The organism is Aliivibrio salmonicida LFI1238 (genome assembly GCF_000196495.1).
In the GTDB taxonomy this organism is placed as follows: Bacteria; Pseudomonadota; Gammaproteobacteria; order Enterobacterales; family Vibrionaceae; genus Aliivibrio; species Aliivibrio salmonicida.
The window spans coordinates 1,037,151-1,094,821 of sequence record NC_011313.1 but is presented as its reverse complement, the minus strand read 5'-3'; the positions used below and the strand labels follow the sequence as shown (position 1 = coordinate 1,094,821).

Annotated in this window: 49 protein-coding genes and 4 pseudogenes (2 of these 53 cut by a window edge); 32 read left to right on the top strand and 21 right to left on the bottom strand. The window is 36.8% G+C overall.

Going from position 1 to position 57,671, the window contains the following annotated elements; translation table 11 throughout:
* The 8 genes and pseudogenes from brnQ to VSAL_RS21170 all read left to right on the top strand — a co-directional run.
* A protein-coding gene (brnQ, locus tag VSAL_RS21205) for a branched-chain amino acid transport system II carrier protein (RefSeq protein ID WP_012552237.1) crosses the window boundary here: on the top strand, positions 1-718 show its 3' portion. The gene continues 599 nt to the left of window position 1, outside the view; the window shows 718 of its 1,317 coding nt (coding positions 600-1,317); the start codon falls outside the window, past its left edge; the stop codon is at positions 716-718.
* Positions 719-793: 75 nt separating this feature from the next.
* Positions 794-1,696 carry a histone deacetylase family protein gene (locus tag VSAL_RS21200; protein ID WP_012552236.1) on the top strand — a complete coding sequence of 301 codons (903 nt, stop codon included), beginning with the start codon at positions 794-796 and terminating at the stop codon, positions 1,694-1,696.
* A gap of 286 nt (positions 1,697-1,982) precedes the next feature.
* Positions 1,983-3,671, top strand: a complete 1,689-nt coding sequence (locus VSAL_RS21195; RefSeq protein WP_044583610.1) for a GGDEF domain-containing protein — start codon at positions 1,983-1,985, stop codon at positions 3,669-3,671.
* A 509-nt stretch (positions 3,672-4,180) separates the two neighbouring features.
* Positions 4,181-4,612 (top strand): PTS sugar transporter subunit IIA, encoded by a 432-nt coding sequence (locus VSAL_RS21190; RefSeq protein ID WP_012552234.1) that lies wholly within the window; start codon positions 4,181-4,183, stop codon positions 4,610-4,612.
* A gap of 23 nt (positions 4,613-4,635) precedes the next feature.
* Positions 4,636-6,039, top strand: coding sequence for a fructose-specific PTS transporter subunit EIIC (locus VSAL_RS21185; RefSeq protein ID WP_012552233.1), 1,404 nt, complete (start codon positions 4,636-4,638; stop codon positions 6,037-6,039).
* Positions 6,040-6,203: 164 nt separating this feature from the next.
* Entirely contained in the window at positions 6,204-6,518 is a 315-nt protein-coding gene (tnpA, locus tag VSAL_RS21180; protein ID WP_012548925.1) for an IS66 family insertion sequence element accessory protein TnpA, read from the top strand.
* Positions 6,515-6,862, top strand: a complete 348-nt coding sequence (gene tnpB, locus VSAL_RS21175) for an IS66 family insertion sequence element accessory protein TnpB (protein ID WP_012548924.1) — start codon at positions 6,515-6,517, stop codon at positions 6,860-6,862. Before tnpA (VSAL_RS21180) ends, tnpB (VSAL_RS21175) begins: the two co-directional genes overlap by 4 nt.
* A gap of 71 nt (positions 6,863-6,933) precedes the next feature.
* Positions 6,934-8,031: pseudogene (locus tag VSAL_RS21170) on the top strand (IS66-like element ISVsa2 family transposase); the annotation flags it as partial.
* Here VSAL_RS21170 and VSAL_RS21165 read toward each other — a convergent pair.
* The 6 genes from VSAL_RS21165 to VSAL_RS24035 all read right to left on the bottom strand — a co-directional run bounded on the left by VSAL_RS21165 (position 8,030) and on the right by VSAL_RS24035 (position 16,652).
* On the bottom strand, positions 8,030-9,517 hold the full coding sequence (locus VSAL_RS21165) for an IS66-like element ISVsa2 family transposase (RefSeq protein WP_012549008.1): 1,488 nt from the start codon (positions 9,515-9,517) through the stop codon (positions 8,030-8,032). The pseudogene VSAL_RS21170 and the gene VSAL_RS21165 overlap by 2 nt on opposite strands.
* Before the next feature lie 291 nt (positions 9,518-9,808).
* The gene (locus VSAL_RS21160; RefSeq protein WP_012548955.1) at positions 9,809-11,002 is read right to left on the bottom strand and encodes an IS91-like element ISVsa9 family transposase; all 1,194 of its coding nucleotides are present in this window, start codon (positions 11,000-11,002) and stop codon (positions 9,809-9,811) included.
* A 70-nt stretch (positions 11,003-11,072) separates the two neighbouring features.
* Positions 11,073-12,023, bottom strand: a complete 951-nt coding sequence (locus tag VSAL_RS21155; RefSeq protein WP_049940471.1) for a hypothetical protein — start codon at positions 12,021-12,023, stop codon at positions 11,073-11,075.
* Between the two features lie 112 nt (positions 12,024-12,135).
* Entirely contained in the window at positions 12,136-12,813 is a 678-nt protein-coding gene (locus VSAL_RS21150; RefSeq protein WP_012552232.1) for a hypothetical protein, read from the bottom strand.
* Between the two features lie 55 nt (positions 12,814-12,868).
* Positions 12,869-14,491, bottom strand: coding sequence for a hypothetical protein (locus tag VSAL_RS24040; RefSeq protein ID WP_231850947.1), 1,623 nt, complete (start codon positions 14,489-14,491; stop codon positions 12,869-12,871).
* Positions 14,475-16,652, bottom strand: coding sequence for a hypothetical protein (locus VSAL_RS24035; RefSeq protein ID WP_012552230.1), 2,178 nt, complete (start codon positions 16,650-16,652; stop codon positions 14,475-14,477). Before VSAL_RS24035 ends, VSAL_RS24040 begins: the two co-directional genes overlap by 17 nt.
* Before the next feature lie 1,048 nt (positions 16,653-17,700).
* Between VSAL_RS24035 and VSAL_RS21140 the strand changes: the two genes are divergently transcribed.
* Positions 17,701-18,657: an AEC family transporter gene (locus VSAL_RS21140; protein WP_012552229.1), complete on the top strand. Its 957-nt coding sequence runs from the start codon at positions 17,701-17,703 to the stop codon at positions 18,655-18,657.
* 155 nt (positions 18,658-18,812) lie between these two features.
* Here VSAL_RS21140 and VSAL_RS21135 read toward each other — a convergent pair whose 3' ends face one another.
* Positions 18,813-19,775: a DUF3187 family protein gene (locus tag VSAL_RS21135; RefSeq protein WP_012552228.1), complete on the bottom strand. Its 963-nt coding sequence runs from the start codon at positions 19,773-19,775 to the stop codon at positions 18,813-18,815.
* 252 nt (positions 19,776-20,027) lie between these two features.
* The gene (locus tag VSAL_RS21130; protein WP_012552227.1) at positions 20,028-20,930 is read right to left on the bottom strand and encodes a LysR substrate-binding domain-containing protein; all 903 of its coding nucleotides are present in this window, start codon (positions 20,928-20,930) and stop codon (positions 20,028-20,030) included.
* Positions 20,931-21,058: 128 nt separating this feature from the next.
* On the opposite strand from VSAL_RS21130, the gene VSAL_RS21125 reads away from it, so the two are divergent.
* Positions 21,059-21,730 carry a cupin domain-containing protein gene (locus VSAL_RS21125; protein ID WP_012552226.1) on the top strand — a complete coding sequence of 224 codons (672 nt, stop codon included), beginning with the start codon at positions 21,059-21,061 and terminating at the stop codon, positions 21,728-21,730.
* Between the two features lie 12 nt (positions 21,731-21,742).
* Complete coding sequence (locus VSAL_RS21120; RefSeq protein ID WP_012552225.1) at positions 21,743-22,849, top strand: flavin monoamine oxidase family protein; 1,107 nt, start codon at positions 21,743-21,745, stop codon at positions 22,847-22,849.
* A 51-nt stretch (positions 22,850-22,900) separates the two neighbouring features.
* Here the strand turns inward: VSAL_RS21120 and VSAL_RS21115 are convergent, their stop codons facing one another.
* Positions 22,901-23,620: an SDR family NAD(P)-dependent oxidoreductase gene (locus tag VSAL_RS21115; RefSeq protein ID WP_012552224.1), complete on the bottom strand. Its 720-nt coding sequence runs from the start codon at positions 23,618-23,620 to the stop codon at positions 22,901-22,903.
* A gap of 128 nt (positions 23,621-23,748) precedes the next feature.
* Between VSAL_RS21115 and VSAL_RS21110 the strand changes: the two genes are divergently transcribed.
* Positions 23,749-24,636 carry a LysR family transcriptional regulator gene (locus tag VSAL_RS21110; RefSeq protein WP_012552223.1) on the top strand — a complete coding sequence of 296 codons (888 nt, stop codon included), beginning with the start codon at positions 23,749-23,751 and terminating at the stop codon, positions 24,634-24,636.
* Between the two features lie 99 nt (positions 24,637-24,735).
* Here VSAL_RS21110 and pepE read toward each other — a convergent pair whose 3' ends face one another.
* Complete coding sequence (pepE, locus tag VSAL_RS21105; protein WP_012552222.1) at positions 24,736-25,473, bottom strand: dipeptidase PepE; 738 nt, start codon at positions 25,471-25,473, stop codon at positions 24,736-24,738.
* A gap of 478 nt (positions 25,474-25,951) precedes the next feature.
* On the opposite strand from pepE, the gene VSAL_RS21100 reads away from it, so the two are divergent.
* Positions 25,952-26,809 carry a PA4780 family RIO1-like protein kinase gene (locus VSAL_RS21100; RefSeq protein ID WP_012552221.1) on the top strand — a complete coding sequence of 286 codons (858 nt, stop codon included), beginning with the start codon at positions 25,952-25,954 and terminating at the stop codon, positions 26,807-26,809.
* A 110-nt stretch (positions 26,810-26,919) separates the two neighbouring features.
* Here the strand turns inward: VSAL_RS21100 and VSAL_RS23470 are convergent.
* Positions 26,920-27,336, bottom strand: a pseudogene (locus tag VSAL_RS23470) (IS66 family transposase); the annotation flags it as partial.
* An 80-nt stretch (positions 27,337-27,416) separates the two neighbouring features.
* On the opposite strand from VSAL_RS23470, the gene tnpA (VSAL_RS21090) reads away from it, so the two are divergent.
* The 3 genes from tnpA (VSAL_RS21090) (at position 27,417) to VSAL_RS21080 (ending at position 29,634) form a co-directional block, all read left to right on the top strand.
* Positions 27,417-27,731, top strand: a complete 315-nt coding sequence (tnpA, locus tag VSAL_RS21090; RefSeq protein WP_012548925.1) for an IS66 family insertion sequence element accessory protein TnpA — start codon at positions 27,417-27,419, stop codon at positions 27,729-27,731.
* Positions 27,728-28,075 carry an IS66 family insertion sequence element accessory protein TnpB gene (gene tnpB / locus VSAL_RS21085; protein ID WP_012548924.1) on the top strand — a complete coding sequence of 116 codons (348 nt, stop codon included), beginning with the start codon at positions 27,728-27,730 and terminating at the stop codon, positions 28,073-28,075. The genes tnpA (VSAL_RS21090) and tnpB (VSAL_RS21085) overlap by 4 nt, the downstream gene beginning before the upstream one ends.
* Positions 28,076-28,146: 71 nt before the next feature.
* A complete protein-coding gene (locus tag VSAL_RS21080; RefSeq protein ID WP_012549008.1) occupies positions 28,147-29,634 on the top strand; it encodes an IS66-like element ISVsa2 family transposase in 1,488 nt (495 codons plus the stop codon).
* A 15-nt stretch (positions 29,635-29,649) separates the two neighbouring features.
* On the opposite strand, the pseudogene VSAL_RS21075 reads toward VSAL_RS21080, so the two are convergent.
* The 5 genes and pseudogenes from VSAL_RS21075 to VSAL_RS21055 all read right to left on the bottom strand — a co-directional run.
* Positions 29,650-30,027: pseudogene (locus tag VSAL_RS21075) on the bottom strand (nucleoside recognition domain-containing protein); the annotation flags it as partial.
* A gap of 413 nt (positions 30,028-30,440) precedes the next feature.
* Positions 30,441-32,831, bottom strand: coding sequence for a dermonecrotic toxin domain-containing protein (locus tag VSAL_RS24030; protein ID WP_231850946.1), 2,391 nt, complete (start codon positions 32,829-32,831; stop codon positions 30,441-30,443).
* 262 nt (positions 32,832-33,093) lie between these two features.
* Positions 33,094-34,284 carry an IS91-like element ISVsa9 family transposase gene (locus tag VSAL_RS21065; RefSeq protein WP_012548943.1) on the bottom strand — a complete coding sequence of 397 codons (1,191 nt, stop codon included), beginning with the start codon at positions 34,282-34,284 and terminating at the stop codon, positions 33,094-33,096.
* Positions 34,285-34,758: 474 nt separating this feature from the next.
* The gene (locus VSAL_RS21060) at positions 34,759-35,724 is read right to left on the bottom strand and encodes a hypothetical protein (RefSeq protein WP_012552220.1); all 966 of its coding nucleotides are present in this window, start codon (positions 35,722-35,724) and stop codon (positions 34,759-34,761) included.
* Positions 35,725-35,864: 140 nt separating this feature from the next.
* Positions 35,865-36,389, bottom strand: a complete 525-nt coding sequence (locus tag VSAL_RS21055; RefSeq protein ID WP_012552219.1) for a hypothetical protein — start codon at positions 36,387-36,389, stop codon at positions 35,865-35,867.
* 462 nt (positions 36,390-36,851) lie between these two features.
* Here VSAL_RS21055 and VSAL_RS21050 point away from each other — a divergent pair, with 462 nt between their 5' ends.
* Both VSAL_RS21050 and VSAL_RS21045 read left to right on the top strand, forming a co-directional pair.
* On the top strand, positions 36,852-37,034 hold the full coding sequence (locus VSAL_RS21050; RefSeq protein WP_012552218.1) for a hypothetical protein: 183 nt from the start codon (positions 36,852-36,854) through the stop codon (positions 37,032-37,034).
* Between the two features lie 165 nt (positions 37,035-37,199).
* Positions 37,200-38,045: a mechanosensitive ion channel family protein gene (locus VSAL_RS21045; protein ID WP_173362146.1), complete on the top strand. Its 846-nt coding sequence runs from the start codon at positions 37,200-37,202 to the stop codon at positions 38,043-38,045.
* Positions 38,046-38,148: 103 nt separating this feature from the next.
* On the opposite strand, the gene VSAL_RS21040 is transcribed toward VSAL_RS21045, so the two are convergent.
* Complete coding sequence (locus VSAL_RS21040; protein ID WP_012552216.1) at positions 38,149-38,895, bottom strand: LuxR family transcriptional regulator; 747 nt, start codon at positions 38,893-38,895, stop codon at positions 38,149-38,151.
* A 631-nt stretch (positions 38,896-39,526) separates the two neighbouring features.
* Between VSAL_RS21040 and luxC the strand changes: the two genes are divergently transcribed.
* The 6 genes from luxC (at position 39,527) to luxG (ending at position 45,939) form a co-directional block, all read left to right on the top strand.
* Positions 39,527-40,957, top strand: a complete 1,431-nt coding sequence (gene luxC / locus VSAL_RS21035) for a long-chain-fatty-acyl-CoA reductase LuxC (RefSeq protein WP_012552215.1) — start codon at positions 39,527-39,529, stop codon at positions 40,955-40,957.
* A gap of 14 nt (positions 40,958-40,971) precedes the next feature.
* Positions 40,972-41,880, top strand: a complete 909-nt coding sequence (locus tag VSAL_RS21030) for an acyl transferase (RefSeq protein ID WP_044583607.1) — start codon at positions 40,972-40,974, stop codon at positions 41,878-41,880.
* A gap of 46 nt (positions 41,881-41,926) precedes the next feature.
* Positions 41,927-42,991 carry a luciferase subunit alpha gene (luxA, locus tag VSAL_RS21025; protein WP_012552213.1) on the top strand — a complete coding sequence of 355 codons (1,065 nt, stop codon included), beginning with the start codon at positions 41,927-41,929 and terminating at the stop codon, positions 42,989-42,991.
* 38 nt (positions 42,992-43,029) lie between these two features.
* Positions 43,030-44,010 (top strand): luciferase subunit beta, encoded by a 981-nt coding sequence (luxB, locus tag VSAL_RS21020; protein ID WP_012552212.1) that lies wholly within the window; start codon positions 43,030-43,032, stop codon positions 44,008-44,010.
* 78 nt (positions 44,011-44,088) lie between these two features.
* Entirely contained in the window at positions 44,089-45,210 is a 1,122-nt protein-coding gene (luxE, locus tag VSAL_RS21015; RefSeq protein WP_012552211.1) for a long-chain-fatty-acid--protein ligase LuxE, read from the top strand.
* A gap of 21 nt (positions 45,211-45,231) precedes the next feature.
* Positions 45,232-45,939 (top strand): flavin mononucleotide reductase LuxG, encoded by a 708-nt coding sequence (gene luxG / locus VSAL_RS21010; protein WP_012552210.1) that lies wholly within the window; start codon positions 45,232-45,234, stop codon positions 45,937-45,939.
* A 63-nt stretch (positions 45,940-46,002) separates the two neighbouring features.
* Here luxG and VSAL_RS21005 read toward each other — a convergent pair whose 3' ends face one another.
* Positions 46,003-46,746, bottom strand: a complete 744-nt coding sequence (locus VSAL_RS21005; protein WP_012552209.1) for a helix-turn-helix transcriptional regulator — start codon at positions 46,744-46,746, stop codon at positions 46,003-46,005.
* Positions 46,747-46,978: 232 nt separating this feature from the next.
* Here VSAL_RS21005 and VSAL_RS21000 point away from each other — a divergent pair, with 232 nt between their 5' ends.
* Positions 46,979-47,560, top strand: coding sequence for an acyl-homoserine-lactone synthase (locus VSAL_RS21000; protein ID WP_012552208.1), 582 nt, complete (start codon positions 46,979-46,981; stop codon positions 47,558-47,560).
* A 236-nt stretch (positions 47,561-47,796) separates the two neighbouring features.
* Here the strand turns inward: VSAL_RS21000 and VSAL_RS20995 are convergent, their stop codons facing one another.
* Positions 47,797-48,240, bottom strand: a complete 444-nt coding sequence (locus tag VSAL_RS20995; protein ID WP_012552207.1) for a dCMP deaminase family protein — start codon at positions 48,238-48,240, stop codon at positions 47,797-47,799.
* Between the two features lie 207 nt (positions 48,241-48,447).
* On the opposite strand from VSAL_RS20995, the gene VSAL_RS24025 reads away from it, so the two are divergent.
* From VSAL_RS24025 to VSAL_RS20965, 7 genes are all read left to right on the top strand, one after another.
* Positions 48,448-49,161 (top strand): MATE family efflux transporter, encoded by a 714-nt coding sequence (locus VSAL_RS24025; RefSeq protein WP_231850945.1) that lies wholly within the window; start codon positions 48,448-48,450, stop codon positions 49,159-49,161.
* Positions 49,162-49,190: 29 nt separating this feature from the next.
* The gene (locus tag VSAL_RS24020; RefSeq protein ID WP_231850944.1) at positions 49,191-49,826 is read left to right on the top strand and encodes an MATE family efflux transporter; all 636 of its coding nucleotides are present in this window, start codon (positions 49,191-49,193) and stop codon (positions 49,824-49,826) included.
* 121 nt (positions 49,827-49,947) lie between these two features.
* A complete protein-coding gene (locus tag VSAL_RS20985) occupies positions 49,948-50,499 on the top strand; it encodes a sugar O-acetyltransferase (protein WP_012552206.1) in 552 nt (183 codons plus the stop codon).
* A gap of 192 nt (positions 50,500-50,691) precedes the next feature.
* Complete coding sequence (locus tag VSAL_RS20980) at positions 50,692-51,972, top strand: hemolysin family protein (protein ID WP_012552205.1); 1,281 nt, start codon at positions 50,692-50,694, stop codon at positions 51,970-51,972.
* 253 nt (positions 51,973-52,225) lie between these two features.
* Entirely contained in the window at positions 52,226-53,476 is a 1,251-nt protein-coding gene (locus tag VSAL_RS20975; protein ID WP_012552204.1) for a GGDEF domain-containing protein, read from the top strand.
* Between the two features lie 21 nt (positions 53,477-53,497).
* Positions 53,498-54,814, top strand: a complete 1,317-nt coding sequence (locus VSAL_RS20970; protein ID WP_012552203.1) for a GGDEF domain-containing protein — start codon at positions 53,498-53,500, stop codon at positions 54,812-54,814.
* Entirely contained in the window at positions 54,815-56,245 is a 1,431-nt protein-coding gene (locus VSAL_RS20965) for an EAL domain-containing protein (RefSeq protein ID WP_012552202.1), read from the top strand.
* A 75-nt stretch (positions 56,246-56,320) separates the two neighbouring features.
* Here VSAL_RS20965 and VSAL_RS20960 read toward each other — a convergent pair whose 3' ends face one another.
* Positions 56,321-57,193 carry a membrane protein gene (locus VSAL_RS20960; protein WP_012552201.1) on the bottom strand — a complete coding sequence of 291 codons (873 nt, stop codon included), beginning with the start codon at positions 57,191-57,193 and terminating at the stop codon, positions 56,321-56,323.
* Positions 57,194-57,237: 44 nt separating this feature from the next.
* Positions 57,238-57,671 (bottom strand): annotated as a pseudogene (locus tag VSAL_RS20955) (ABC transporter ATP-binding protein); its annotated part runs 232 nt beyond the window's last position; the annotation flags it as partial.

The following is a 57,671-nucleotide window of genomic DNA, read 5'->3' as shown; positions in this document are numbered from 1 at the left end:
GGTGATTATTCAAACCATCCGTAGTAAAGGGGTTGATAGTAAAAAAGCGATTTCTTACTACACATTACGTATTGCGGTTATTTATGCGGTACTAATGTCATTGTGTTATTTAGCGATGGGTTATTTAGGCTCAACATCTTCTCAAATTGCACCAAGTGCAACTAACGGTGGTGAGATACTAACAAGCTATGCGGCGGGTGAGTTTGGCGTATTAGGTCAAATCCTATTAGCAGCGATTACCTTGATGGCGTGTCTAACAACAACAATTGGCTTAACGAATGCGAACTCTGAATATTACAAGAATACTTATGGTGTTACGTTTAAAGTAAGTGCTACGGTAATTATGGTATTAACAGCAATCATTTCAAACGTTGGATTAGAAACGATTATTGAAGTGAGCTTACCTGCAATCCTTATTCTGTGTCCGATAGCAATAGCATTGATCATTGCGATGATATTGATGCCAGAGAAAACAGAATCAGAGAAACGTAAGATCTCAGTGAGCCACACAACAGTGGTATGTATTGCGGCCTTGTTTGGTACGGTTGATGCCTTGCATATTTTAGAGAAACTACCAGAAGGCATTACCGCTTTCTGTGGCCAATGGTTACCGTTATTCTCTTCGCACACTTCTTGGTTGATCCCTGTGCTTATCACGATTTTTGTGAATAAAATGGCAAGAACAATGAAGCCAAAGAAGGTGATGATAAGCAACTAGCCTTATCCTTGTATATTCTTAAAGAGCAGCCATAATAGTTGCTCTTTTTTTATTTCAAATAGGGGTTATGTGGTCATGTTGCCGTTAATTTATCATCCAATTTATTCGCAATTAGACCTTCCTGAAGGGCATCGTTATCCTATTCAAAAATATCAACGTTTATACCAAGCAATCCAATCCCTTCATTCTGATGATCGCCTTTGTTATTTTGAACCTACCGCATTACCTATCCGTGATATCAAACAAGTGCATGAAACGAATTATGTTGATGCCGTAGTGAATGGCACATTGCCGGCTGCAAAAATGCGACGAATTGGTTTTCCTTGGAGTGATTTTTTAATTGAGAGAACGTTAACGTCTACTGCGGGCACCTGTTTAACGGTAGATAAAGCCGTAGAGTATGGGGCTGCGATTCATTTGAGTGGTGGGTATCACCATGCGCATTACGATTTTGGGAGCGGCTTTTGTTTATTTAATGATTTGGTAGTTGCTGCGCACCATGCATTAAAGCAAGAGTGCATTGAAACCGTCTTGATTGTCGACAGCGATGTGCATCATGGCGATGGGACTGCCACATTATGTGCGGATAAAGACGATATTATTACCGTCTCTTTTCACTGCGATAAGAACTTTCCTGCTAGAAAGCCGATGTCGAATTATGACGTTCCTTTATTTATTGGTACTCAAGATGACGAGTTCTTAGAAGCGTTTCAACAAGTGGTTGAAATGGCGATTAATCATCATCAACCTGATCTGATCATTTATGACGCGGGCGTTGATATTCATTGTGATGACGAACTGGGTTATTTAAATGTGTCGACTAAAGGCTTATATCAGCGAGACTGTTGGATGAGCACCACGGCAAAGCAGAAGAATATTCCCATTGCTTGCGTTGTTGGTGGGGGTTATCGAAGTAATCATCAAGATTTAGTGGAACCGCATCGACAGTTAATTCAGGCATTTTTAGATTGTATTTAACATTGATTTGTCTTTAAATTTTGATGAAGGAAGCTAGGTCAACACAATGCTTCCTGTTGGTGGCGAGATTTTATTAACACTGGATGTTAGTGGACAAGTTCTGAGCCTTTTTCGGCAGACAGTTCATGGAAATCAGTATGTAAGATCACCGAATAGTTAATGTGTTTTATAATACGTAATTTAAAAAAGCCAATTCACACAGTGGGTTGGCTTTTTATTATTAGCATTAATTTTATTGTGGATAAAGAATAAGGGCGTATACTCCTTTCTTTTTTTAATGTGCAAAATGAAAAAAATACTATTATTTATTGCGGGGATCGTTATCCTCACTAGCGCTATGTTTTTTACGGTGAACGAAACTGTATATAATCATAATGATGCCGTACTTATTTCGACTTACAGTCAACGTTTAAATTCTTATGAAACGAATTGTGAAGGACTCGAGTGCGATGTTATTCGTGATTTTAGACGCTTTAACCCTAAAGAATATGCTAACAATCTTGATGATATTGCCGAAAGTATTCGTCCTCTCCTTGATTATAAGAATGGGGCTAAAATAGGTGTTACCCTTTTAAGTATTGCTTTTTATGAAGGGGAGTTAAATGACTCTCAAAAAATGCTCGCGTTAGATAAGATATCAACACTTCGGTATAGAGATAATGATCTGTATGGAATGATTGAACCGACCTTAAGATACATTCGAATTGCACACGAAAATGGAGATAAATTAAGGAGCGCAAGAGGAGATTTAGAGCTCGCACTTATTATTTCATATTTTCAAGGGTATGATTTTGCAAGCCAAATGATTAAAGATATGTCATGTAAAATGGAAGGACATACACCCGAATGGTATAGGTTGAAAACTCAAGCAATAGTGAGCTTAGCAGAGAATCAACTCGCAATAAAACAACCCCAAGAAGCGTTAAAGTTACTAAATGGAATTGGATTAAATAGTTGGGCTTATAATGACGAAGATTGGCGAGATTATTATATTTATAGCACAGCACTTAAAGCAGAAGCGTCCCTCTATCTTAATGAGTTAGATAAATCCAAAAAGAACATCGAACTCGCAAAATTAGCGCTAAGGGAAGATCAGTCACCATTATTATTAGATAAAAGTATTCTCATTTCTGTTGTCGAGTTTAAATTGGCGTTCAGAATGCATAATTTTGACGTGATTGAAAAAAATAAAAATTATTTATTATCAATAGCAAATACGACAAATCAAATTAGATATACAAAAATGGTCTATAAAACGATGTTTGATTATTATCTTGCAACCGATAATATCAAGGCATTTTATGATCTCAATGTTGATTACAATAGACTGACCGACGATTTTCAAAGTGCCAGTTACCATCTACTCATTTCTAATAAATTAAAACAAAGTGAAAACAATAATTTAAATGATGACAATGAACAGTCCATGTTATTTCTTAAGATCGGATTTATTGCGTTGTTGGTGACCTCTTCTTTATTGCTTGTGATGATAGTGAAGATTAAATACTTAAATATCGAAAATGACACAGACCCACTCACTCGTTGTTTTAATCGAAGAAAGTTCATGAGTGATTTTGATGTGATTGCAGAAAAAGAACATGGTTTTTTAATTTTAGATATCGATAATTTTAAATCCATTAATGACTGCTACGGGCACGATATGGGAGATGATGTATTAGAAAAAATTGCGAGTGTGATTGTTCTTGTTCTTGGTAAAAAGCACAACTGCTACCGTATTGGTGGCGAAGAATTTGTCGTGATATTTAGAGGTGTGAGCAAGCTAACGGCCATTGAAATATCAGAAGATATTCGTACTGGAGTTGAAGCTCTTCGATGGGATAATTCTCTTATCGTCACCATTAGTGGTGGGCTAAGTTTCTCAGCCACAGGCAAAGTGACCTACAAAGCGGCAGACAGTTTACTCTATAAAGCAAAACGAACGACTAAAAATACCATAGTGAATGATGCTTATTAAGCAATAGGTAAATCGCGTAAAAAAGCCGTTGATAATCATCAACGGCTTTTTTATGAATAGAATATAGAGTTTCTTATATTTCACTTTATTAATAAATATATTAATTAATGCCGTATAACGTTAATTATTTTGTGATCAATATCTAATTAATGCTTTGGTTCACTTATTAACAGTGATTTCAATCACTATTGAATCGTCTTTAAATACACGTAAAAGCTAATTTTTACCTTTCTAGTTCAATAATTGTTACTAATCTCACACTTTAGATTTGACGGTACAAAAGTCCAGTAAATGCTTTAAATATCGACTTACCAATAATCGAATAAATTCATATTATCTATACATCAATTCGTAACCACTTGAATGTCGTTACTATTTTCATGACGAAATACATGTCTTCTAAATATTTTATGTGAAGTGAAAAGCTCATATAGTGATGTTGTGAGTTTGAGTGGTTAGCTTTCTAAGCTAAATTTTAAATTTAACTTCTTTTATTAAAAAGGAAAAAAATGATTACTACATTAGTGAATACAGACTTAATTAAACTTAATTTAGATGCAACTACAAAAGAAGGTGTATTTTCTGAATTAGCTGAAATGCTATTTAAAAACAACAGAATTAATAATAAAGAAAACTTTTTAGAAGGTATTCAGGCTCGCGAATCTCAATGTGTTACTTCTGATATGGGTATAGCGTACCCTCATGCGAAACATTCTGCGGTTATTACTCCTGCGATTGCCATCGGCGTATCAAAAGCAGCGATTGAATACGATGCTGAAGACGACCAACCTACGGTATTTTTCATGATTGCATCACCAGAAAGCGGTGATCACCACATTTATGCTCTACAAGCTTTGTTTGAAAAATTTGGCGATGACCTAATTGCCGACATGCACAAGGCGACAACGGAACAAGAAATTTTAGACCTACTGACTAATTAATTACACTTTTAGGAATACTTCTTATGTCAACGATGACTGCAACGCAAAGTCCAAGTGATTGGAAAAAAACATTGTCTACCCTTAAAGGGCACTTACTTTTTGGTACGTCTCACATGCTTCCATTCGTGGTTGCTGGTGGGGTTTTATTAGCGCTAACGGTAATGGCAACAGGTAAAGGCGCGGTTCCTGATACAGGTGTTCTGGCTGATATTTCGACTATTGCTATTAAAGGTTTAGTTCTTTTTCCAATCATCCTTGGTGGTTTTATTGGCTACTCAATTGCTGATAAACCTGCACTAGCTCCTGCTTTTATTGCATCAGGTATCATGGCTGATTTAGGGGGTGGTTTCCTTGGTTGTATCGTTGCAGGCTTCATCGCTGGTGGTGTGGTTCTTCAACTTAAGAAGCTTCCTATTCCTGCGCATCTAAGTGCATTAGGGGTTTACTTTATCTACCCTCTAGTTGGTACATTGGTATCTGCGGGTATAGTAATGTGGGGCCTAGGCGCAGCTATCTCTTCATTCATGATCGTGATGAACGAATTCTTAGCATCAATGGCGGGTTCTTCTAAAGTGGTTCTTGGTGCGATTCTTGGTGGCATGACGGCATTTGATATGGGTGGCCCAATCAATAAAGTGGCAACCTTGTTCGCTCAAACTCAAGTAAACACACAACCATGGTTGATGGGTGGTGTTGGTATCGCGATTTGTACTCCGCCGCTAGGTATGGCACTTGCTACTTTCATGTTTAAGAAGAAATTCTCTAAAGAAGAGCAAGAAGCAGGTAAAGCAGCAGCAATCATGGGTTCAATTGGTATTTCTGAGGGTGCTATCCCATTCGCTGCAAATGATCCAATGCGTGTTCTTCCGTCTATTGTTGCTGGTGGTATGGTGGGTTGTGTGTTCGGCTTTATGACTGATGTTTTACTTCACGCACCTTGGGGGGGATTAATTACAGCACCTGTCTCTAGCAACATCCCAATGTACGTAGTTGGTATTGTTTTAGGCTCACTAACAACGGCATTAATTGTTGGCTTCTGGAAGCCAGTTTATGTTGAAGAGAATGAAACCGTTGCAGCAGCTCCAGTACAAGCACAAACAGCGACACCAGTTGCTGGTGAAGGCGAGTACGATGTTCTTGCAGTTACTTGTTGTCCTTCAGGTGTTGCTCACACATTTATGGCAGCAAAAGCGCTAGAAAAAGCGGGTGCAGCAGCAGGTATCAAGATTAAAGTTGAGACACAAGGTTCTAATGGTTTAATGAATAAACTGACGGCAAAAGATGTTGCGAACGCGAAGTTCATCATCCTTGCTCACGATATTCCAGTAAAAGAAGGCGAGCGTTTCACGAATATTCGCCAAGTTGAATGTTCAACGAAAGGTGCGATGAAAACAGCCTTATCATTGATTCAAGATAATTTAAAATAAATAATTTACATTAATCAATAAAAAGCCTCTTAATTTCCTTAAGAGGCTTTTTTATTTTAATCGTTAGTGTTAATCAGCTTTTTGTAAGCGTGCGGGGAACTACACCTAACAAATAAAATTCATTATGCGTATCTTACGATCTTTCATTTAACGAGAACGTAATTATGCAAAAAGATAAAAAGAGAACACCAGAGCAATGGCACGCTCTATTTGAATCTCAGCAATCTAGCAAGCTTAGTGCCGCTGAATTTTGTCGTAACCATAATATTCTGCCAAAGACATTTAGTGCACGTAAAGCACGATGGAAACAAAAGATTAACGCTTCTACTTTCTTGAAAGTAGAAGCGTTAACATCAACTATCATCGCCACTCCACAATTACCAGATATTCAACTTTCTATCGGAAAATTGCGATTAACATTGCCAGCTAATACTGAACCTCACTGGATAGGACTCTTATTAAAAGGGTATCAATCATGAATGTATTTACTGATGTTTCCACCATTTATCTTCATCGTGATTTTGTCGATTTTCGCAAGGCCATTAATGGCCTTGTCGTGATTGTTGAGCAAGAAATGCAACTATCACCGTTTAGTGATGCTCTATTTATATTTTGCAATAAGCCTCGTGATAAACTCAAAATATTGTATTGGGATAAAACAGGATTCGCTTTATGGTACAAGCGATTAGATGAAGACCGCTTCAAATGGCCACGAAATATAAATAACGATACGTTAGCATTATCAGAGCAGCAACTGACACTGCTATTACAAGGTTTTGATATCTTAGGACATCAACCGGTACATTATCAAACAACCCTTTAAATAGTTGATTCTCAGTCAAGAATAGGAGGCAACCGATTGATTACCTGTATTATCGTTATATAGTCATCTACATGATTGATAAAATAAAACCACTTCCTGATACCATTGACGAGCTGAAAGCACTTGTGCTTCAGCTTGAAAATAAATATAACCGTCTTCTAGAGCAATTTCGACTGGCTCAACATCAGCGCTTTGGTAAAAGCAGTGAATCTGACTCGACTCAATTTGATTTATTCAATGAAACAGAAGAAGAAATCATCATTGAAAATGATGACACACAAACGATTACCTACACTCGTCAAAAGCCAAAACGCCAACGCTTACCTGAAGACTTACCGCGTACTGTTATTATCCACGACATAAAAGATAAAACTTGTAAGTGTTGCGGTCTAGAGATGCATGCGATGGGTAAAGACATCAGTGAAAAGTTGGAATTTGTACCAGCTAAAGTGGAAGTTATTCAACATGTTCGTCCTAAATATGCTTGCCGAAATTGTGAAAAAAACAATACTTCAGTAGACATTAAACAAGCCCCAATGCCAGCGTCACCAATCCCTAAAGGGATTGCGACCGCAAGTTTACTTGCTCAAATTATTACGGCTAAATTTCAATACAGTCTTCCACTTTATCGTCAAGAAACGTTATTTCAGCAATGGGGTATCATTATTGGACGGCGAACGATGGCGGATTGGTTAATAAAATGCTCGGTACTATTTACCCCTCTTAATAACGAGTTACATCGTATTTTGCTTGAACAACCCACTCTGCATTGTGATGAAACAACGGTAAATGTGTTGGATGTTGAAAAAGCAAAATGTTATATGTGGGTCTACTGCTCTGGCTATGATTCTCCAGGCTCTGGTGTTTTGCCTGGAATTGTACTTTATGATTATCAATCTAGCAGGCATGGCTACCATCCAGTTAACTTTTTAAAAGGTTATAACGGGTATTTACATACCGATGGTTACCAAGGTTATGAACAAACTGAAGCGATTTTAGTTGGCTGTTGGGCACACGCACGTCGACGATTTATTGAGGCTCAACGTGTTCAAGTAAAAGGGAAAACAGGGAGTGCAGATTGGGTATTGAGTAAAATCCAAAAGCTATACCGGATCGAATCGTTATTAAAAGAGGCTTCCCCTGAAGCCAAGGTAAGCGTGCGGGGAACTACACCTTGTCTTTTACATTCCAAGGTAAAAGTGAATCGATATCTGGCGATCCAACACATAAACGATCTAGACAATACCTAATATAATCGTAAGGGATTAATCCGTTTGCCTTTGCTGTTTCTACAATGCTGTAAAGCATTGCACTTGAATCTGCACCAGCCGTTGAACCCGAAAATAACCAGTTTTTCCGGCCGATAACAAACGGTTTAACCGCTCGCTCTGCTCGATTGTTATCAATAGATAACAATCCATCATCAATATAACGAACTAATTTATCCCATTGATTTAATGTATAGCTAATCGCCTCACCTAATTTTGTTTTAGGTGATACTCGACTAACTGCGCTATCAAGCCAATCACGGAGCTCTTTAAGTAAATCGCGGGCTTCTGTCTGCCTAGCAACATACTTGGCTTCAGGGGAAGCCTCTTTTAATAACGATTCGATCCGGTATAGCTTTTGGATTTTACTCAATACCCAATCTGCACTCCCTGTTTTCCCTTTTACTTGAACACGTTGAGCCTCAATAAATCGTCGACGTGCGTGTGCCCAACAGCCAACTAAAATCGCTTCAGTTTGTTCATAACCTTGGTAACCATCGGTATGTAAATACCCGTTATAACCTTTTAAAAAGTTAACTGGATGGTAGCCATGCCTGCTAGATTGATAATCATAAAGTACAATTCCAGGCAAAACACCAGAGCCTGGAGAATCATAGCCAGAGCAGTAGACCCACATATAACATTTTGCTTTTTCAACATCCAACACATTTACCGTTGTTTCATCACAATGCAGAGTGGGTTGTTCAAGCAAAATACGATGTAACTCGTTATTAAGAGGGGTAAATAGTACCGAGCATTTTATTAACCAATCCGCCATCGTTCGCCGTCCAATAATGATACCCCATTGCTGAAATAACGTTTCTTGACGATAAAGTGGAAGACTGTATTGAAATTTAGCCGTAATAATTTGAGCAAGTAAACTTGCGGTCGCAATCCCTTTAGGGATTGGTGACGCTGGCATTGGGGCTTGTTTAATGTCTACTGAAGTATTGTTTTTTTCACAATTTCGGCAAGCATATTTAGGACGAACATGTTGAATAACTTCCACTTTAGCTGGTACAAATTCCAACTTTTCACTGATGTCTTTACCCATCGCATGCATCTCTAGACCGCAACACTTACAAGTTTTATCTTTTATGTCGTGGATAATAACAGTACGCGGTAAGTCTTCAGGTAAGCGTTGGCGTTTTGGCTTTTGACGAGTGTAGGTAATCGTTTGTGTGTCATCATTTTCAATGATGATTTCTTCTTCTGTTTCATTGAATAAATCAAATTGAGTCGAGTCAGATTCACTGCTTTTACCAAAGCGCTGATGTTGAGCCAGCCGAAATTGCTCTAGAAGACGGTTATATTTATTTTCAAGCTGAAGCACAAGTGCTTTCAGCTCGTCAATGGTATCAGGAAGTGGTTTTATTTTATCAGTCATGTAGATGACTATATAACGATAATACAGGTAATCAATCGGTTGCCTCCTATTCTTGACTGAGAATCAACTATTTAAAGGGTTGTTTGATAATGTACCGGTTGATGTCCTAAGATATCAAAACCTTGAAGGTAAGGAATTTGAATGTTGCTGAGTTAGCATTGGCCCGTCTAAAAAAGCCAATTTCACCATCGCTGTTTTTTTAAAAGGTATCGAAAATATAATTATCGGGGATTTTATAACTGTTTTAGCCCTATTTCATGAGTTTTAGATACACTTATCCTACAAACCTTATTATGCTGCCCTCAATTCTGACTGAACTATCGCATGGGTGACTAAATCATTGACCGAATTTCCGACTCGGAAATTCGTAAACACCAGACGACTTTCACATAAAATACATTCGTACGGATCTACTTTTACATATCCTTTTAACATTGCGGCATACCCTGGCATTTTCGGCTCAGCTTCTATTGTCATACCTAAAGCTGCATAAACTCTAGGCAGAGCTTCTCCACGACGACGCATTGATAAAAAACCGTAGTATCGGATCATCTTGAAATGTTTATCAGGATAGTGCTCTACTATCCGTCTTATCATCTCTTCTGGTGATAATGTTAGGCTGTCTGTTGTTCCTGTTCGATGGTCTAAATAATTAAACGTTATCATTCCGCCTTTGGCGTAATGACTTAAACGTGACGCTGAAATTGGGGGCCGTTTTAAATACCGACCAAGATAGTTCATCGTCGGTTTTACATTATTTGTCTTTTTAGCAAAATGAAGCTTCCAACGACGATTATATTGACTGCTTAAAAAGCGTGACCAATCCGTTTTATTACGGATATAGGGGCATTCTTCGCTTGATAAATCAAGCTCATAATAAGCCTTACCCAATAAACTGACGATAGCCGCTCTCCAACAAGGCTCTGTCGTTTTCATTTGGAAGTAAATGGGTTTCCATAAACCGGTACGTTCACAAATTCCCCCACGAGTGACCGATAAATGTAAGTGCGTATTCCAATTCAGTTTTCGACCGTAAGTATGAAGAGCACAAAAGATACCGACATCTATTCCTTTATCTTTTGCCCATCCCAGCAGAATGTTTGCAGCACATTTGAATAATTTATTTAACAGCCAACGGTTATGACGAAAGATAGGCCATAGCGTGTTTGGAAGGGTAAAGGTGATGTGTTGATATTCGCATTCAGGGAAGACATGTTGTTGCTTTTGTATCCATCGCTCTGTGGCTTTCATGCCACAGCTACTGCACGCTCGAGATTTACAGGTTTGGTGAATATATTTGATATGGGTACAGTCAGGGTTGCAACAATGATATTCGCGAGAGCCAAAAGCCGCTGTCCCACAGGACAGCATCTTTGTGACATTTTCAATCACGACCGCTCTTAGGTTAGCTTTGTTATTATGAAGAAATTTAAGCCAGTTATTTTGACTATTAAATAATTGTTTCAGGGGTTTATATGCGTGCATGGCGATAGGATAAACGATTTATTGGCAACAATGGAAGAGGTTGAGTCCTTTTGATTTGCGCCGTAGGCGCCTATTGTTCATACTTTCCTCTATCTAATCTCATAATTTCAGTGATAATTGAGAACAAATAGTTTGGATCACTTTTAAATGCATAAGGTATGTTTTTTTCTAAAGTAAGGGCATTAAAATTATTCCAACCAGTAGACTCAACGTATTTAATTTTATTAACACCCATATTCGGCAATACCGCCCAAGCCATAATATGCGATAAATGATACGGATCGTCACTTGTCGGCGTTGTACTTCCATATTTACTAATTAGACTATCCTGTAAATAAAGCGTAGATGTGCTCTCTGATAAAAGATGATCAACTTCAATATCTAAAATAGTCGGTGTTTCGCTTGTTTTTCTTAATACTTGCTCCCTAATCTCTTGAGTTAAAATTCCTGTCGGTTGATTTAGCGTATGCTGATATTCGTAGTCATCTATTTCGGAAGATATATCCCACGGCAAAAGCTCAAAGTTATTTTTTGTTAGATACACGGGGTTGATTGCATTAACAAACACACTTGCTTGGTTAGTTCCAGGCTCACATGTTGAAGTAGTGAAATCTTGTCCCTCTTTACTTGCTGTTAATTCAACGCACACAGACACTGATCTTGGCGAACTTGTCGATAAATAGCGCTGTACAAATTTAGAACTTCTTAAATGACCAATTCGTTGCCCACCAATATTATGCAGATATTTATTTTCGTGCGAAGATTGTTCCCAATCATCTAAATCTTGCCCTGTATTGTATTTTTTTAGTGTCACGCTTTTTAATGAATACCCAGGCTCAAGATCATAAATAATATCTAGTGCCGCTTGCATATTACCATTCGCGTATATGTCTGTATTACCTAACCCGCTGTCAGATACTATCCTCAAATCTCGAACCCATGAGCCTGGTGGATTCGAGTACACATTTAATGAAACAAGTGCAGATAAAAAGACACTTGATGTAAATATAAACTTTCTCATAAGATAAACTTCCTTTTTAATTTAGTTGAAAAATACACTCATTATTTACTACTTATTTCAGCCACACCTCTCCAATATAAGCGTTCCTTAAAATACACATCCTTTATTACGTTTAGGCTGCACCAATAAGAAGCCCATCACCAATCGTGTTATCAACAAAGCGGGAATAAAAACCTTGTCTTTGATTAATACCTTGTTGTAATGCATTAATTACTTGAGGCGAATGAGCGGCAGAATTCGACACAAAGACAGATGAAGATTGAGTAACCTCAGAAGCACTTGAACTGCTGTTCCCTTGTGTTTGAGCAATAATTTGATCGGTAATTGACCAAGGGTCTTTAGAAACAGAAAGACCTCGTTTTGCCCAATCGACTCTCATATCAAATTTTTTGTCTGATTTGATCCAACTCTGCTTTGTTTTACCAAACGATTTCCCGGTAAATGACGTCACTAGCTTAGGGTTCCAGTTATCCACGGTTTTAATGATCCCTTTAGAAACTCCACCACCGAATTTAATGATTGAACCCCATAATTTCAGCTTTTTATCATCTTGTACCGTCGCCGCCATCACCATTGAAGCCCCAACGACGCCAACCATGTCAGCAGATAGACCCGCAAACTTGATGGCTGGAGCTTGGGATATTTGACCCAATATATTTTTATTAGAAAAGCCTGTAATTTTAATAAATGTTTTTGATCCCCACGCTTTATGCGCAAAAGACATTCCACTTCCTGCTTTGATCGTTGAGGCAATGCCTTTCACTCCCCCAGCAACAGCTCCAGCTAACACAAGCCGTTTGTTTTAAAAAATTACGTCGAGATAAAGTAGTAAACATGGATAATCCTCATCCAAAAGGTAAGTATGATGAACTAGAGTGAGTCGCCTGCTCACGCGTAGACCCTAAATTACTGTTCGTTCCATCAAGGTAGCTATAGCTTGCTTTAGTGCTTTTCAGATCCGTTGTGATCGTCAGTGATTTACCACTGTGCGCCCCAGAGAAAGCCATTGATTCATTGGCTCTCATGATTGCAACTAGCTCGTCATGGTGATAATAAAGTTGGGCAATGTTCCCTAATGCATCAACGGAAACACTTTGCATTCCAATCGCATCGTAATGGTACGTGCGTATTACTTTTTCTTGATCATCTCGTATTTCAGATAACTGACCATAATTGTTATAGCTGAGTTGATACCCCCTCTGTGATAAATTCACTCGATTACCAAGAGCATCGTATTCAAAAGATTGGTTGGGGAAATCCCCATGTGTATTATAAATATTGAGTAATCGAGTCGGCATGTCAGTATCGAATATTCGGCTTTCAGTGTTCACAATCCCATTTTGATACTGTGTGACCAAATCCGTAATATTATCGAAATGGTCATAATAAAACTGCTGCTTTACGATCTCTCTTCCCGTGACATCTTTCGGCGGGTTCACTCCTGCACTGACAAACTCAGTAATTCGACCAAGTTGATCATAATCAAACGTTTCTGTTTGAACTATTCCATTCGTCGTGGTTTTTCGCTCGATAATCCGCATAGACTGGTCATAGGAAAGATCCATTTTTAACGTCTCTTTTCCATTACGAACCCAACGACGACGACTTTCCATATCATTGACACCGTAGTCCAAATACATCTCTACTTGGTCATTTCCATCCTCATAATGTTGCGAGACAAGCCGATCAAATTGGTCATAACTGAGATCAACGACGGCGGTTGCATCACGGCTTCCAAAGACAAGTTGTTGAACACGGCCAAAGCCATCATAAGTGAGTGCTTTTGTGTTGCCGGTAAAATCACGCATAGACAACAAAAGTCCTTTTGCTGAATATGAAAACGTGGCGTTTTCTGTTGTCGCGCCTAAGCTCGTCACCGTTTTTTTACTTGGATTTCCAAATGCATCGTACTCATATTGACTGCTTGTCATCGATGCCGAATCACTCACAACTAACCCACGTTTGTTATAGCTAAAGCGTCGAGTTGAGGATGTATCATTACTGACTTCTTGCTTTGTAACCAGCCCAAGCACTGGGTGATAGGTGTACGTCGCCGAATGGCCATTTGGCAGAACAACGCTTTGATAACGGTTTGAATCATCATAATCCTTGTACTGGTAACGTAAGCCATTGACGTGCCTTTCCGTCAGGCGCCCAAAGTTATCGTATTGATTACTAATAATGGTCGCGTGGGTATTTTCATTATCACCTAATAGCCCCTCTCGAGTATGAAGCGTTAGGCTTTCTTCTTTGGTTCTTTTGTCATAGCTCATTCTATCGACAAATGACTCTGAAGCGTTCTTACCCGCAAAACGAGTTGCTTTTTCTATCACGCGATCAAACGCATCATATTTGAATTCAATCACTGAACCACGACTTGTTTCTGTACGAATTAAACGGTTTGTTAGGTCATACTGATAAGGGATTTCGTAAAGAAGTTGGCCTGTTCTATCAAAATACTGCTCCACGACGGTATTGCCCCACGTGTCTTGATGAGAAATAACGTACCCTCTTCCCTTCGATGCCTTTAGTGTGAGTTCGAGATGCATAGTCAAATTGGTTTATTTCTACCGCTCCTGAAGGGTAGATAGTACGATTAATATGGCCATATAAGTCGTATTCATAACGCGTTGTTAATTCTAGTGTTCTCGTATCAAGATTGTCGTATTGCGTTGTCGAGATTTTCTGGCCAAACGCATCATACTGATTGGTGTAAGCCATTGTGTTATTACTGCCAATTTTTGTCGCCATTGAAAGGACATGACCATTAGCACTGTAGGTCTGAACGGTTATTTCACCCTCAGAATCTTCGATACTTAAAACATAGTTGTCACTATCAATATGACTCTGGTACGTTTTTTCAGAATAAAGGCGGTTATCTTTTAATAAGCGTTCTTTATTTATTTGATTCAACTCATCGTAATTAACTTCGAGTTCGACGCCCTCTGGTTCTTTTTTATAAATAAGTTGGCTATCTAAAAAATCATAATGCTCGGTATTGGAATAATGTAATGATCCATTTTCCGTGAGCACTTGGTAAACAAGGTGATCCTGATTAAAATCATACGTGTAAGAATAACGCATCGGAGTCGCGCCAGACACCACTGAAAATTCTTCTCGTTTCTTTCCGTAAACTTCAATATTTTGGCGATTTTCATAAAACTGATAATTCGTTTTTTGCCCATTTATTTCTTCCGTCTCAAGAACGTAAAAAGAATGATCATCTAATAAAGAAGGCAATGTCTTGTAGGTAAATTCTTTTTTATTTACTACGTTTCTTTTTCTATCCAATATGCTTTGTGATACAGGGATATTTTTAAAATGACTTTGTGCACTCTGCTCATATTGACTCACCGTTGTAATACCACTTTCATCAGTGTGCTCTATATTATTACCCCACTCATCAAACTGATAAAATTCCAATTTTTTACTTATTGAAGAACCATTTAAAAATGCAATTTCTTTCTTTTTCAAATAGGTATATTGAGGCTCCTGATATTCAATACCGACAGCATTATTTGCATAATATTCATAATTTACTTCTTGGTATGATGATCCTCTAGAGAGGTAACGCTCTTTTTCAATTAAGTGATATTTGGTGTATGTCTTCTGAATTTCAATCTCATTATCGATGGTTTCAATTGCAGAATATTTATAATCTTGTGCTGCTTTAAAAAGAGTGTCTTCACCGGCAACGTAAGCCCGATCACTCGCAAAACCTAAATAGTTTTTATCCGAATAGGTATAAGTATGCGTTCGAACAGGTAATGCGACACCTTGAGATACCCTCATCTTCGTAACTTGTGGTACATATTTATTTGGCGCGCCATCAGGCATTAAAAAGCCACGTTCGTAATACGTGACCTCTTCTGAATATCCGGCTGGGTAGGTTGTTTTTAACAACAGATCCATTCCAGTATCACTGAACCATGAGTATTCGAATTGAAAATACAGATCTTCTCTGTTGGGCAATGTCGCATACGACAAGCGTTTAAAATCACCGCCACTTATTTTTCTAATTGTGGATGACTTAAGCAACATATCTTTGTTATATAATGAAATTTTTGTCAGCCATTCGTCTGACCACGTATCAATATTTATACTTAATCCAAAACTGTCTTCGACTTTATACAATGTTCTTTGGAAATTATAATTGGTGTACGAGAAACGAAGAAGATGACCTTTTGCACTGTATAGTCGACTGAGAGTACCTTCTTTCCAATCAATAAATTCGATCTCTCCAGAGGCATTAATAACCTTTATTTCACCTTGCTCTGTCCCTGGCGTAGATACATAGTAAATACGGACATCTTTTAATTTTCGGTATGGCGCTACATACTCATTCTCTGTTGAATTCCATTCAATTTTGAATTGTTGACCATTTCTCAAACTCAACATTGAATTTACATTATCAAAAGAACTGAGTGGCAATGACCACCCTCTTCCAAAACCGACATCAATCGCATTATTTGTATTATAACCAACAGTTAAATCAAAATAAGGACCATTAAGACGATTGCCAATCATCGATAACAGCTTTATTTGAGCCGAGTAACTTCCCGTTCTAGTATCAACACCAGAATTAATAAAATCTGAGAAATTATATGCATTACTGATTATGTTTTTCATTTAATACCAACGTTATATCAATAAAATATAGTCAAACCTATGTATTAAAATAGATTAAATTAAGAAAGCCAAACTACTATTATTAATAATGTCATTATAATTTTAGCTTTCATTCGTTAAGTAATATAACCAAATAGAATAAAAGACCTATCTAACTAATATAAACAAACCCGTTAAATAACTTATTAGTCTTTTAAATAAATTTTTACATTACGAAAACATTATCATAATCATTTAATTTAAAATAAATAATAAAATGTATACTCCGTATCAAAAACTCGCATACATACAAAAAACAAATGATTAAACATAAAGTCGGCATGCCCATAGAAACTGGGAGGTAATATTTAAAATCAAATAGATAAGATCCTATAGGCATATTTATTTCAGAAAAAATAAATATGCTAAAAATAAATCAAATATAAAAAATCAGTGACTGAATGCTTTTTATTTGAATTACTTCCATAAAAAAACAAAATTACCGATTATTTTTTTAAATATGTGATCTCACATATAGACTTTCATAACACTTACTTAGATAGGATAAATACGAATAAAATAGCCATGTACTTCCACCTATTAATAATGGTGAAAAAATATCATTATCTTCAATTAAACAGGGTGTTTAGTTATTTCACCTATTTATTTATTCAAAATGCCTTCTTGTTTATTTTATAATTTAACATCGTAGTTAAATAAAAATCATCTCAATATTGAATAGCTAATTGATGGGAACTGGTTCTACCACGTTAACGTTTACATACTGAAATTAAAAATACCGTGGTTCTTTATGTTCGTATTTACATCAATTCACCTTTTAGAGTCATGCATAAGATCTCTTTAGTTACTAAAACGAATAAAACAAAACATTCACAAGAAAGATAAATACCGATAACGAATAGGCTTTCACCCAATGTGTTAATGAAAAAATCAAAGTCATCGCACTATTCAAGTAAAACAAGGAAAAGATGTGGATATCCACAACGGAAATTTGATTTTTTGTGTGTAAAATGAACACTTCTACTAGGAAGCGACGAAGAACATAACTATGGATAATTTAATCACTCAACTGCTATTTTCAGCATCAATTACAGGCCCTATATGCTTAATGCTGTTTCTTGGTGTTGTACTGAAACGCATTCACTTAATTAACGACAACTTTATTGAAGTCGCTTCTAAGCTCGTATTTCAAGTCACCTTACCCGCGATGCTCTTTTTAAGCATCGTAAATTCTGATCATGATTTCTCATCCAGTAGCCGTTTAATTATTTATGGTCTTATTGCAAACGTTGCTTTCTTCTTATTCACCACCTTTTCAACTAAGCTCGTTTTTAAGGATAAGCAAGATCACGGCGTTATTATTCAAGGCGGGTTTCGTGCAAACACAGCCATCATTGCACTGGCTTATGTTGCTAACGCTTATGGTGATTCTGGCGTTGCTTTAGCCGCTATTTATGTCGCATCAACTACTGTGCTCTATAATATTCAGGCCGTTATTGCCTTAACACCAAAAGAAGAGCATAACGAAAAACAAGCGTTTGGGGTGATAATTAAAACACTCACTAAAAATCCGTTAATTATTGCGATTCTATTGGGCGTTGTGTGTTCATTTCTCTCAATTCCAATCCCTGAGATGGTCACTCAAGCAGGGCAATACTTCGCAAACATGACACTGCCTTTGGCATTATTGTGTGCGGGGGGGTCGCTAAACTTAAGCTCAATGAAAAAAGACAATGGCCCTACGTGGTTTGCTACTAGCTATAAACTTATATTAAGTCCCTTTCTAATTACCGCAGGTGGCATCATGTTTGGCTTTAGAGGATTGGATTTAGGTTTGCTATTCTTTATGAGTGCCGCGCCAACCGCAGCGGCCAGTTATGTAATGGCAAGAGCCATGGGAGGGAATGCAACATTAGCGGCGAATATCATTGCCCAAACAACCGTTGCTTCATTAGTCACTTGTACGGTAGGAATATTTATTTTGTCTTCATTTAGTTTGATTTAAAATCAATACGTTATATTTTTAACATCATCTTCTATGAGAAACGGACTGGAAAACTAAAAAGCCATATCCTATAAGTATTAAGGTAACTTTGCTGAAGTACCAACATTCCCCAGAGAACTCATCCTCCTGTTCTCTGGGATTTTTTTATTCATCAATTACAGTACGTAGCGCACACCAAACGTAAAGGCAATATCAGTAGAGTTATCCATATTCACCGCATTCTCTATCACTGAAAACTCAAACGCTGCCGCCTCTAATAAATATCGATAACCTAATACGTATTCATGTGATGCTTCGGCATAATCTCCCCCCTCATCAAGCGCACCCTCATAAATATGATATGACGTTACAAGATGGTGAGAGGGAGTAATTGCATACCCATAACCAATAGCAAACGCAGCCGTATTCTTTTTATAAGGAATAGAAGTGCTTAATCCCGCGTCTCTGAACGTCACACCGACAGTCGAAAACAAGGCGTGTTTGTCATAACTAAAACTGTAATTTGCTTGCAGACCTTGCTCAAAGCTATCACGCTTAAATGAACCGCTGTTGACATGGTTTAAATACAAACTTGCCCCTAGGCTAATTGCATTGTATTGATTTGAAAACACTTCGTACTCAAGATAACTATGTAAAGCACTCGATAGCGTTTCGCCTTCAAAATCTTCAATTTCAACACCGTACTTAGGAATAGAAATATTGAAACTATTATTATCTACTTCATCTCGTCCGTTCTGACCAATACCAAAAAAGTCATGAAAGCCATGAACAAACGAATCTAATCCATTATTACCGGCATAACTGTATTGATATTTAAGTTCTGCTTTAAGCTTTGATGTCACTTGCCATTGAGCCCCCGTAATGACCTGATTCTGATAATAATCCATATTGAAGCTTTCAGAATGTGCCCACACACTGGCGATCGTTCCCGTCGCAAACAATTCGACGCTGTCTTCTTTTAATGCAAAAGCGGAACGAAGTTCAGTAGTGAGCGTATTTAAATGAAGAGGAGCTTGAGCATAAATCTTCATTGGCGTAACCGCAGTATCTGCCGTCGCCAAAGAAGGATATAACCCAATAACAAAGGTCGATAAGAAAAGAGACGTTATTGGCTTCATAGTAATCACAATAATTTACGCATAATTAATAGCTACTCATGCAATGATGACAAAAAGTAGGAATGAGATTCATATTTACAAACACTATTATCATTATGTTATCTCCTCATTCCAAATTGATCATAATTTGATGAGAACTAGATCAACTAAAATGTAGATGAGCGTTCATTTAAAAAACAGTTTATAAAACAGACACCTCTTTAATATTAATAGAGTGTATACATTGCGCAAGTTCATTCACTTAAGTAATGACTATGTCGCAACTTGAGCTAATAACCAACGCTTAAATACCGCAACCTTTTCATTAGACACTGTACTCGGTTTCCAAACGATGTAATAAGCTAATTCAATATTACATTGCAACTCAGGAAAAGGCTGAACTAAACGCCCCCCGTCCAGATCCTCTTGTACCAACACACTTCGACCTAATGCCACGCCTTGTCCACTTATCGCTGCCTGAATAACAGAGGCGGAATTGTTTATCTTCAATCCTTTATCTGTATTTACATTGTAAATTTCATTCTGTTCAAACCAACCACTCCACGAAGGAAAGCCACTCTCTTTAGGTAAAGAAAGATCATGCAGTAATGGAAAATCAACCAATGATTCCACGCTATTCAATCCTTTCTTTAACAACTCAGGAGAACAGACCGGAAAAACAGACTCGGTCATTAACAAGATATTATCTAACCCTTCCCACTCCCCTTTACCATAACGAACACCAATATCAATGCTCTCGGCAAGGTAATCAACGGTTCTAATATTGGTATCTAATCTCAGATCCCATTCAGGATGCAATGTTTGGAAGTCATCAATGCGCATTAATAACCATTTCGCGGCAAACGCAGGGCTGACTGCCACGGTTAAAATAGTATTCACTTCAGCTGGCTTTAATAAAGCTAATCCTTGAGATAAATGCTCAAAACCACGAGTAATTTCAGGTAAGCCCTGCAAGGCTTCTTTGGTTAATGCTAACCGTGATACCCCAGAGGAGCGCCTCTCAAACAAAGAGATCCCTAGCCATTCTTCTAACAATTTCACTTGTTGGCCAATGGCAGCAGGCGTGACATTCAATTCTTTTGCCGCTAAAGAAAAGCTCAAGTGACGAGCAGAGGCTTCAAACGCTTTCAAGCAATTTAAATGATTTAATTTCATTCTCACTCCTTATTCCAACATTAACCATTAAAGAAAAACTTTAGTGTAAGTATAGAAGTTCTGGTTTGTTACACCTAAAGAAAAATAACACAATAGATGCAATTACTCGCCATTCACGCAGGTTTACCATGAAACTACACACTGACTTATCGCTACAAGCGAACGCTTTTTTCACGGCATCAACGTGGGTCCCATCCCCTATTAAAGAGGTAACACGTAAGATGTTAGAGCGTGATGGTGGTGAGATTGCAACAGCCACCTCTCTAGTAAATTATGAATCTGACAGTTATTTTTCTTCTCATGTTCATACTGGCGGCGAAGAGTTTTTAGTATTAGAAGGCATTTTTGCAGACGAGCATGGTGACTACCCTGTTGGTACTTACATGCGCAACCCAGTAGGAACATCACACGCTCCGGTTGTGAAAGATGGCTGCATGATTTTAGTCAAGCTAGGGCAATACCAAGACGGTGACAACACGCCCGTTCATATTGATACCCAAACTCAGCCCGTTAGCAACGACTCGACACGTCATGGGGTTCAATTTCAACTATTGCACACCTTTAAACATGAGGTAGTTCGCCTTGAGCAATGGCAAGCCAATCAGACCATTGAACTTGAAAACCAAGGTGGAATAGAAATACTGGTCATTGATGGATCATTTATCCATGAGCACACCAACTATGAAAAATTTGATTGGCTTCGCTTGCCTATTGGCGATTCATTGCAAGCAACCATCGGGCAGCACAACTGTACCGTCTGGATAAAAACAGGCCACCACATACACCAAATTCAAGCATAAGCGAGACAAAAAATGAAAACAGAGTATTTGATTGTTGGTGCCGGTTTAAGTGGACTATACATGGCACATCAACTTGAAAAAATGGGAAAAGAGTATCGAGTCATTGAAGCGAGAGATCGCATTGGGGGCCGAATTTTATCGTCACCAATTTTATCTTCATCAACGAAATTATCTCCATTAGATAGCGTAGACATGGGCCCATCTTGGTTTTGGCCACAAATGCACCCACGTATTACGCAACTTATCGATGACTTAATGTTGCCTATTTTCCCACAGTACTCTCAAGGCGCTTATTTACTCGATAACCAACAAAACAGCGCACCAACACGTTATGACTCTGGATTTGAGCAATCTCCCACATCCATGAGAATTGCAGGCGGTATGCAAAGCCTTGTTGATGCACTATTGGCCACTTTACCTTCTCATCGAGTGCAACTAAATAGCACGGTGACTCATGTGAGATCTCAAGAAAACAATCACTCTTCTGTTATTTTGATGCACAACAGTCAACCAGAGACGATTGAAACGGCTCATGTGATTTTTGCCATGCCGTTACGCCTCTTAGCTGACCGTGTTGCTTTCACACCAAGCTTGCCGACAGAAACAACGCAACATTTTAGCTCTACAGCAACATGGATGGCGGCACACGCAAAGTTTTTTGCTATTTATGACACGCCTTTCTGGAGAGAAGAGGGATTATCAGGCTCTGCCAGCAGCCGCATAGGGCCATTAGTCGAAATCCATGATGCCAGTACGTTTGATGGCGTTGGCGCTTTATTTGGCTTTGTCGGTGTCGATGCAGCAACTCGTAAGAAAGCAGGAAAGGCAGTAATAAAACAAGCTGCAGTAGAACAATTGACTCGAATTTTTGGTGAGAAAGCCAGTCACCCGATTGATGTAAAGCTAATTGATTGGAGCCAAGAAATTCATACTGCCACCCTTGACGATCAGCAAGCACCGACAGCTCATCCTCGTTATGGCTTATCTTCATCAACTAAGGCCTTAAGCAACTTACATTGGTACTTTGCAGGAACAGAGGCAGCGCAAGATAATGGGGGCTATTTAGAAGGCGCATTAGAATCTGCTGACGCCGTAATTTCTGTCTTCAATCTACACTAAAAACAAAAAAGCCAAGTCATTAATAACTTGGCCTTTTATTTTTTAAAGTCATTATTTTAGATAATCTCGGCCATCAATTACCTGTCCATGAAGAGAACTTATAGACATTAAATCGACATAAAGAGGCATTAATTCTTCTGGCGTAGGTAAACTCATAGGATCTTCATTAGGAAACGCTTTTACTCTCATTTCAGTACGAAGCTTACCGGGGTCTATACAATTAACAAATAACTCATTTTTATTTTCTATTGCAACTAATTGACTATAACTTTCTAACGCAAACTTAGTGATACAGTAATCGCTCCAACCTGGCCACGCTTCATGCCCAACAATTGATGACGTATAAAGTAATCGCCCTTTACTAAGACGTATTAATGGTAATAATACGTTTGTTAATAAAACATTAGCTCTAAGATTTACTCGATATGAAGCATCAAGATCCGAAATAGGCATAGAGGTCACGTTACGTAACCCATGGAACAATGCAGCATTAAAAATCACACCATCAATATGGGTATGATTTAATTTTATGCTCCGACCTAATGCTTCATAATCTTGAGGTTCCGCGTCTAATAAATCGAGTATCACTAATGTAGGTTCTTTATAACCAAGAGTTAAAAATGTAGACTTTAGCTCTAATAATTGTTCCATTTTTCTCGCATGTAAAATCAACTCAGCGCCTTGCTCTCCCAGAGCCAACGCAATTGTTTTACCAAGGCCTCTACTTGCACCTGTAATTAAGATAGTTTTATTGGACAGTTTATTTTTCATAAGAAACCTCTATATATGATAAAACTAACACGCTGTAAGACGTCACCAATATAACGACTAAAATTACAGTACAGAAGAACCAAAAATGCATAGAGATAATGCATTTTTGCACAAGATAAGGAAACATTATGAATTGGGATGATATTCGATTTTTTCTTGCCGTTTATCGCTGTAATACATTAGGGAAAGCAAGTGAGGAGTTAAATGTTGACCAAACGACAATTGGACGACGAATTAAAGCCTTCGAAAAAGTGATCAATCAAAATCTTTTTGTTAAGTCACCGCTGGGCTATACACTAACAAAAGAAGGGGATAAACTCTTAAACGATGCGTTAGCGATGGAGAGCGCGGCACACTCTATTGAACGAAGAATGCATACCAGTGATCCTGAAGGAATCGTTCGATTAACAACAACTGACGGTCTTGCCTTAGATTTCATAAATAAAGCAGTTGCTGCGATCCAACAATCATATCCAAAAATTTGCATCGAACTCAGTATTTCAACCTCTACTCTTGATGTAAATTTAAATGAGACAGATATCGCAATACGAACAATCAGGCCCAATAGTCCAAACGTAAAAACAAAACGTTTAGCTCAATGGAATGTTGGTTTATTTGCAAGTAAACATTATATTTCGACTCATGGTTACCCTAACGATAATGACAATTTTAAGAACCATAATGTTGTCATTTATCAACCCGGAGTTACTCATAAGCAAAATGAAACACTAGTCGGAAAATGTAGGAATAATGCACATATTACTGCTCAAGTTAATTCCAGTGCTATCTTAAAAGACCTTATTGAACAAGGAGCAGGGATTGGCGAATTACCCATTTATTACCAAAAAGAAAGCAGTAACCTCGTTAGATTATTTCCACAAAATAGCCGTAATGACGATTTATTTGTATGGCTCGTCGTTCACCCTGATTTAACCTCTGTACCACGGGTTAGAGCTGTTATTGATACTATTGAACGTATTTTTTCACTTGCTGAACATCAGGCAACACTATTTTAACAACATTAATTCTCAATAATTAAATATGGAAAAATAAAAAGGCCAAGTTATCGAGTAACTTGGCCTCCTCTTAATCTATCGCTTTACGACAAACATAAATTAACAGCTGTGTTCCATTAAGAATTGAACATCATCTTCTGCACTGTAATACACAGGATCTTTACCATACGAGAATAACTTCAACGATTTCTCATTGGCAGTATGGTAGCTTAACTTACCGTCAAGAATATGCAGCCATGTGCCTTCAGGGATCCCAACAACCGGTTCGTGTTTATTGATTTCTAAAAATTCTTGAATACGTTCATCACGCGTTTCACCAAAGTGCCCTTCAACAGACGCTTCTAAATAGTGCGGATTAATTTGAAATGGCACTAAGTTTAGCGAAGGAAGAATCGCCCCTGTGATAATTGGCATATCATTCGTCGTGCGGATGGTAGGACAACCAATGTTTGTGCCCGCACTCCAACCAATGTAAGGAATACCCTTATCCAATACCGCTTTTCTGATTGGACCGACAAGTCCTAAGTCATGCAATGTTTTGTTTAATACCCATGTATTACCGCCACTGACCAAAATACCATCGGCTTCTTGAATCGTTTTTACAGGGTCTTCTGAACGGTGCAGACCCGTTACTTTACAATCTAGGCCTAAGTGATCAAACGTTTGTTGAACCAAAGCAACACGGTCATCGTGGCTAGAACGAATCACCGCGTAAGGGATAAGTACTAAATTTTTTGCTTTAGTACGTTGAATTTGTTCAACAATTGCTTCACTCGCAAATTCCATTACGTAGTTGTTACCAGAAATCTTGCCGTTACTTAATAATAAAATATCCATTGGAACTGCCTTATGTCTATTTAACATCACTGTTTACTTCTATCCAATTCAAGTAAAGTAAGTGATAGGATTACGAAAAGATGATACCAATCTTGATCAGTCGCTGTTCAGATGATTTTGCATGAAAAATTGAACAGAACAAAGTATAAATTGTGGTTAAATTGCCAGGCTAATGGCACAATTCATAACACAGCTATGATCGACTTTAACAAGTAGAATGATCAGATACTTATGTTGATTGGTGTAAAACCATATCAGAAATAATGAGGTTAAAACTTGTGTTAGATCGTATCTGTAGTCTATAAATTAAGTCTAAATTAAAAGAAATATTCACTTGATCACAAACAAGACAGAAAATAACTTATCACCAAAACTTGTGACAAAGCAGAATATAGGCATAATGCCCTCTAAATTTACACAATAGTTCAAAAACACGTCACACTTTGCGACGTTACCTACGCTCATAATTGAAGGTGCAATGAAAATACCAAACAGATTACTGCCATTAGTTGAAGATGGTTTAATAGATGAAGTTCAAACCCAATTAATGAGTGGCAAAGAAGCGGATGTCTACATAGTTCGCAGTGGCGACGATATTAAATGTGCCAAAGTTTATAAAGAAATTGAGCAACGTAGCTTTAAACAAGCGGTTGCGTATCGTGAAGGCCGAAAAGTAAAAAACAGTCGTCGAGCGCGTGCGATGGAAAAAGGCTCTAAATTCGGTCGTGACGAACAAGAAAAAGTATGGCAAAACGCTGAGATTGATGCACTGTACAAACTATCAGCCGCTGGGGTTCGTGTACCACAGCCTTATGGTTGTTTTGATGGTGTATTATTAATGGAGCTCGTTACCGATGATGAAGGCTCTGTAGCCCCTCGTCTGAACGACATTTCATTATCTAAAGAACAAGCATTACGTGATCACGATTTAATGATCCAATACGTCACTCGCATGTTATGCGTCGGCATCATACACGGTGATTTATCTGAATTTAACGTGTTAGTTGATCACCTTGGCCCTGTCATTATCGATTTACCTCAAGCCGTTGATGCATCAGCAAACAACAACGCTAAATGGATGTTAGAGCGTGATGTCAACAACATGACTACGTACTATGGCCAATATGCGCCTGAGCTGCTTGGTACTGAATATGCTAAAGAGATGTGGGCTTTGTATGAAGTTGGCGAATTAATGCCAAACACAGTGCTAACAGGCGTATTTGTGGACAATGGCGAAGATGCCGATGTTGATGGATTGATGGCAGAGATTAATGCGGTCATGGAAGAAGCGCGTTTACGCAAAGAGCGTCAGCTAGAAGATCAAGAATTCGATTAAACAACACACTGTAGTCTCTAAATATTTAGTGTCTCATCGGCAGATAACGGATTATCTGCCTTACGTTTCAACCTATCACTCCCTCCTTTCGATCGTAAGCGTGCAGGGAACTACACCTTGTCTTTTACATTCCAAGGTAAAAGTGAATCGATATCTGGCGATCCAACACATAAACGATCTAGACAATACCTAATATAATCGTAAGGGATTAATCCGTTTGCCTTTGCTGTTTCTACAATGCTGTAAAGCATTGCACTTGAATCTGCACCAGCCGTTGAACCCGAAAATAACCAGTTTTTCCGGCCGATAACAAACGGTTTAACCGCTCGCTCTGCTCGATTGTTATCAATAGATAACAATCCATCATCAATATAACGAACTAATTTATCCCATTGATTTAATGTATAGCTAATCGCCTCACCTAATTTTGTTTTAGGTGATACTCGACTAACTGCGCTATCAAGCCAATCACGGAGCTCTTTAAGTAAATCGCGGGCTTCTGTCTGCCTAGCAACATACTTGGCTTGTAAGCGTGCGGGGAACTACACCTAACAAATAAAATTCATTATGCGTATCTTACGATCTTTCATTTAACGAGAACGTAATTATGCAAAAAGATAAAAAGAGAACACCAGAGCAATGGCACGCTCTATTTGAATCTCAGCAATCTAGCAAGCTTAGTGCCGCTGAATTTTGTCGTAACCATAATATTCTGCCAAAGACATTTAGTGCACGTAAAGCACGATGGAAACAAAAGATTAACGCTTCTACTTTCTTGAAAGTAGAAGCGTTAACATCAACTATCATCGCCACTCCACAATTACCAGATATTCAACTTTCTATCGGAAAATTGCGATTAACATTGCCAGCTAATACTGAACCTCACTGGATAGGACTCTTATTAAAAGGGTATCAATCATGAATGTATTTACTGATGTTTCCACCATTTATCTTCATCGTGATTTTGTCGATTTTCGCAAGGCCATTAATGGCCTTGTCGTGATTGTTGAGCAAGAAATGCAACTATCACCGTTTAGTGATGCTCTATTTATATTTTGCAATAAGCCTCGTGATAAACTCAAAATATTGTATTGGGATAAAACAGGATTCGCTTTATGGTACAAGCGATTAGATGAAGACCGCTTCAAATGGCCACGAAATATAAATAACGATACGTTAGCATTATCAGAGCAGCAACTGACACTGCTATTACAAGGTTTTGATATCTTAGGACATCAACCGGTACATTATCAAACAACCCTTTAAATAGTTGATTCTCAGTCAAGAATAGGAGGCAACCGATTGATTACCTGTATTATCGTTATATAGTCATCTACATGACTGATAAAATAAAACCACTTCCTGATACCATTGACGAGCTGAAAGCACTTGTGCTTCAGCTTGAAAATAAATATAACCGTCTTCTAGAGCAATTTCGGCTGGCTCAACATCAGCGCTTTGGTAAAAGCAGTGAATCTGACTCGACTCAATTTGATTTATTCAATGAAACAGAAGAAGAAATCATCATTGAAAATGATGACACACAAACGATTACCTACACTCGTCAAAAGCCAAAACGCCAACGCTTACCTGAAGACTTACCGCGTACTGTTATTATCCACGACATAAAAGATAAAACTTGTAAGTGTTGCGGTCTAGAGATGCATGCGATGGGTAAAGACATCAGTGAAAAGTTGGAATTTGTACCAGCTAAAGTGGAAGTTATTCAACATGTTCGTCCTAAATATGCTTGCCGAAATTGTGAAAAAAACAATACTTCAGTAGACATTAAACAAGCCCCAATGCCAGCGTCACCAATCCCTAAAGGGATTGCGACCGCAAGTTTACTTGCTCAAATTATTACGGCTAAATTTCAATACAGTCTTCCACTTTATCGTCAAGAAACGTTATTTCAGCAATGGGGTATCATTATTGGACGGCGAACGATGGCGGATTGGTTAATAAAATGCTCGGTACTATTTACCCCTCTTAATAACGAGTTACATCGTATTTTGCTTGAACAACCCACTCTGCATTGTGATGAAACAACGGTAAATGTGTTGGATGTTGAAAAAGCAAAATGTTATATGTGGGTCTACTGCTCTGGCTATGATTCTCCAGGCTCTGGTGTTTTGCCTGGAATTGTACTTTATGATTATCAATCTAGCAGGCATGGCTACCATCCAGTTAACTTTTTAAAAGGTTATAACGGGTATTTACATACCGATGGTTACCAAGGTTATGAACAAACTGAAGCGATTTTAGTTGGCTGTTGGGCACACGCACGTCGACGATTTATTGAGGCTCAACGTGTTCAAGTAAAAGGGAAAACAGGGAGTGCAGATTGGGTATTGAGTAAAATCCAAAAGCTATACCGGATCGAATCGTTATTAAAAGAGGCTTCCCCTGAAGCCAAGTATGTTGCTAGGCAGACAGAAGCCCGCGATTTACTTAAAGAGCTCCGTGATTGGCTTGATAGCGCAGTTAGTCGAGTATCACCTAAAACAAAATTAGGTGAGGCGATTAGCTATACATTAAATCAATGGGATAAATTAGTTCGTTATATTGATGATGGATTGTTATCTATTGATAACAATCGAGCAGAGCGAGCGGTTAAACCGTTTGTTATCGGCCGGAAAAACTGGTTATTTTCGGGTTCAACGGCTGGTGCAGATTCAAGTGCAATGCTTTACAGCATTGTAGAAACAGCAAAGGCAAACGGATTAATCCCTTACGATTATATTAGGTATTGTCTAGATCGTTTATGTGTTGGATCGCCAGATATCGATTCACTTTTACCTTGGAATGTAAAAGACAAGGTGTAGTTCCCCGCACGCTTACCCAGGAATGCCCATTAGAGGACGAAGAAGAGGAGTAAGCAGTTTACGAGCCGCATCAAGTGCGCCGTAATGCTCAAGAACGTTAATCATACCCAATGCAAACATAACGGTAGGAATAAGAGTTAATGCAAAAATGAAACCGTCACGAGCACCACTACCGCCTTTACCGCGTAATGATGTTGTTGCTGCTTGTACGCCATCTGCCGTTTCAGAAACGGAATAAGCCACTTGTCCAAAAGAACCATTCAACGTCGTGAAGTCTAATACTCCATACCATTCGTTAGATGTCATTAAACCAGAAAAGAACATTACTGCGAAGGCAAGTGCTAAGTAGCTGCCTATAGTGACCTTACGAGCTTGCTCAGTCGGTTGCGTCATAAATACCTCAATTATAATTTTTAGATAAGATGTAAAAAGTGAATAACTAAACTAGTAACCATTTAGAGGTATTTTGAGCGATTTATTTTTAGAGTACTTGATACGTATCAATAAGCATTTCTAAAAACAATTTAGTTAATAACTAGATTATTATTTTGTGATCCATCTGAAAATGTAGATTTTTATGTTGATTCGTTAGTTTATTGTGTTTTTGATTAGTAAATGTACAAGGTCGATTCATTAATAATGCGTTTATTGAAAGGAGGATAATCCCTTAGCAAGGGATCGTGGTAAATAGTGAGGGGGTAATTAAACGCCCCTAGTCCAAATCAGGGGCGTTTAAGGTATTTTAAGTAATGAGAGAATTACTCAGTGTTACATATCGTTTGGTTGGTGGTTATCACCTTATTTGGTTAATGATTTACGGGTAATGACAACTCATTGTTTAATGTGTTTTCAAGCATTTCATCTTCGTACCATAACAAGTCACTGCGATTGACGTAACGGTCAGCGAATGACATCCCTGAACTTAATTCATATTTCAGCGTGTTTTTGAGGCGCTCAAAAGCTTGTTCTGCGGCTTCTGTTGAGGCGGTTGAATGCGGGTTTATTCGCACTTCTGCAGTGCGATAAGCGGCGTTTTCAACGACTTCTCTATAGCTTGAATTAACACTGTTAAATGGCCCAACAGCAAACATGATGTCTTCTGGTGGAATGTTCAGTGTCGCTATTTCATTCAATGATTCGTCTCGTAATAGCGTATCTACCGTTTTTCCGCCGTGATTAAGTTCAATCGCATAAACATACCCACGCTGACTATCTAAAGCATAATTGACTGCAACAGATTGTTCTGTACTGGTTGAAATAACACCACGGATACCACGAGTATGATGAGCGATCTCAACGTACTCAACGGGTTCTATTCTACGATTGAAACCTGAATGGAATATTTCATCAGGTAGTCGTGTATCACCACGGAACACGCGCGATCCATTTAATTCAGATTGATATCCTCTGTAAAAAGGGAGGTTCTGAATTTCTTTTTGCGCTTCAGTGCTTAAGCGGTGTAATGCTTTTGTATCAGATAGATAACCATAAGGGTTGACTTGCTGCTCTAATTCGTAAGCTTCAAGATCTCGTCCCCCTGTCATATCTGCATATCCAGAGCCTCCAATGCCTTGAGGCTCTGGTAGATCTTCTGGCAGTAAGATCTCCGATTGTTGGCTATGGTTTGGCGTATAATCTGAAGAGATCTCATTGGTTTCGATATCTCCACTGCCACCATTTCCTCCTCTTAAACCACCTCGTTCAAGCCATTGAGGTTCATTATTTTCTATATTAAACGCTCGAACTACACGACTATCGTTGATCAGTCTCCCACTTAATGGATCTATTTCTCTAAAATAGCCAAACCCATCGGCTCTTAATAAGGTACTTCTGCCACTCTCTGTTAACTGAACGCCGAGTAACTCTTCACCAGTTTGAGGATGAATCACAATTCGAGGCATTGATGTGAAATCATTCAAAGTGTGAGCAGAAACCCCCTCATTTAAAAGAACTCGGTTGGGCAGTAAGCTAATTTCTTTTTCAGCAGAAAGGGCGAGTGATTGACCATATGTTACCATCACGGGAAGTATGGTGGCGGTGCCAAGAACGGCAGCATTAACCGCACTCATGCGAGTTCCTGTCAGCCGTTCAGATAACGAATCGCCATTGACTGCTTTATCTAAACTAAGTCCAAATTGAGTGCTACTCAAAGAAAGAGTTAAGGGAATACCAAGTTCAGGAATTAATATGTCAACGACTGGGAAAAGGATGACCAAGCTGTTAGCAATAGACAAGATATAATCACGCTGAGACTCGGCATTCGATTTTATCATGGTGTCTCCATCACTGCTCATGCGTGCTTTTCGCAATTCAGTCATTCTGGCAAAGACATTGCCCGTCACAGGGTGGTGTTTCATCATAAAATAACGGTCATTCCAATTGCCGTTAACGAGTTGAGTTAACGCACTGTCTACACCAGAATATGTCGTTCCATCTTGACGTAAATAAAGGCTAAAGTGGTTGAGTAACGCTTTCTTATTCGCAGGATCTTGGAGTCGTTTATACATCGTTTTTTTCAATTGACGCTCTGTACGATAAGCAACAAAGGGTTGCTCACTCCCCGGAATATATAATACGCCTCCAGATTGTCCCGCTTGTTCGATTAACAACATGTCCGTCGCGTCATACCCATAAATATCGAATCGATAAACGTGAATATTTGCAGGACGAGCTGGTTTTAACAGAGTAAGAACGAGTTGGTAATTATCTTGTTCTAGTAAGCCAAGTTGATACTGTTGATGTGCTGAAAAAGCAAAGCTGTCACGCATCAGTTGAGTATAACGTTCGCTATTATTAGCCCAAAATCGAGTTAACTCAGCAGTGTAAGACGTTTGAATATCTAAATCTGAATAGGTGATATCCCATAATGCAGACGAGAGCAGACGTACTTCATTACGCTCATCAAACATGACGCCATCTGCGCCTTTGGTATATATTCCCGTATCTACGTTGATCGTATCGGGGAATGTGTCTCTAAACTTATTAAAGACATTTAACATGACAGCTTGAGTTACCGTGTAAGATTTAGAAGGAGCTTCATGGTGTGCCCACCCATTATAACTGCGTGAACTGCTCATCGCTCCTCTAAATTCATTATAGAAAATAGCGTCAGGGTCAATGTTTGAATAACCATGTTTTGTTAATGCGGCTTTGAGTTCTTTGGACGTAACAGCAAGGGGATCTGGGATTGTTTTCATCAACTCGGCGTAGTCGCGCACAAAATGAAGTCGCCACGCTGTATCGAAACGATGACTAGGGACTTGGTCTATGGGCTCTACATTTGCTTTCACTTGAAGGTAAGGAATTTGAATGTTGCTGAGTTAGCATTGGCCCGTCTAAAAAAGCCAATTTCACCATCGCTGTTTTTTTAAAAGGTATCGAAAATATAATTATCGGGGATTTTATAACTGTTTTAGCCCTATTTCATGAGTTTTAGATACACTTATCCTACAAACCTTATTATGCTGCCCTCAATTCTGACTGAACTATCGCATGGGTGACTAAATCATTGACCGAATTTCCGACTCGGAAATTCGTAAACACCAGACGACTTTCACATAAAATACATTCGTACGGATCTACTTTTACATATCCTTTTAACATTGCGGCATACCCTGGCATTTTCGGCTCAGCTTCTATTGTCATACCTAAAGCTGCATAAACTCTAGGCAGAGCTTCTCCACGACGACGCATTGATAAAAAACCGTAGTATCGGATCATCTTGAAATGTTTATCAGGATAGTGCTCTACTATCCGTCTTATCATCTCTTCTGGTGATAATGTTAGGCTGTCTGTTGTTCCTGTTCGATGGTCTAAATAATTAAACGTTATCATTCCGCCTTTGGCGTAATGACTTAAACGTGACGCTGAAATCGGGGGCCGTTTTAAATACCGACCAAGATAGTTCATCGTCGGTTTTACATTATTTGTCTTTTTAGCAAAATGAAGCTTCCAACGACGATTATATTGACTGCTTAAAAAGCGTGACCAATCCGTTTTATTACGGATATAGGGGCATTCTTCGCTTGATAAATCAAGCTCATCATAAGCCTTACCCAATAAACTGACGATAGCCGCTCTCCAACAAGGCTCTGTCGTTTTCATTTGGAAGTAAATGGGTTTCCATAAACCGGTACGTTCACAAATTCCCCCACGAGTGACCGATAAATGTAAGTGCGTATTCCAATTCAGTTTTCGACCGTAAGTATGAAGAGCACAAAAGATACCGACATCTATTCCTTTATCTTTTGCCCATCCCAGCAGAATGTTTGCAGCACATTTGAATAATTTATTTAACAAACGGTTATGACGAAAGATAGGCCATAGCGTGTTTGGAAGGGTAAAGGTGATGTGTTGATATTCGCATTCAGGGAAGACATGTTGTTGCTTTTGTATCCATCGCTCTGTGGCTTTCATGCCACAGCTACTGCACGCTCGAGATTTACAGGTTTGGTGAATATATTTGATATGGGTACAGTCAGGGTTGCAACAATGATATTCGCGAGAGCCAAAAGCCGCTGTCCCACAGGACAGCATCTTTGTGACATTTTCAATCACGACCGCTCTTAGGTTAGCTTTGTTATTATGAAGAAATTTAAGCCAGTTATTTTGACTATTAAATAATTGTTTCAGGGGTTTATATGCGTGCATGGCGATAGGATAAACGATTTATTGGCAACAATGGAAGAGGTTGAGTCCTTTTGATTTGCGCCGTAGGCGCCTATTGTTCAAAAGAAATATAAAAAGCAGCGAATATGACGATCAATAGTAATGTTTTAATTGCTTTTGATTTCATGAGTGATCCTAATTAAAGAATGAATGTGGTTTAGAAGTGGTAAAATCTCTATTCATTACAAGGGCTAGAAACAAGAAACGGGATTAAAATAACATTGGTAATATGTCGCTGGATCTTCTTCTGCAGAAACATTAAATGTAAAAATAGAAGCAAGAAAGAGGGTGGTGAGCATAATTTTAGTCATGATATGTACCTTTATATTATGAGGTTTTCTTATGATTTATTGTGTTATTACGGCTTATTTTGGGCAGAAAATTCCAATGAGATTACTTGTCGCAATCATTAATAATGCCGAAAGTTAAACTACTTTATTTTTGTCAGTTTTCTAATTAACGGTTTTCAAAGCGGTATTTAAGAACAATGATATGGTTATTTGGTAGCGTGAGCTTTACATCGAGAGCATCAGGTAATTGATCGCCATCGGTGTTTTGATAGCGGTATTGATATTGTGTGACGTTATCGCCGCTGGTTTCTTTAAGGTATTTAATCGGCAGGAAAGCAAGTCCAAAGAAGTCCATATCAACTTTCCATTCTTTTATTGGATCCACGTAGTGAACGCCATATATCAATGAACCATCATCAATGTAATCCAACTCGACCATTCTAATAATGTGGTCTTTTTTCTCATGGGTGGCTTTTTTGATCTCGCCGTTACTGTAGTATTCCAACTTCAGGGTATTTCTATCCAAAACGGTATGATTCAGTTTTTTAATTTCTTTTACTCTTTTTAAGCGTCCGTCAGAGTAATAGGAATAGCGGTAAACGAGTTTTGATTTATCTAAACGGTCATCTGGTTTTTGAACTCGTTTTATTAAATTACCATCATCGTTGTATTTATATTTAATGGTATAGGTTGTTTCTGGTGCTCCTTCTAAATTAGAAACATGCTCGTTAAACACTTTCTTGCGTTCAATGCTAACGACCTTTGCATTGTTGATCTCTTGATATTCGTATTCAGAGATAAAGTTTTGTTTTGTATGTTTAATATGAGAGTTAGGGTTATTGTGCTGCATCAGAGCCTTGGCTACTTTCACTGTTCCATCAGGGTTATATTCGTAGTCAAAAACACTGTCTAGATACTTACGTTGAGTGATTTTATTTTCTTCATTATAACGGTACTCTCCGACGGAACTTTCCTTATCTCCGGCGATCTTAATAAAGGTATGTAGGCGTAAATCGTTACTTATGACCGACTGTTGATCGACATAATCTTCAAAAATAGAATAGCGATCATAAGCATAAACTTGAGGTGCTATCACAAAAGCGATAGCAGCAACGGCGCATTTTAGATTCATGGTATTTACTCTTAGTAATAATGAAAAATGGCTAACAGGGCATCTGATAATGGCGATCCCCCGTTAGCGGATTTCTTTTTTTTTGATCAATGTAATATGGAAATGATGTTGTTGATGTGAACCATTGATGGTGCTTTTTATTAACTATTTTCGTTTTCTAAAATACAGAACGTTTTCGCTTCACCTAAAGAAGGGGCTAATGTTATTAGGCTTGGTCGAGCACCTGTGGCATCAACCAGTGGGAGTTGAGTGGTTAACTCATCGTCTTCATTCAGTGCGATAGAAAAAAGAGTTGTTGGATTGTAGAACGAGATTTGATCATGAAAATAAAAAGGCAAAGCGATAGTTTGATGTTTGCCGTTTAATTCAAAAGCAGATTGGATTTTAGGGTCGCTCGAATCAGCAAAGCCAAATGTTTCTCTAAGGAAGGTATAAAGTTGTGGGCGCTGAGATTCTTTTTTAAATTCTTCAGTAAAAGCGATGATATCAGCGACATTTGGTGGTCGAGAGCCTGGGTGTTTTTCGGTACAGATCTGATCTAAGTAATCCCAGTAAGGGTTGTCGGTTTTTATTTCTTTCCACTGTTCAGACGTAAATACGTGCTCATTAGCAAAAGTGAAAAATGAAGAAGTGATTAAAATTGTTGATAATATTAAGCGTTTCATAGATGTCCTTTTTCTTGTTATTCAGTATGTGGGTTTTATTGTTTGTATTTATGGGAATGATCCCAATTGGAATGTATCTCATTTATTGCTTTGTGGCTATAGGGTAATGTCTTAATTTAATGTGCGATATTCGCTACATTGATAATTTGTGTGATCACATATATTTGAGGTGACGTAATATCGTTAGAAGCCATTTTATTGGCTCTTGGTGGTGTTTTTATTTTTGTCAAAGGTAACAAGTCGTTTTCATTTAACGCATTTATAATCAATTTTTTAAGGTTATCTTCTTGTTGTTTTATATAAAATAAATGGTTTAAACAAAGGCTAGTTAGAATGAAAATGGAAAGAAATGAGATAATTTACAGCATCTTAGATCGAGTATAATAAGAGATCTGGCTTGTTCATCTTCTATTCAGAAATAGAATGGTAGAGTGAACCTTCATTTATAAAGAGAGTAAAAATATGAAACAAATGATAGCGACGATATTTGCTTTATTCGTAGGTTTTTTTGTTCTGGTATCTAGTCTAATCTTTGCCATTGGATTTAGTATGATCGGCTTTATTATGTCAAAAACACGCAGTAAAAAAGCTGACAAAGAAGCAAGAATCATTGAAGGCGAATGCTCGAATGTGACGTATTACTGAGCATATTCAGTGGTCGAATTGAATTAACGTGAATAAAGAGAAAGAAATCACATAGGAAAGATGAATTCTAACGTTACCTGTGGGATATTTACCTTATTAAACTGGTCTCAATTACTGACTGATTGAAAAACCATGCTGATTAAAGAATAAGGTGTAGAGGTGAACGTGGAAAAACTGATAATTGTGATTGATTTTTTATTGGCGCACAAAATGGTATTTAGTGTTCTTATCATCAGCCTTGTTTTACTTGTGCGTCATTTTTCGGTTAAACGGATCCGTGGTGATATTGCTTTCTTAACGGAAGATCAGCGTAAATGGATATCACGCACGAAAAACGGCTCATTCAGCTTTATTGTTATTATCTTATTCATTTTATGGAAGTCAGAAATAAATGAATTTGCCTTATCGGTAACCGCGATAGCTGTGGCGATAGTGGTGGCATCTAAAGAAATCATTCTATGTTTTACGGGATCGATTCAGCGAGCAAGTTCTCGCTCTTTTAGAATTGGTGATTGGATAGAAGTCGGAACATTGTGTGGGGAAGTTATCGAGCACAATATGATGGCGACAGTAATACAAGAAATCGATTTACACCACGGACAGTATAATTACACTGGAAAAACCGCGACCTTACCTAACAGTATGTTCTTCACTTACCCCGTTAAAAATCTTAATTTCATGAAGCGTTATGTTTATCATCAGTTTTCTATTTGTGTGCGAGATTTTGTTAATTTATACCCAACCTTGCCCGGTTTATTAGAAAAAATAGATACGCACTGTGAAGAGTTTATTGAGGTAGCTCGACGCTATAATGGCGTGATTGAAAAGCATGCGGGGGTTGATTTACCTGGCTCTGAGCCACATATACATATTTCTAGCACATCGACAGGGGAGCAAAAAGTGTATTACGTTATTTTCTGTCCAACCGAAAAAGCGTCTCATTTAGAACAACTTATTCGCCAAGATTTTATGGAGATGTATGAAAAGACGTTTCCTAAAATAGAAGACTAGCATCGTTATTTATTCCTGCTAACGAGTCATATTATTTAATGCATTCGGCCTACTTAAATTAAGTAGGCCGAATTGTATGTAAAAATAAATGAGTTGAGCCACGTTATGAATACGCTGGATTGATCGCCCCTGTTAAGATTGCTTTTGACACGCTTTGGCAGCGATTAGTTGTGCCAAGTTTTGTTTGTGAATTAGTTAAATGAAACGCGACAGTGCGTTCTGTACATCCAAGAATGATCGATATTTCCCACGAACTTTTCCCTTCGCAAGCCCATGCTAAACATTCTTTTTCTCGCTTTGTTAAATCATGAGTTGATTCAGTATTATTTTTGTTAATCCGATAATAACTATCTAAAAGAGCTGGGATAATAAGAGGTATATACATACAAGCCGTGGAAAAGAGACAGTCAGTAGATTGTTTTTTATTTGAATGAGCAAAGCTAATCATTCCAAAGCTTCCATTTACAGAGTGAATTGGAAAACTAAACCCTGAGTATAATCCCAATGATTTTGCTTCTTGGATTACGTTAGGCTTGTTTGTTTTGAGTGTTTTTTTTCCAAATATGTCCCAAAGAATAGGTGAGTGATTAAAAAAACAGTAATCTACAATAGGGTCATATTTAATTAAATTGGTCTCATCATAATGATCGCGCCATTTTTGTGGGTAATTATCTAAGATCAACACATCTGGTTTTATCATGGATTTATTAGAAATTATAGAAAACAAATAATATTCACAATTAAGAGTGTTAGCTACTTCTATTAAACATTGATTAATTTGATCATTACTGCTTGATGAATTTATTTTAGTGATGATTTTTAATGTGTCATGAGGAGCGATATAGTTCATTACGTTTCTCTTTATCTGACGGTTATTATTATATTGCTTTTTGTTATATTTGTTATTATAAAAATCTTATAGCATTAAATTAAATGAACAATGCTGTATTAACACCTTAGATGTGATCTGGATCTCATGTTTTTGTTGTTTTTTTGTTATTTGTTCAATAAAACAATGCCACACCAACACTTAAGTGTGATGACCGTTCCATATTTAATGTCGCTTCATGTTGTGTAATTAGGAGCGATACTCTGTAAAGTTATACAGGTTTACCTAAATAATTACCCTGTTATAGTTTTCTAAAATAAAGAAACAGAGTGATGACAATAGCTTTAAAAGTAGGTTGTAAATATTAGTTATCAAGTTTGAACAAAAGGGTTCAATTAAATAATGTATTTTAAATATCATTAATATAATAATTTCTTATAGTATACATTTGATTGTTATGAATAATTATCGTGTTGTTTAATTAATGTGTTATTTCTAATAAGAATAGATAAATCAACAATTATATTTCTGAAATAAATGTTAACTTAATATTTTTCCAATAGGCTAGTTATGTTTTAAGTCTATGTAAATTATGAGTTTAATAAAAATTTAATATTTTTTTTATTTTAAAAATATCTTAATAAGGAATAGAATGATTAAAAAAATTCCAACTATCATCGGCGGTGTAATTCAAGATGAAAGGGGCTTGAGAGAGTTAATATTAACAAATGAGACTAAGGTATTAATTTCTATTATTGACGACAATCATATTAAAAGCATCATTGATAATGAAGTTGTTAATAATTTAAGATTAAATCAAGTAGTTAACTTTTTATATACGGTTGGACAGCGATGGAGAAGTGAAGAATATACTCGTCGACGAACATATATTCGAGATTTGACAAATTTTCTTGGTTATTCAAATGAAATGGCAAAACTAGAAGCGAATTGGATTGCCATGTTGTTATGCTCTAAAAGTGCCTTATATGACATTGTCCAACATGACTTAGGATCATTGCATATTATTGATGAGTGGATCCCTCAAGGGGATTGTTATATTAAAGCATTACCAAAAGGAAAATCAGTACATTTGTTGGCAGGTAATGTCCCTCTATCTGGAGTGACCTCTATTCTTCGAGCTATTTTGACTAAGAATGAATGCATTATTAAAACGTCTTCCACTGACCCTTTTACTGCTACCGCTTTAGTCTCCAGTTTTATCGATGTTAATGCCGACCATCCTATTACTCGTTCAATGTCAGTAATGTACTGGTCTCATAATGAAGATATGTCATTGCCGAAAAAAATAATGAATCATGCTGATGTTGTTGCCTGGGGCGGGGATGAAGCTATTAAATGGGCAGTAAAGCATTCGCCACATCATGTCGATATTGTGAAATTTGGGCCTAAAAAAAGTTTGAGCATCATTGATGATCCTGAAGACATAACAGCCGCTGCGACAGGCGTTGCTCATGATATCTGTTTCTATGATCAACAAGCGTGTTTTTCTACGCAAAACATTTATTACATAGGTAATAAATTAAACTTGTTTATTGATGAACTAGAAAAAAAATTAAATGTGTATGCCAAAATATTACCTAAAGGATGTCAAAATTTTGATGAAAAAGCCGCTTTCACTTTAACTGAGAAAGAGTGTTTATTTGCGGGTTATCAAGTTAGAAAAGGGGAAAATCAAAGTTGGATAATTATTCAATCTCCTTTAGATGCGTTTGGGAATCAACCATTATCTCGGTCGGTATATATCCATCAGGTTTCTAGTATTGAAGATATTCTTCCTTTCATTAATAAAAATACGACACAAACCGTTTCAATTGCTCCATGGGAGTCATCATTTAAATACAGAGATGAACTGGCTAAGCATGGCGCAGAACGTATTGTTGAATCTGGTATGAATAATATATTCCGCGTTGGTGGGGCGCATGATGGTATGCGTCCACTACAGTATCTCGTTAATTATGTATCACAAGAAAGGCCGTTCAACCACACAACAAAAGATGTTGCCGTAGAAATAGAACAAACACGTTATTTAGAAGAAGATAAATTTCTAGTCTTTGTCCCTTAATATAAAAGGAAACTATATTCTCAACAATTGATCATGTCATCTCCCTTGAAAATGGTAAAACACTTCGAGTTTGGGAAACATTGCCCAAAGAAAATACATTAAAAAAGAATAATACGATTCTGATTGCCTCGGGTTTTGCTCGGCGAATGGATCATTTTGCGGGATTGGCTGAATACCTCTCAAGTAACGGATTTCATGTTATTCGTTATGATTCTCTTCATCATGTTGGGTTGAGTAGCGGTGACATTAACGAATTTTCAATGTCGATTGGTAAAGACAGCTTGCTAACAGTAATAGACTGGCTTAAAGGACGTAATATTGAAAAGTTAGGTCTTATTGCTGCCAGTTTATCTGCTCGAATTGCTTATGAAATAGCAAATGAAATTGACTTGTCTTTTCTGGTGACGGCTGTGGGTGTTGTAAATCTTCGTGATACGTTGGAGAGAGCTCTAAAATACGATTATCTGCAATTGCCAATTGAAAAACTACCAGAAGATCTTGATTTTGAAGGGCATAATTTAGGGTCAGAAGTTTTCGTTACGGATTGCTTTAAGCACAAGTGGGACACGTTAGACTCGACGATAAATAAAATGAAAAATTTGGATGTTCCATTTATTGCCTTTACTGCTAATGATGATAATTGGGTCAAGCAAAGTGAAGTTTTGGATCTGCTTATTAGCCTTAATTCCGAGAAATGTAAACTCTATTCTTTAATTGGTAGTTCTCATGATTTAGGTGAAAATTTAGTGGTATTACGAAATTTTTATCAATCAGTAACTAAAGCGGCCATCGCTTTAGACAATGACTCGTTGGATCTTGATGTCAATATGACAGAGCCACGATTCGAAGACATAACGAGCGTGACTGTAAAAGAGCGTCGATTAAAAAATCAAATTGAAAATGAGTCTCTAGAATTGGTGTAATTATCATAGCTAAATAAACCATTATATAAAAGTAAAGGAAGATATTATGAAGTTCGGAAATATTTGTTTTTCATACCAACCACCAGGCGAAAGCCACAAGCAAGTGATGGATCGTTTTGTTCGACTCGGTGTTGCATCCGAAGAACTTGGTTTTGATACTTATTGGATTCTTGAGCACCATTTTACTGAATTTGGTCTTACCGGTAATCTGTTTGTTGCCGCTGCTAATTTGCTTGGCCGAACAAAAACGCTGAATGTTGGAACAATGGGGGTTGTAATACCAACGGCTCACCCTGTTCGACAAGCTGAAGATGTTTTGTTACTTGATCAAATGTCCAAGGGGCGTTTTAATTTTGGTGTTGTTCGAGGTTTATACCATAAAGATTTCCGAGTGTTTGGCGTCAATATGGAAGATTCACGCGAAATAACGCAACATTTTCATCAGATGATAACGGCGAGTTTGAAATCTGGGATGATAAGTTCAAATAATGAACATATTGAGTTTCCTGATGTTGATATTTACCCCAAAGGGTACTCCAAAGAAGTGGCAACGTGCATGACGGCTGAATCTGCCAGTACAACCGAGTGGTTAGCTAAGCAAGGGTTACCCATGGTGTTAAGCTGGATTATTGGAACCAATGAAAAAAAAGCTCAAATGGAACTTTATAATGAAATTGCGACAGAATATGGACACGATATAGCGACTATTGACCATTCGATGACATTTATTTGCTCAGTTGATCATGATGGGGATAAAGCTCGTGAAGTGTGTCGATCATTCCTCGCTAATTGGTATGACTCTTATGTCAATGCGACGAACATATTTAAAGATAGTAATCAAACTCGTGGCTACGATTATCACAAGGGTCAGTGGCGAGACTTTGTTTTACAAGGTCATACTAATACAAATAGACGTGTTGATTATAGTCATGAAATTAATCCGGTAGGTACGCCTGAAGAATGTATCGAAATAATTCAACGAGACATTGATGCTACGGGTATTACAAATATTACCTGTGGCTTTGAAGCAAATGGCAGCGAAGATGAAATTGTCGCTTCTATGGATCGTTTTATGACGCAAGTTGCCCCTTTTCTGAAAGACCCTAAGTAACGATACGTACTTAAATTTAATATAGTAAGGAATACATTATGAAATTTGGATTATTCTTCCTCAATTTTCAATCTAATGGATCTACTTCAGAAGAAACACTCGATAATATGATCAATACGATCGCTCTCGTTGATTCTTATGATTATCATTTTGATACTGTTTTTATTAATGAACACCACTTTTCTCTTAATGGTATCGTTGGTGCCCCTATTACGGCGGCTGGGTTTTTACTCGGGTTAACAAATAAACTGCACATTGGTTCTTTAAACCAAGTGATTACTACTCATCATCCCGTACGTGTAGCAGAAGAATCGAGTTTATTAGATCAGATGTCTGAAGGCCGTTTTATTCTTGGTTTGAGTGACAGTGAAAATGACTTTGAAATGATCTTCTTCAAGCGTGACTTAGCCTCTAGACAGCAACAATTTGAAGCCTGTTATGAGATTATAAATGAGGCATTAACGACGGGTTATTGCCATCCTCAGAATGATTTTTATGACTTTCCGAAGGTGTCGATAAATCCCCACTGTTTTAGTGAGAATGGACCTAAACAATACGTGGTTGCAACCAGTAAAGAAGTGGTTTCATGGGCTGCTAAAAAAGCATTGCCTTTAACGTTTAAGTGGGAAGATAGCCTTGCTGTTAAAGAAAGTTATTCGGTACTTTATAATAAAACCGCAAAACAATATGGTATTGATGGTTCTAATATCGATCATCAGTTAACGCTGATTGTTAATTTAAATGAAAATGGTGATGTTGCTCGTGAAGAAGTAAAACAATATTTACATGATTATATTATTGAAACGTATCCAAATATTGATCATGAAGAAAAAATAAATACGATCATTAAAGAAAACGCAATTGGTACTTATAATGATTATTATGAATCAACGAAATTGGCAATTGAAAAAACAGGGGTAAAGACTATTTTACTCTCTTTTGAATCAATGTTAGATAAAGATAATGTTAAAAATGTTATTGATATGGTTAATCAAAAAATAGTTAAAAACCTTGCTTAAGAGTATATAAAAAGAATGACAGAATTAACTCTGCCATTCTTTTATACATATTTATTACTTCAATAGCTTAGGAGTCACATGAATAGTCAAGCAACGATTGAAAAAAATAAAATTATAGCAAGTTCAGAAATTGATGATCTTATATTTATGAGTACGCCACAAGAATGGACATCTGATGAGCAGAAAGAGATTCAAAATAAACTGGTTCGAGAGGCATTTCATTATCATTACAATAGAAATAAAGAGTATAGGGAATATTGTACAACTCAACATATGAGTGAAAATATTCATTCAATTGATGATATTCCAGTCTTTCCTACTTCTGTTTTTAAATATTTAAAACTGCATACCTTAGGTGAGGATGAAATTGAAAACTGGTATACGAGCAGTGGCACTAGTGGTCTTAAAAGTCATATTGCCCGCGATCGCCTTAGTATTGAACGTCTACTTGGTTCTGTTAATTTTGGAATGAAATATGTCGGTGATTGGTTTGAGCATCAAATGGAATTAGTTAACCTTGGCCCAGATCGTTTTAATACTAATAATGTTTGGTTTAAGTATGTGATGAGTCTGGTTGAGTTACTTTATCCCACTGAGTTTACCGTTAATGATGATGATATTGATTTTGAAAAAACCGTGCATCACTTATTTCGTATTTATAAGACAAAAAAAGATATGTGCTTAATTGGCCCTCCTTATTTTGTGTATCTCTTATGTAAATACATGAATGAGCATAATATTAAATTCGATGCTGGGAAGCGATTACATGTTATTACTGGTGGGGGGTGGAAGTCGAATCAAAATGAGTCTTTAAATCGTAATGATTTTAATCAAATGGTGATGGATACCTTTCAGTTAGATAATGTAAATCAAATTCGCGATACATTTAATCAAGTTGAGCTAAATACGTGTTTTTTTGAAGATGAATTTCAAAGAAAGCGAGTACCACCGTGGGTGTACGCTAGAGCGCTTGATCCTGAGACATTACAGCCTGTTACTGATGGTGAACCAGGGTTGTTGAGCTATATGGATGCATCATCAACTGGTTATCCTGCTTTTATTGTGACGGATGATATTGGTATTATTCGCCATATTAAAGTACCAGACCCATACCCAGGAACAACGATTGAAATAGTCAGAAGGCTAAATACCCGAGCTCAAAAAGGATGCGCTCTCTCTATGGCAAGTTCACTGAAATAGATAATGAGATAAGGATTATATATGCGAGTTAACTGCAAAGTATCAAAAATAGAATCAGTAAAAAACAATATATACAAAGTATACATAACACCAGAAAATGTTATTGATTTTAAAGCGGGTCAATATCTATTTATTGATTTAAATGATAAAAAACAACCATTCTCGATTGCAAATTGTCCAACAGAAAAAGGAGTGATTGAGTTACATATCGGTAGTTCTGATAAAAGTAGCTCATTAGATGCAATGGAATTTTTTGTAGATGCTTTAATTAAAAATAAGAATATCGAAATTGATGCACCTCACGGCGAAGCATGGTTACGTGATGACAGCAGTAAACCACTACTATTAATTGCGGGTGGTACAGGGCTTTCCTATATTAATAGTATCCTAAAAAATTGTTTGAATAGAGGATTCACTCAGCCAATTTACATTTATTGGGGAGTGAAAAATAGTGATTTTTTATATGCAGATAGTGAATTGGCGACATTATCAATACAGCATAGTAATTTGCACTATGTGCCAGTTGTTATTGAAGATAGTGAAGAGCGTTGGTTAGGAAAAAAAGGAACGGTTCTTTCTGCGGTAATGGGTGACTTTGCGGATCTAACATTATTTGATATTTATGTGTGTGGCCCGTTCATGATGGCTAAGGCAGTAAAAGAGCAATTGATATTAGAAAAAAATGCAAGGCCAGATCAAATGTTTGCTGATGTTTTTTCGTATATATAATTAAGAACTGAGTATGAAAATTAGAAGTCCGACTGCGTTATTCTACATAGTCGGATCCTATTATTAATATAACGGGTTCATTGCTCTTGTTAAGATCGCTTTTGATATACTTTGGCAGCGGTTATTTGCTCCAAGCTTTAGCTGTGAGTTTGCTAAGTGAAAGGTAACCGTTCGTTCAGAGCAACCTAATATTTTTGAAATTTCCCATCGACTTTTTCCTTCACAACTCCAAATTAAGCATTCTTTTTCTCGTTTTGTTAACTTTGTGTGTACCTGTTGATCTTCTTTAGTTATTCGCTGATTGCTATCTAGTAATTCAGGAAGAATTAAGGGAACGCTCATGCAGGCATTAAGAAAAAGGTTATCGATATACTTTTCTTTTTGAGAACTCGCAAAACTTATCATGCCAAACCCCCCATCCTTTGTATGAATAGGGAAACTGAATCCAGAATATAACCCTGATATTTTAGCTTCTTCAATCACATTTATTTGATTACTCATTTTTTTTTGTTTTTCAAAAATACTCCAATTAATAGGGGAGTGATGAGAAAAGCTATAGTCAACAATAGGGTCATCTTTAATAAGATTCGCTTCATCGTAATAGTTTCGCCAATATAATGGGTAGTTATCTAAAATTTTAATATCAGATTTGATCATGGTTTTTTGACTAATAATAGCTAATAAATAATACTCGCAATGGAGTATTTTGGTTAGTTCTTGTAGGCATAAACTCATGTCGTTGTTGGTTTGAGATAATCGAATTTTATTGATGATTTCAAGCGTTACGTTTATGTTGACTAGGTTCAAATCTGTGTCCTTTACTTGACGGTACAGCGGTGTTATTACCCATTAAGTGTTAATGTTGTATATAACATTAAATTAAATTATTAGAGAGAATAATTCGTCATAAATCCGATTTTGCTCACACATTAAAGATGATTCTGTGCTCTAAAAATAAGATTCATTCCTGTAATATTGTACAGGTTATAAGGAGTAAATTTGCCTGCTATAGTCAGTTAAAAGATTAAAGGGGGTCAGGATGACAATAATGATAAGAAAATCCGAGTTTACTACTATTCCTATGCATGAATACAATGGAATACTTAGTCTACGTTATCAAGTGTTTAAACAAAGATTACAATGGGACTTACTTTCAGAAAATGATCTTGAATCCGATCAATATGATAACTCTGAAGCGGCATATATATACGCTTGTGATGATGCTGAAAAGGTAAATGGATGCTGGCGTTTAATACCAACGACAGGTGATTATATGTTGAAAACAGTATTCCCTGAATTACTTGGTGATCAAGCTGCGCCAAACGATCCTAGCGTTGTGGAATTAAGTCGTTTTGCTGTTGGAAAACATAGTTCAAAAATGAATGAGTCAGCAAGCGAAATCACAATGAAGCTTTTTGAAGCGATCTATATACACGCAATAAGCCATGGAATTACTGAATATGTAACAGTTACATCGACAGCAATTGAGCGTTTTTTAAAGCGAATTAAAGTGCCTTGTCACCGTATTGGCGATGAACAAGTACATCTATTAGGTGAAACAAAATCGGTCGTTTTATCAATGCCGATTAATGAACAATTTAAAAAGGCTGTATTAATATAATAATAACGTAAGTTGGCATAACTATAAAAATAATTCTTTAGTAAATTATTGTGGTTAATAAATTGTGGCGATTTATTAGTTGTAATTCTCTAATAGTTTAGATAAAGAAAATAGAAGTAATATTTAACAGAATAATTTTAGATAAACAAAGAGATATTCTTTGTGTTTATTTCTATGATTATATTTTTGTTAATTGGGTAAAAATTATCGGATAAGTAATTAACTTATCCGATTTTTTATTTTAATGCATCGAGCGGTAGCCAAGTGACTTCTACACCTGCTTGTGAAAACATGTCTTGGCTGATCTGGATCTTCTCACCCCAACGAGATAAGAAATCTTCCGTTTGCTCTGGGCAATACACTTTTGAAATACCTGTTTGAATGATTTTTGCCGCACAGTTAGGGCAAGGGAAATGGGTTACCCAAATATCGCAATCTTCTAAATCACGCTTAGCGAATAAAATCGCATTCTCTTCTGCATGAAGTGTTTTTAAATACTTCAATTCGCGATCATCGGTATCAGCACTGTCTGATACGCCGTGAGGGTATCCGTTGAATCCGACAGACACAATGCGATTGTGCTTTGTTATGACAGCACCCACTTGCGTTGAGGGATCTTTACTCCAAGAGCCGACTAATTCAGCCATCTGGAAAAATCGTTTTGCCCATTTAGAAACCATAATTCAGCCCTTTGTCTCTGTATTTAACTAATATAAATTTATCTATATCATAAGCTTATAACACAGTTTGTGACTGTCAATAAGCGTAAAGCATCAATCGTTATTAATAACGCTCAATCTATCCGAAAACCGGATGGATACCAACTTTTTCAATCTTAAATACTGTCATAGAATCGCCTCAATTCATTGTTGTTACTGAGGTAAATTATGACAACATTTCATGCAGATTCATCCATTACTCGTACTTTTTGGCGTTATGCCATCCCTTCTATAGCTGCAATGGTGGTGAGTGGACTGTATCAAATTATCGATGGGATCTTTGTGGGTCACTATATCGGATTTGAAGGGCTGGCTGGTATTAATATGGCGTGGCCAGCAATATGCATATTAGGCGCTTTGGGTGTCATGATAGGTATGGGAACCGGCAGTGTTATGTCTATTTATCGGGGCCAAAATAAATTAGAAAAAACAAAAGTCGCGTTAACGACAGGGTTTTGGTTACTCGTCATATTAAGCCTTATTGCGATTATTTGTATTGTCTTTTTGGCTGAAAATATTTTGTATGCCCAAGGGGCTGAAGGTAAAAACTTTAAGTTTGCGATGGATTACATCAATATCTTAATGTTTGGTGGATTCTTTACTGCGTGTGCAACGGCTTTACCAATGCTGGTGAGAAACGATGAATCACCGAATGTAGCGACTTTTTTATTGGTGGTTGGTGCATTAATTAATATCGTACTGGATTATCTATTTATCGGTGTGATGGGCTTAGGGTTATCAGGGGCAGCATTAGCAACGTTGATTGCACAAGCGGTTGTTACAGTGCTTGGTATTCATTATTTCTTTACTAAGCGATCAAGTATTCAATTGACGATGAAAGAAGTGTTGTTTTCTCGTGTAATAAGGCAAAGCAATCTTTAGCGTTAGGCTCTTCGGCATTGGTTATGTATATGTACGGCAGTTTTGTGGTTGCTATGCATAACGCGTTAATGATGCATTATGGCTCGGCAACGACAGTCGGGGCATATGCGATAGTTGGCTACCTATTTATGTTGTATTACCTTCTTGCCCAAGGCATTGCGGAAGGCGCACAGCCGCCGATCAGTTACTATTTTGGATCACAAGAAAACAAGAAGGTGTACCAAATATTTAAATTGGCACTCAAGTGGGTCACAATTACAGGCATTGCTTGGGTCGGTATATTGAATATTTCACCAGAATTTACGACGGCTTTATTTACAAATGGTGATCAATCATTAATCGCGGAAACCATTGTTGGTATTCGTTACCATTTATTCGCTATTTTCTTAGATGGCATTATTGTGTTGGTGACGATTTATTTCCTATCGGTGAATGAAGGTAAGAAGGCAATGGTGATCTCAATCAGTAATATTATTATTCAATTGCCATTTTTACTTATACTACCTAAATGGTTTGGTATTGATGGAGTATGGCTAGCGATGCCAATTTCAAACATCGCGTTGATAGTGTGTATTGCGCCAATGGTTTGGAATCATTTAAAAACACAAAAAATAATACAACCAATGCCATTAGCGGCTATTCTTCAGCACACAAACCACGTGTGATTCGAATAAAGAAAGAATAAAAATAGGAAGTTTTTTATTCGAGTTTGTGCTCTTTTTATTTAACTCTAATCGAATAGACTTAACCATAGGTCTATTCGATTTTTTTGATTAAGGAAGAAAAATGACAGAGTTTGAGAAAATGATAAATGGACAGATATTTAATGGTGGCGATCCTGAAATAGATGCCATTAGAACTCGCGCCACTCAAACCTTATCTGCGTTTAACCAAGCAACGGATCAACTTAAGCGCAGTGAGCTACTTAGTGAATTGTTTACTCAATTTGGTCAAAGCGTTATTCAATCTCCGTTCTCATGTGAGTTTGGTAAAACGATTTCTATTGGTAACCAAACGTTTATTAATATGAATGTGATCATGCTTGATGGAGGCTCAATAACCATTGGTAATAATGTATTGATTGCGCCTAATGTTCAGTTTTATACGGCATCACACTCGCTTGATTATCAAAGTCGTCGACGTTGGGAGACTTTTTGTAAGCCAATCGTTGTTGAAGATGATGTGTGGATCGGGGGCAGTGTCGTAATAAACCAAGGCGTCACCATCGGGGCTCGATCGGTCGTTGCGGCAAATTCAGTCGTTAATCATGATGTACCTGCGGATTGCCTTTATGGTGGAGTACCCGCAAAATTAATTAAACGACTCGATCAAAATTAACAGTATATACGCCATTTTTGAGGTTAACTTGTCGATAAATATTATATTATTAATTTATATATAACTTTATTAACAGCCGTTTAAAATTAGGTCAATATAGTTATTGACCTAATCGCAAATCAGGAATATAAGAATATAAAAATTACAGCCTATTTTAGCTGTAATAGTCTATTTATTAGTTAGAGGTTTACATTGGATATTGCCATTTTACTTTTTTTAATTGTGATTAATGGTGTGTTTGCTATGTCAGAAATTGCATTGATGACAGCAAAAAAGAGTCGATTACAAAAATTAGCGGCAGAAGGAAGTAAGTCTGCGGCAAGAGCGATAAAACTGGGTGAAGACCCAACACAATTTTTATCTACCGTACAAATAGGTATTACCGTTATTGGTATCCTTAACGGTATTTTGGGCGAAGCCGCCCTTGCGGGTCCATTGTCTGAGTTGATTATATCCTTAGGCGTTCCAGCAACCCTTGCACCGACGATTTCAACAATCTCAACGGTAGTTATTATTACGTACGTTTCTATTGTTGTGGGTGAGCTTGTACCAAAACGTATCGCTCAGTTCCATGCAGAGCGTATCTCGACGTTAATTGCAGGCCCTATTGGGTTGCTTGCATTAATCTCTAGACCGTTTGTCTTCCTATTGTCTATTTCTACCAATGGGATATTGCGTTTGTTTGGCCGTTCTAACACGGATGAAGCATCGATTACTGAAGATGATATTCATGCATTATTGCATGAAGGATCAGAGCAAGGCGTGATAGAAAAACAAGAACACACAATGATGCGCAATATCTTCCATTTAGATGATAGAAAAGTCGCTTCATTAATGACGCCAAGAAGTGAATTAGTCTATTTTGATATTGAACAATCGTGGGATGAAAACTTACCTAAATTGTTGCGTTCAGACTATTCAATCTATCCCGTAACACGCGGTGGCATGGATCACGTTCTGGGTTTCACAACGTCTCGATTCTTATTAAAAGCGTCTCATCAAGAACATCGTACAAAATGGGTAATGCGTAACTTATTACCATGTTTAACGATTCTAGAGAACAAATTCGGCAGCCAATTGCTTGAGTTATTAAGAACCACAGGCGAAGAAATTGCGCTTGTTGTGGATGAATACGGTGATGCTCAAGGTATTGTGACTCAAAAAGATTTATTGGAAGCGCTTGCGGGTGAATTTAAGTCAGAAAACCCAAATGATTCATGGGCTGATCAAGTATCAGATGAAGAATGGGTACTTGATGGGTCCATCCCAATCACGGTATTAAAAGACACATTAAATCTAAAAACATTGCCTGAAGAGAAAGAGGCAGATTATCAAACCTTAACTGGTATGTTTATGTGGTTAACGAGTAATGTTCCAACGATTGGTGATTCAGTTCAATACCAAGAATGGAATTTTGAAGTACTCTCGATTGATAATAACAGAGCAAGTAAAGTACGAGTTACTCAGATTTAAAAATAAAACCAGTAGCAATTTTTTGATCGTGCTATTTACTGAGATTTTTATTAAAAAAATAAAGGATATGTTGAAAGCGATGATGGATCGTATGAGTGCTTTCATTTGTAGTGCATCATGCTATCTAATTTATGCTGCATTTAATTTATGCTGCATTTAATTATAAATGATTAGTGATAAATAATAAAATCTATGAATAATATAAAGAAAATATTTTTTTAAACTTTGCTTATTTTTCGTTTTGTTTTTTGGAATGTTCTCATCTTTGTTCTATTACAATGCATTATCGATTGAAATTTTAGAAAAGAAAATTAATATTAAATATCAAGAGCTAGTGGATATAACTAAGCGAACTCATAGCTATTATATTAATGCAAATGAAACAATAAGGAACTCGGGTGTTTATAAAGAAGACAATAACGTAGGTGTTATTGTAAATAAGACCGGAAAGGTAAAAGTATTATCACCAGCAATAAGTTTATTGTATCAAATTTTATCTGAAGTTATGAATAAAAAATATATATGGACGGTTGCTATTTTTGAAAAAATTCATGATGTAGATGATGAATATACGGGAAATGCCTACTATAAACCGTTAAGAGATAATTATATTAAAATTAATTACGAATCAAAAAATGATACATTAATGTTAGACCGTATAGTAGAACTAGAAGGTTTAAATGAAACTTATAAAGGGTTTCATAATGATGATATAAGAATAACAGATGTTTATAAAGAAAACTTATCAAATGAAAAAATATATTCTGTTATATATCCGATCTATTTAAATTCAGACTTAGTGTCTGTAATTATTGTTGATATTAAAGACGGTTGGAACGATTCATTAGTTAATGACTTTAGTAATAAAAAATGGAGATATATTACTGAAGCTAAAGGATTTGATTGGGCTACATTTAATATAAAAATACCGTACACATTAAATAATGCATCATTAACTGTGAGTATAGATATATTCAAACTGTTAGCGATTAGTTTTTATATTACTTCTGTTATTTATGTATTTGCGACATTTTTATATCGTTTTTATCTAAGAATTCACCGTGTTCAATGTAATGATCGGATGACCGGTTTTTTGCGTCGAGATTTTATTGAGAATAAATTGAAACGAGTAGAGAAAGCTTTTTTCCTAATTATAGATATAGACTACTTTAAACTAGTTAATGATAACTATGGACATGATGTTGGTGATCAAGTCATCAAAGTCGTAACCCAACGTATAAAAGAGAGCATTAGAGATCATGATATTGCGATTCGGTGGGGTGGTGAGGAGTTTGTTATTATTTTCTATCAAATGGATTTTAATTCTTTTAAAAATAAAGCTGAAATGATTAGAGCAAGAATAGAAAATGAACGAATAGAAGATATGGATATTACAATTTCTATTGGAGGCTCTGAACAGCAAGAATCTGAATTGGCTTTTGAAGCGATAAAAAGAGCAGATAGGGCCCTTTATCAATCAAAAAAATGGGGCGTAATCGTGTGACTTTAGATAGGAATAAATACAATGCGTAAGATAATGGATAATACTTATTTGAAGGTATTCTTATTCTTGTTTCTATTGTATTTTTGTATATTATATCAATATAACAAATTAGAAGCTAATTCATTTAGAATGGAGTTTCATGAAAAAATCACAAAGCTGTATGATACAGTTAGAAAGATTACGCCTTTCTATTTAAATACAACGATGATAGATCTTAATAAAGGAACTTATGTACGTGATAATGTTTCTATTATGGTTGATGAAGACAGTAAGGTGAAAAAATTATCTAGTGGTATTAATTTATTAGAGGCAGAGTTGAGAAACTATATTGGTGATGATTATTGGAGTATAGCGATCCTAGAAAGACTTGAATCTAATATTAACATTGCTCATTTTAAGCCATTGCATGAAGTTCATGTTAGATTGAACTCTAAAGAAGTATCTGATTTAAGTTGGATTGATAGGATTCTAGATAACGAAAATATGTCAAAAGGTTATCAAGCTTTTGCTCAATGTGATCTTAAATTAACAGAACCTTATATAGAGCAATTTACAGGTAAAAATGTTAGAAGTATATTTTATCCAATTTATGAAAATAAGAAATTAAGAGCTATATTTCTTTTGGACATGAAAGTCGGTGTTTTTTCAAATTGGTTAAATGATTTTAATAAAAAAAGATACAGTTTTTTGAACTATGACAGTGATCATGTCCTCTCCTTATCCAGTGATTTGATTGATATACCTTGTACTCCGATAAGTAACAAAATAATTCTATCTATAAACATGGTGAGTTTATTGATGTTAAGTTTAGGTGTTTCCTTTGTTGTAACATGTGTGCTATTTTTAATTAAGAGTTCTCTATATCGATTTCTATATTATTATCGGTTAGATAATATGACAGGATTATATCTACGTGATTTTCAGGAAGAAAAACTGAATCGAACTTCAGGAAAATCGATAATCATCATCGATATTGATAATTTTAAAGCAATTAATGATCAATATGGTCACTTTCACGGCGATCTAGTAATTAAAGAAGTTTGTCATCGAATTAAAAAACACGTGAGAAGAGGTGATATGGCGATTCGATGGGGTGGTGAAGAGTTTATTATTGTTCTTAATCATATATCGGATAGTGAACTACTGAAACGAGCAGAGGCGATTCGAAGGTCAATCGATGTGAAGCCTATTGCTAGGATCTGTGTTTCAGTTTCTATTGGTGCGACAATGGGAAAAAAAATGTCTTTTAAAAAAGCATTTAAGATAGCAGATACTGCATTATATCAATCAAAAAACTCTGGTAGAAACAGGGTTACTGTATTAGAAGATGTAATCTAAATGAAATTTATTATTAATAAATATATAGTTGGCGTTATTGTTATATTTATCTTGTTTGAATGTGCTATCTGTGTCGATTATCAGCAATATGTTGAATCAAACATTAAAAACACGGTTAAAAATATTGAGTTGAAGTTTGATAAAGCAAAAGTGTCAATAGATGAACTCACTCACCTTAAAGATCAGACGTGCCAAGAGATGATGTTACCTTTGCAAAAGATAGTGGCATTAAGTCCTACGATAAATAGCATTTCTATTATTCGAAATGGTCAATATTATTGTAGCTCAATTGTGGGAATGAATATCTCAAAAAAAGCAGTTCCAGAAAAAGAAATTAATATAAAAGAAAAAGATTCATTAACCGGACTACCTGCAATTTCTTATTATCATCGTTATGATGAGGCCAATGGCATTCAGTTTTTCATGAAAGGCATTCCTTTTGACTTAGAAGAAAGCCGAGTGGGGAACGTCATTTTATCCAATCAAGAATACACGATATCAAAAGAGAATCAGTTTGGATTGCACAAAGCCAATGAGGAAGATAATTACCCATCGGCAAAGTATGACTTCTTAATTTTACTTAAGTACGATGCGGCGTCTTCAGTGAAGAATTATTTGATAGATAATAGGCTGGTGATTGTTATTTCATTGCTCGTGATGGCATTACTAAAAGCGTTGTCAGTAAAAAGTACGCTGTTTAATCTGGATTTTTTTACGTTAAGAAAAGCGATAAAACACAATCATATAAAGCCATTTGTGCAACCGATAGTAAATGAAAAAGAACACATTATCGGGGGAGAAGTGCTTGCTCGTTGGATAACCGAAAAAGGGGGGATAATCTCACCGCTTGAGTTTATTCCTAAAATTGAAAAATTTGGTTTGATGAATGCGATGACAAAATCGTTGTTAAGTCAATTAATTGAGTGTTATCAAAACAGCCCGAAAAGCGAGTTAAGGATCAGTGTTAATTTAACGGAAAATTGCTTATATGATGATGAGATATTTCTTCTGTGCAAACAGCTGTGTGACAAGTTTATATTGGTATTAGAGTTCACAGAATCGACTGAGTTTGAAGACAGACAAAAAATCATCTCATACATGCAAAAATTCAGAGCGGTAGGGGTGAAGTTTGCGTTAGATGATTATGGAACGGGCTACTCATCATTGCAGTATTTGAATTATTACCAATTTGATTTTGTGAAAATTGATAAATCATTTATTGATGATATTGAAACAAACAAACAGTCCCTAAAAATAGTAGAGAACATCATTTTACTGGCGAATAATTTGAACATAAATCTGGTGGCGGAAGGGGTAGAAAACAAGAATCAGAAACAGATCCTGAATGATTTGAACATCTCATCGCATCAAGGCTTCTTGTACTTTAAACCGATGCCACTCAATGAGTTTTATTCAAAAGTAAAACGATAAAAGTGACTAAATAGAAATGGAGAGACTAATTAGCCTCTCCATTTTTGTTTGAGTACGTTGGTAGAAGTTAATCAACTATCTTTTAAATAACCAAGTTGGATTTAGTGATTGCCAAGAAATTTCAGTTGTACGATACAATGAGATACTTACAAAGAGCGCAATAGCACCGAGCAGTGAATAAAGCGTTAGAAAGCCAATCCCTGCGTGCGCAAAGCTCATTAGTGGTGTGTTCGAGAGTAAAATTGTTGTTGGTATCTTATAAGTATGTGTTAAGAATAGTGCAATGCCGTCCCATCCTAATATCCATGCAGACATTATCTTGAGTGCATAGCCTCCTAAAAAGACAACAATTAATGGTGAATTACTGACTTGTGAAATGCTAAGGATTAACGCTGCCATCGGTAACATTACAAGGCTAACTAACATCATTCTCCCTATAAATTGCAGCCAGTTAGCAATAATCGAGATGAAGGACGTGTGTTCATGAAGCATCACTAAAACCGTGTCACTTGATAAACTAATGATCCAGAAGAAAAGATTCGCAATCAATACGAGTAAAGAGAAAATCAACGGAATGACAATCAGACCAAACGTCAGTTTTACGGCATGCGTGTACTGGCTTGATATTGGCATACTGCGCCAGAATGCAGAGCTGCCTTCTTTACGTTCCTTTCTGAGTGTTTTTGAGAAATACGTTGTCGTTAACGCTAACGACAAAATACCAGCCACAAAACTCAGCATCATTTCTAAGTCATCAGAAAACTCCGTTGAAAAGGGCGTGAAATCTCCCTGAGTTTGAACTGAAATAAATAAGTTATCTTGTAGGCTTGTGTTCATCATCAAACTGATGAAAAGAGCCACGCCGCAAAGCAAAATGAATAAAGGCACGCGGGTAACGGTTTTGTGTTCAATGAATTCTTTTTCAAGCATAAACAATGATGGACGCATTAGATTGACTCCTTTTGAAGCGTGATAAAGAGTTCGGCTAACGTGCCTTGTGGAATGTTATTCATGTTTTCTTGTTTCACGATTCGGCCTTGCTTTAATATTAGAACATCCGTTAATAGGTGCTCAATTTCAGACACTTCATGACTGGCAATAATCAGACAGCGTTCACCGGCGTTAAACCAAGACGTTAAATGTTGATAAAAGGTATCTCGGTATAATAAATCCAAGCCTAATGTTGGTTCATCTAAAATAAGTACTTTTGTGTTTGTTGCTATCACGATGGCTAAATGAACTTGTACTTTCATGCCTTTAGATAGACTTTTAATGGTGCTTTTTAATTGGATGTCGGTGTTTGCTAAGACGGCGGTGGCTTTATCAATATCAAAACTTGGGTGAATACCAGAGGTGTATTTTAATAATTGCTTTACGCTCATCCATTCAGGTAAGACATTTACATCTGAAATATAGGCAAGATGTT

Excerpts from the sequence above, each read along its gene's own strand:
- VSAL_RS21200 (WP_012552236.1), top strand. The coding sequence starts at position 794 with ATGTTGCCGTTAATTTATCATCCAATTTATTCGCAATTAGACCTTCCT.
- VSAL_RS21195 (WP_044583610.1), top strand. The coding sequence starts at position 1,983 with ATGAAAAAAATACTATTATTTATTGCGGGGATCGTTATCCTCACTAGC.
- VSAL_RS21190 (WP_012552234.1), top strand. The coding sequence starts at position 4,181 with ATGATTACTACATTAGTGAATACAGACTTAATTAAACTTAATTTAGAT.
- VSAL_RS21185 (WP_012552233.1), top strand. The coding sequence starts at position 4,636 with ATGTCAACGATGACTGCAACGCAAAGTCCAAGTGATTGGAAAAAAACA.
- tnpA (WP_012548925.1), top strand. The coding sequence starts at position 6,204 with ATGCAAAAAGATAAAAAGAGAACACCAGAGCAATGGCACGCTCTATTT.
- tnpB (WP_012548924.1), top strand. The coding sequence starts at position 6,515 with ATGAATGTATTTACTGATGTTTCCACCATTTATCTTCATCGTGATTTT.
- VSAL_RS21165 (WP_012549008.1), bottom strand. The coding sequence starts at position 9,517 with ATGACTGATAAAATAAAACCACTTCCTGATACCATTGACGAGCTGAAA.
- VSAL_RS21160 (WP_012548955.1), bottom strand. The coding sequence starts at position 11,002 with ATGCACGCATATAAACCCCTGAAACAATTATTTAATAGTCAAAATAAC.
- VSAL_RS21155 (WP_049940471.1), bottom strand. The coding sequence starts at position 12,023 with ATGAGAAAGTTTATATTTACATCAAGTGTCTTTTTATCTGCACTTGTT.
- VSAL_RS24035 (WP_012552230.1), bottom strand. The coding sequence starts at position 16,652 with ATGAAAAACATAATCAGTAATGCATATAATTTCTCAGATTTTATTAAT.
- VSAL_RS21140 (WP_012552229.1), top strand. The coding sequence starts at position 17,701 with ATGGATAATTTAATCACTCAACTGCTATTTTCAGCATCAATTACAGGC.
- VSAL_RS21135 (WP_012552228.1), bottom strand. The coding sequence starts at position 19,775 with ATGAAGCCAATAACGTCTCTTTTCTTATCGACCTTTGTTATTGGGTTA.
- VSAL_RS21130 (WP_012552227.1), bottom strand. The coding sequence starts at position 20,930 with ATGAAATTAAATCATTTAAATTGCTTGAAAGCGTTTGAAGCCTCTGCT.
- VSAL_RS21125 (WP_012552226.1), top strand. The coding sequence starts at position 21,059 with ATGAAACTACACACTGACTTATCGCTACAAGCGAACGCTTTTTTCACG.
- VSAL_RS21120 (WP_012552225.1), top strand. The coding sequence starts at position 21,743 with ATGAAAACAGAGTATTTGATTGTTGGTGCCGGTTTAAGTGGACTATAC.
- VSAL_RS21115 (WP_012552224.1), bottom strand. The coding sequence starts at position 23,620 with ATGAAAAATAAACTGTCCAATAAAACTATCTTAATTACAGGTGCAAGT.
- VSAL_RS21110 (WP_012552223.1), top strand. The coding sequence starts at position 23,749 with ATGAATTGGGATGATATTCGATTTTTTCTTGCCGTTTATCGCTGTAAT.
- pepE (WP_012552222.1), bottom strand. The coding sequence starts at position 25,473 with ATGGATATTTTATTATTAAGTAACGGCAAGATTTCTGGTAACAACTAC.
- VSAL_RS21100 (WP_012552221.1), top strand. The coding sequence starts at position 25,952 with ATGAAAATACCAAACAGATTACTGCCATTAGTTGAAGATGGTTTAATA.
- tnpA (WP_012548925.1), top strand. The coding sequence starts at position 27,417 with ATGCAAAAAGATAAAAAGAGAACACCAGAGCAATGGCACGCTCTATTT.
- tnpB (WP_012548924.1), top strand. The coding sequence starts at position 27,728 with ATGAATGTATTTACTGATGTTTCCACCATTTATCTTCATCGTGATTTT.
- VSAL_RS21080 (WP_012549008.1), top strand. The coding sequence starts at position 28,147 with ATGACTGATAAAATAAAACCACTTCCTGATACCATTGACGAGCTGAAA.
- VSAL_RS24030 (WP_231850946.1), bottom strand. The coding sequence starts at position 32,831 with ATGAAAACAATCCCAGATCCCCTTGCTGTTACGTCCAAAGAACTCAAA.
- VSAL_RS21065 (WP_012548943.1), bottom strand. The coding sequence starts at position 34,284 with ATGCACGCATATAAACCCCTGAAACAATTATTTAATAGTCAAAATAAC.
- VSAL_RS21060 (WP_012552220.1), bottom strand. The coding sequence starts at position 35,724 with ATGAATCTAAAATGCGCCGTTGCTGCTATCGCTTTTGTGATAGCACCT.
- VSAL_RS21055 (WP_012552219.1), bottom strand. The coding sequence starts at position 36,389 with ATGAAACGCTTAATATTATCAACAATTTTAATCACTTCTTCATTTTTC.
- VSAL_RS21050 (WP_012552218.1), top strand. The coding sequence starts at position 36,852 with ATGAAACAAATGATAGCGACGATATTTGCTTTATTCGTAGGTTTTTTT.
- VSAL_RS21040 (WP_012552216.1), bottom strand. The coding sequence starts at position 38,895 with ATGAACTATATCGCTCCTCATGACACATTAAAAATCATCACTAAAATA.
- luxC (WP_012552215.1), top strand. The coding sequence starts at position 39,527 with ATGATTAAAAAAATTCCAACTATCATCGGCGGTGTAATTCAAGATGAA.
- luxA (WP_012552213.1), top strand. The coding sequence starts at position 41,927 with ATGAAGTTCGGAAATATTTGTTTTTCATACCAACCACCAGGCGAAAGC.
- luxB (WP_012552212.1), top strand. The coding sequence starts at position 43,030 with ATGAAATTTGGATTATTCTTCCTCAATTTTCAATCTAATGGATCTACT.
- luxE (WP_012552211.1), top strand. The coding sequence starts at position 44,089 with ATGAATAGTCAAGCAACGATTGAAAAAAATAAAATTATAGCAAGTTCA.
- luxG (WP_012552210.1), top strand. The coding sequence starts at position 45,232 with ATGCGAGTTAACTGCAAAGTATCAAAAATAGAATCAGTAAAAAACAAT.
- VSAL_RS21000 (WP_012552208.1), top strand. The coding sequence starts at position 46,979 with ATGACAATAATGATAAGAAAATCCGAGTTTACTACTATTCCTATGCAT.
- VSAL_RS20995 (WP_012552207.1), bottom strand. The coding sequence starts at position 48,240 with ATGGTTTCTAAATGGGCAAAACGATTTTTCCAGATGGCTGAATTAGTC.
- VSAL_RS24025 (WP_231850945.1), top strand. The coding sequence starts at position 48,448 with ATGACAACATTTCATGCAGATTCATCCATTACTCGTACTTTTTGGCGT.
- VSAL_RS24020 (WP_231850944.1), top strand. The coding sequence starts at position 49,191 with ATGTACGGCAGTTTTGTGGTTGCTATGCATAACGCGTTAATGATGCAT.
- VSAL_RS20985 (WP_012552206.1), top strand. The coding sequence starts at position 49,948 with ATGACAGAGTTTGAGAAAATGATAAATGGACAGATATTTAATGGTGGC.
- VSAL_RS20975 (WP_012552204.1), top strand. The coding sequence starts at position 52,226 with ATGTTCTCATCTTTGTTCTATTACAATGCATTATCGATTGAAATTTTA.
- VSAL_RS20970 (WP_012552203.1), top strand. The coding sequence starts at position 53,498 with ATGCGTAAGATAATGGATAATACTTATTTGAAGGTATTCTTATTCTTG.
- VSAL_RS20965 (WP_012552202.1), top strand. The coding sequence starts at position 54,815 with ATGAAATTTATTATTAATAAATATATAGTTGGCGTTATTGTTATATTT.
- VSAL_RS20960 (WP_012552201.1), bottom strand. The coding sequence starts at position 57,193 with ATGCGTCCATCATTGTTTATGCTTGAAAAAGAATTCATTGAACACAAA.